The 54593-nt window shown below is 55.6% G+C and carries 69 protein-coding genes, 1 rRNA gene and 1 other annotated feature (1 of these 71 running past the window's edge); of the genes, 69 read left to right on the forward strand and 1 reads right to left on the reverse strand.

Translation table 11 applies throughout. The annotated features are described in order from the left end of the window. From rrf to pssA, 8 genes are all read left to right on the forward strand, one after another. Positions 1 to 84: ribosomal RNA gene (rrf, locus tag I8J29_RS25255) — 5S ribosomal RNA — on the forward strand; the annotation flags it as partial. Positions 85 to 405: 321 nt separating this feature from the next. Further along, positions 406 to 867 (forward strand): CtsR family transcriptional regulator, encoded by a 462-nt coding sequence (locus tag I8J29_RS25260; RefSeq protein WP_208850194.1) that lies wholly within the window; start codon positions 406 to 408, stop codon positions 865 to 867. A gap of 35 nt (positions 868 to 902) precedes the next feature. Beyond that, on the forward strand, positions 903 to 1445 hold the full coding sequence (locus tag I8J29_RS25265) for a protein-arginine kinase activator protein McsA (RefSeq protein WP_090648987.1): 543 nt from the start codon (positions 903 to 905) through the stop codon (positions 1443 to 1445). A 14-nt stretch (positions 1446 to 1459) separates the two neighbouring features. Continuing rightward, positions 1460 to 2542, forward strand: coding sequence for a protein-arginine kinase McsB (locus I8J29_RS25270; RefSeq protein ID WP_208850195.1), 1083 nt, complete (start codon positions 1460 to 1462; stop codon positions 2540 to 2542). Positions 2543 to 2544: 2 nt separating this feature from the next. After that, on the forward strand, positions 2545 to 5004 hold the full coding sequence (gene clpC / locus I8J29_RS25275) for an ATP-dependent protease ATP-binding subunit ClpC (protein ID WP_208850196.1): 2460 nt from the start codon (positions 2545 to 2547) through the stop codon (positions 5002 to 5004). Between the two features lie 133 nt (positions 5005 to 5137). Next, positions 5138 to 6505 (forward strand): DNA repair protein RadA, encoded by a 1368-nt coding sequence (gene radA, locus I8J29_RS25280; protein WP_208850197.1) that lies wholly within the window; start codon positions 5138 to 5140, stop codon positions 6503 to 6505. Positions 6506 to 6519: 14 nt separating this feature from the next. Beyond that, a complete protein-coding gene (disA, locus tag I8J29_RS25285; protein WP_090648997.1) occupies positions 6520 to 7596 on the forward strand; it encodes a DNA integrity scanning diadenylate cyclase DisA in 1077 nt (358 codons plus the stop codon). Between the two features lie 157 nt (positions 7597 to 7753). After that, positions 7754 to 8509 (forward strand): CDP-diacylglycerol--serine O-phosphatidyltransferase, encoded by a 756-nt coding sequence (pssA, locus tag I8J29_RS25290; RefSeq protein ID WP_208850198.1) that lies wholly within the window; start codon positions 7754 to 7756, stop codon positions 8507 to 8509. A gap of 110 nt (positions 8510 to 8619) precedes the next feature. Here the strand turns inward: pssA and I8J29_RS25295 are convergent, their stop codons facing one another. Beyond that, positions 8620 to 9015: a nucleoside triphosphate pyrophosphohydrolase family protein gene (locus I8J29_RS25295; protein ID WP_208850199.1), complete on the reverse strand. Its 396-nt coding sequence runs from the start codon at positions 9013 to 9015 to the stop codon at positions 8620 to 8622. A gap of 189 nt (positions 9016 to 9204) precedes the next feature. Between I8J29_RS25295 and I8J29_RS25300 the strand changes: the two genes are divergently transcribed. The 61 genes from I8J29_RS25300 to sat all read left to right on the forward strand — a co-directional run. Continuing rightward, positions 9205 to 10299, forward strand: coding sequence for a PIN/TRAM domain-containing protein (locus I8J29_RS25300; protein WP_208850200.1), 1095 nt, complete (start codon positions 9205 to 9207; stop codon positions 10297 to 10299). Positions 10300 to 10386: 87 nt separating this feature from the next. Further along, a complete protein-coding gene (ispD, locus tag I8J29_RS25305) occupies positions 10387 to 11109 on the forward strand; it encodes a 2-C-methyl-D-erythritol 4-phosphate cytidylyltransferase (protein WP_208850201.1) in 723 nt (240 codons plus the stop codon). Then, complete coding sequence (ispF, locus tag I8J29_RS25310; protein ID WP_208850202.1) at positions 11106 to 11591, forward strand: 2-C-methyl-D-erythritol 2,4-cyclodiphosphate synthase; 486 nt, start codon at positions 11106 to 11108, stop codon at positions 11589 to 11591. Before ispD ends, ispF begins: the two co-directional genes overlap by 4 nt. A 40-nt stretch (positions 11592 to 11631) precedes the next feature. Continuing rightward, positions 11632 to 13089: a glutamate--tRNA ligase gene (gene gltX, locus I8J29_RS25315; RefSeq protein WP_208850203.1), complete on the forward strand. Its 1458-nt coding sequence runs from the start codon at positions 11632 to 11634 to the stop codon at positions 13087 to 13089. 491 nt (positions 13090 to 13580) lie between these two features. Continuing rightward, positions 13581 to 14297, forward strand: a complete 717-nt coding sequence (gene cysE, locus I8J29_RS25320; protein WP_090649173.1) for a serine O-acetyltransferase — start codon at positions 13581 to 13583, stop codon at positions 14295 to 14297. Further along, complete coding sequence (cysS, locus tag I8J29_RS25325; protein ID WP_208850204.1) at positions 14294 to 15694, forward strand: cysteine--tRNA ligase; 1401 nt, start codon at positions 14294 to 14296, stop codon at positions 15692 to 15694. Before cysE ends, cysS begins: the two co-directional genes overlap by 4 nt. Beyond that, positions 15691 to 16164, forward strand: a complete 474-nt coding sequence (locus I8J29_RS25330; protein ID WP_208850205.1) for a Mini-ribonuclease 3 — start codon at positions 15691 to 15693, stop codon at positions 16162 to 16164. Before cysS ends, I8J29_RS25330 begins: the two co-directional genes overlap by 4 nt. Further along, on the forward strand, positions 16151 to 16918 hold the full coding sequence (rlmB, locus tag I8J29_RS25335) for a 23S rRNA (guanosine(2251)-2'-O)-methyltransferase RlmB (RefSeq protein ID WP_208850206.1): 768 nt from the start codon (positions 16151 to 16153) through the stop codon (positions 16916 to 16918). Before I8J29_RS25330 ends, rlmB begins: the two co-directional genes overlap by 14 nt. A gap of 2 nt (positions 16919 to 16920) precedes the next feature. Further along, positions 16921 to 17445: an NYN domain-containing protein gene (locus I8J29_RS25340; protein WP_208850207.1), complete on the forward strand. Its 525-nt coding sequence runs from the start codon at positions 16921 to 16923 to the stop codon at positions 17443 to 17445. A gap of 290 nt (positions 17446 to 17735) precedes the next feature. Next, the gene (gene sigH, locus I8J29_RS25345; RefSeq protein WP_090649176.1) at positions 17736 to 18386 is read left to right on the forward strand and encodes an RNA polymerase sporulation sigma factor SigH; all 651 of its coding nucleotides are present in this window, start codon (positions 17736 to 17738) and stop codon (positions 18384 to 18386) included. A gap of 428 nt (positions 18387 to 18814) precedes the next feature. Then, entirely contained in the window at positions 18815 to 18964 is a 150-nt protein-coding gene (rpmG, locus tag I8J29_RS25350) for a 50S ribosomal protein L33 (RefSeq protein ID WP_090583192.1), read from the forward strand. Positions 18965 to 18984: 20 nt separating this feature from the next. Beyond that, positions 18985 to 19194 carry a preprotein translocase subunit SecE gene (gene secE / locus I8J29_RS25355; RefSeq protein ID WP_090649027.1) on the forward strand — a complete coding sequence of 70 codons (210 nt, stop codon included), beginning with the start codon at positions 18985 to 18987 and terminating at the stop codon, positions 19192 to 19194. Between the two features lie 32 nt (positions 19195 to 19226). Beyond that, complete coding sequence (gene nusG, locus I8J29_RS25360; protein WP_090649179.1) at positions 19227 to 19760, forward strand: transcription termination/antitermination protein NusG; 534 nt, start codon at positions 19227 to 19229, stop codon at positions 19758 to 19760. A 56-nt stretch (positions 19761 to 19816) separates the two neighbouring features. Then, positions 19817 to 20242, forward strand: a complete 426-nt coding sequence (gene rplK, locus I8J29_RS25365; RefSeq protein WP_090583195.1) for a 50S ribosomal protein L11 — start codon at positions 19817 to 19819, stop codon at positions 20240 to 20242. A gap of 132 nt (positions 20243 to 20374) precedes the next feature. Next, on the forward strand, positions 20375 to 21067 hold the full coding sequence (gene rplA / locus I8J29_RS25370) for a 50S ribosomal protein L1 (RefSeq protein ID WP_090649033.1): 693 nt from the start codon (positions 20375 to 20377) through the stop codon (positions 21065 to 21067). Between the two features lie 17 nt (positions 21068 to 21084). After that, positions 21085 to 21242, forward strand: a sequence feature (ribosomal protein L10 leader region). Between the two features lie 58 nt (positions 21243 to 21300). Further along, positions 21301 to 21798: a 50S ribosomal protein L10 gene (gene rplJ / locus I8J29_RS25375; protein WP_090649036.1), complete on the forward strand. Its 498-nt coding sequence runs from the start codon at positions 21301 to 21303 to the stop codon at positions 21796 to 21798. Between the two features lie 66 nt (positions 21799 to 21864). After that, the gene (gene rplL, locus I8J29_RS25380; protein WP_090649041.1) at positions 21865 to 22227 is read left to right on the forward strand and encodes a 50S ribosomal protein L7/L12; all 363 of its coding nucleotides are present in this window, start codon (positions 21865 to 21867) and stop codon (positions 22225 to 22227) included. Positions 22228 to 22318: 91 nt separating this feature from the next. Beyond that, positions 22319 to 22921 carry a class I SAM-dependent methyltransferase gene (locus tag I8J29_RS25385; RefSeq protein WP_208850208.1) on the forward strand — a complete coding sequence of 201 codons (603 nt, stop codon included), beginning with the start codon at positions 22319 to 22321 and terminating at the stop codon, positions 22919 to 22921. Between the two features lie 347 nt (positions 22922 to 23268). After that, positions 23269 to 26832, forward strand: coding sequence for a DNA-directed RNA polymerase subunit beta (rpoB, locus tag I8J29_RS25390; RefSeq protein WP_208850209.1), 3564 nt, complete (start codon positions 23269 to 23271; stop codon positions 26830 to 26832). Positions 26833 to 26975: 143 nt separating this feature from the next. Continuing rightward, the gene (rpoC, locus tag I8J29_RS25395) at positions 26976 to 30596 is read left to right on the forward strand and encodes a DNA-directed RNA polymerase subunit beta' (RefSeq protein ID WP_208850210.1); all 3621 of its coding nucleotides are present in this window, start codon (positions 26976 to 26978) and stop codon (positions 30594 to 30596) included. A 237-nt stretch (positions 30597 to 30833) separates the two neighbouring features. Beyond that, complete coding sequence (locus I8J29_RS25400; protein WP_090649053.1) at positions 30834 to 31064, forward strand: ribosomal L7Ae/L30e/S12e/Gadd45 family protein; 231 nt, start codon at positions 30834 to 30836, stop codon at positions 31062 to 31064. Positions 31065 to 31199: 135 nt separating this feature from the next. Beyond that, on the forward strand, positions 31200 to 31619 hold the full coding sequence (gene rpsL, locus I8J29_RS25405; RefSeq protein WP_090583216.1) for a 30S ribosomal protein S12: 420 nt from the start codon (positions 31200 to 31202) through the stop codon (positions 31617 to 31619). Between the two features lie 67 nt (positions 31620 to 31686). Continuing rightward, positions 31687 to 32157, forward strand: a complete 471-nt coding sequence (rpsG, locus tag I8J29_RS25410; protein ID WP_090649056.1) for a 30S ribosomal protein S7 — start codon at positions 31687 to 31689, stop codon at positions 32155 to 32157. 29 nt (positions 32158 to 32186) lie between these two features. Further along, a complete protein-coding gene (gene fusA / locus I8J29_RS25415; RefSeq protein WP_208850211.1) occupies positions 32187 to 34265 on the forward strand; it encodes an elongation factor G in 2079 nt (692 codons plus the stop codon). Positions 34266 to 34384: 119 nt separating this feature from the next. Then, the gene (gene tuf, locus I8J29_RS25420) at positions 34385 to 35575 is read left to right on the forward strand and encodes an elongation factor Tu (protein ID WP_090649062.1); all 1191 of its coding nucleotides are present in this window, start codon (positions 34385 to 34387) and stop codon (positions 35573 to 35575) included. Between the two features lie 424 nt (positions 35576 to 35999). Next, the gene (rpsJ, locus tag I8J29_RS25425) at positions 36000 to 36308 is read left to right on the forward strand and encodes a 30S ribosomal protein S10 (RefSeq protein ID WP_005544556.1); all 309 of its coding nucleotides are present in this window, start codon (positions 36000 to 36002) and stop codon (positions 36306 to 36308) included. Between the two features lie 33 nt (positions 36309 to 36341). Then, positions 36342 to 36965, forward strand: a complete 624-nt coding sequence (rplC, locus tag I8J29_RS25430; protein ID WP_090649066.1) for a 50S ribosomal protein L3 — start codon at positions 36342 to 36344, stop codon at positions 36963 to 36965. Between the two features lie 25 nt (positions 36966 to 36990). Continuing rightward, complete coding sequence (gene rplD, locus I8J29_RS25435; protein ID WP_090649068.1) at positions 36991 to 37614, forward strand: 50S ribosomal protein L4; 624 nt, start codon at positions 36991 to 36993, stop codon at positions 37612 to 37614. After that, on the forward strand, positions 37614 to 37904 hold the full coding sequence (gene rplW, locus I8J29_RS25440; RefSeq protein WP_090649070.1) for a 50S ribosomal protein L23: 291 nt from the start codon (positions 37614 to 37616) through the stop codon (positions 37902 to 37904). Before rplD ends, rplW begins: the two co-directional genes overlap by 1 nt. A gap of 63 nt (positions 37905 to 37967) precedes the next feature. After that, positions 37968 to 38798: a 50S ribosomal protein L2 gene (gene rplB / locus I8J29_RS25445; protein WP_208850212.1), complete on the forward strand. Its 831-nt coding sequence runs from the start codon at positions 37968 to 37970 to the stop codon at positions 38796 to 38798. A 68-nt stretch (positions 38799 to 38866) separates the two neighbouring features. Continuing rightward, positions 38867 to 39148 (forward strand): 30S ribosomal protein S19, encoded by a 282-nt coding sequence (rpsS, locus tag I8J29_RS25450; RefSeq protein ID WP_090649075.1) that lies wholly within the window; start codon positions 38867 to 38869, stop codon positions 39146 to 39148. A gap of 43 nt (positions 39149 to 39191) precedes the next feature. After that, positions 39192 to 39527, forward strand: a complete 336-nt coding sequence (gene rplV / locus I8J29_RS25455; protein ID WP_090649078.1) for a 50S ribosomal protein L22 — start codon at positions 39192 to 39194, stop codon at positions 39525 to 39527. A gap of 13 nt (positions 39528 to 39540) precedes the next feature. Further along, the gene (gene rpsC / locus I8J29_RS25460; RefSeq protein WP_162359819.1) at positions 39541 to 40203 is read left to right on the forward strand and encodes a 30S ribosomal protein S3; all 663 of its coding nucleotides are present in this window, start codon (positions 39541 to 39543) and stop codon (positions 40201 to 40203) included. Between the two features lie 2 nt (positions 40204 to 40205). Further along, a complete protein-coding gene (gene rplP, locus I8J29_RS25465; RefSeq protein WP_090649084.1) occupies positions 40206 to 40640 on the forward strand; it encodes a 50S ribosomal protein L16 in 435 nt (144 codons plus the stop codon). After that, entirely contained in the window at positions 40630 to 40830 is a 201-nt protein-coding gene (gene rpmC, locus I8J29_RS25470) for a 50S ribosomal protein L29 (protein WP_090649087.1), read from the forward strand. The genes rplP and rpmC overlap by 11 nt, the downstream gene beginning before the upstream one ends. A gap of 48 nt (positions 40831 to 40878) precedes the next feature. Beyond that, a complete protein-coding gene (rpsQ, locus tag I8J29_RS25475) occupies positions 40879 to 41142 on the forward strand; it encodes a 30S ribosomal protein S17 (RefSeq protein ID WP_090649090.1) in 264 nt (87 codons plus the stop codon). A gap of 41 nt (positions 41143 to 41183) precedes the next feature. After that, positions 41184 to 41552: a 50S ribosomal protein L14 gene (gene rplN, locus I8J29_RS25480; protein ID WP_090583243.1), complete on the forward strand. Its 369-nt coding sequence runs from the start codon at positions 41184 to 41186 to the stop codon at positions 41550 to 41552. Positions 41553 to 41597: 45 nt separating this feature from the next. Beyond that, entirely contained in the window at positions 41598 to 41951 is a 354-nt protein-coding gene (rplX, locus tag I8J29_RS25485) for a 50S ribosomal protein L24 (RefSeq protein ID WP_090649093.1), read from the forward strand. A 31-nt stretch (positions 41952 to 41982) separates the two neighbouring features. Then, entirely contained in the window at positions 41983 to 42525 is a 543-nt protein-coding gene (gene rplE, locus I8J29_RS25490) for a 50S ribosomal protein L5 (protein WP_090649096.1), read from the forward strand. A gap of 22 nt (positions 42526 to 42547) precedes the next feature. Then, the gene (locus tag I8J29_RS25495; RefSeq protein WP_090583249.1) at positions 42548 to 42733 is read left to right on the forward strand and encodes a type Z 30S ribosomal protein S14; all 186 of its coding nucleotides are present in this window, start codon (positions 42548 to 42550) and stop codon (positions 42731 to 42733) included. Positions 42734 to 42763: 30 nt separating this feature from the next. Continuing rightward, the gene (gene rpsH, locus I8J29_RS25500; RefSeq protein ID WP_090649099.1) at positions 42764 to 43162 is read left to right on the forward strand and encodes a 30S ribosomal protein S8; all 399 of its coding nucleotides are present in this window, start codon (positions 42764 to 42766) and stop codon (positions 43160 to 43162) included. A gap of 30 nt (positions 43163 to 43192) precedes the next feature. Next, the gene (rplF, locus tag I8J29_RS25505) at positions 43193 to 43735 is read left to right on the forward strand and encodes a 50S ribosomal protein L6 (RefSeq protein ID WP_090649102.1); all 543 of its coding nucleotides are present in this window, start codon (positions 43193 to 43195) and stop codon (positions 43733 to 43735) included. A 61-nt stretch (positions 43736 to 43796) separates the two neighbouring features. Then, positions 43797 to 44165 carry a 50S ribosomal protein L18 gene (gene rplR / locus I8J29_RS25510; protein ID WP_208850213.1) on the forward strand — a complete coding sequence of 123 codons (369 nt, stop codon included), beginning with the start codon at positions 43797 to 43799 and terminating at the stop codon, positions 44163 to 44165. 30 nt (positions 44166 to 44195) lie between these two features. Then, the gene (gene rpsE, locus I8J29_RS25515) at positions 44196 to 44693 is read left to right on the forward strand and encodes a 30S ribosomal protein S5 (RefSeq protein ID WP_090649107.1); all 498 of its coding nucleotides are present in this window, start codon (positions 44196 to 44198) and stop codon (positions 44691 to 44693) included. Positions 44694 to 44706: 13 nt separating this feature from the next. Next, the gene (gene rpmD, locus I8J29_RS25520) at positions 44707 to 44892 is read left to right on the forward strand and encodes a 50S ribosomal protein L30 (RefSeq protein WP_208850214.1); all 186 of its coding nucleotides are present in this window, start codon (positions 44707 to 44709) and stop codon (positions 44890 to 44892) included. A 93-nt stretch (positions 44893 to 44985) separates the two neighbouring features. Further along, the gene (gene rplO / locus I8J29_RS25525) at positions 44986 to 45426 is read left to right on the forward strand and encodes a 50S ribosomal protein L15 (RefSeq protein WP_090649114.1); all 441 of its coding nucleotides are present in this window, start codon (positions 44986 to 44988) and stop codon (positions 45424 to 45426) included. Then, a complete protein-coding gene (secY, locus tag I8J29_RS25530) occupies positions 45426 to 46727 on the forward strand; it encodes a preprotein translocase subunit SecY (RefSeq protein WP_208850215.1) in 1302 nt (433 codons plus the stop codon). Before rplO ends, secY begins: the two co-directional genes overlap by 1 nt. 87 nt (positions 46728 to 46814) lie before the next feature. Next, positions 46815 to 47468, forward strand: coding sequence for an adenylate kinase (locus I8J29_RS25535; protein WP_208850216.1), 654 nt, complete (start codon positions 46815 to 46817; stop codon positions 47466 to 47468). Then, positions 47465 to 48226, forward strand: coding sequence for a type I methionyl aminopeptidase (map, locus tag I8J29_RS25540; protein ID WP_208850217.1), 762 nt, complete (start codon positions 47465 to 47467; stop codon positions 48224 to 48226). The genes I8J29_RS25535 and map overlap by 4 nt, the downstream gene beginning before the upstream one ends. A gap of 6 nt (positions 48227 to 48232) precedes the next feature. Then, positions 48233 to 48514 carry a KOW domain-containing RNA-binding protein gene (locus I8J29_RS25545; RefSeq protein WP_090649126.1) on the forward strand — a complete coding sequence of 94 codons (282 nt, stop codon included), beginning with the start codon at positions 48233 to 48235 and terminating at the stop codon, positions 48512 to 48514. A 2-nt stretch (positions 48515 to 48516) separates the two neighbouring features. Continuing rightward, positions 48517 to 48732, forward strand: a complete 216-nt coding sequence (infA, locus tag I8J29_RS25550) for a translation initiation factor IF-1 (RefSeq protein WP_048743586.1) — start codon at positions 48517 to 48519, stop codon at positions 48730 to 48732. Positions 48733 to 48776: 44 nt separating this feature from the next. Continuing rightward, complete coding sequence (gene rpmJ / locus I8J29_RS25555) at positions 48777 to 48890, forward strand: 50S ribosomal protein L36 (protein ID WP_003333770.1); 114 nt, start codon at positions 48777 to 48779, stop codon at positions 48888 to 48890. Between the two features lie 17 nt (positions 48891 to 48907). Beyond that, complete coding sequence (rpsM, locus tag I8J29_RS25560) at positions 48908 to 49276, forward strand: 30S ribosomal protein S13 (RefSeq protein ID WP_090649129.1); 369 nt, start codon at positions 48908 to 48910, stop codon at positions 49274 to 49276. A gap of 18 nt (positions 49277 to 49294) precedes the next feature. Then, positions 49295 to 49690, forward strand: a complete 396-nt coding sequence (gene rpsK / locus I8J29_RS25565; RefSeq protein ID WP_090649131.1) for a 30S ribosomal protein S11 — start codon at positions 49295 to 49297, stop codon at positions 49688 to 49690. A gap of 129 nt (positions 49691 to 49819) precedes the next feature. Next, positions 49820 to 50764, forward strand: coding sequence for a DNA-directed RNA polymerase subunit alpha (locus I8J29_RS25570; RefSeq protein WP_090649134.1), 945 nt, complete (start codon positions 49820 to 49822; stop codon positions 50762 to 50764). A gap of 50 nt (positions 50765 to 50814) precedes the next feature. After that, entirely contained in the window at positions 50815 to 51183 is a 369-nt protein-coding gene (rplQ, locus tag I8J29_RS25575) for a 50S ribosomal protein L17 (RefSeq protein ID WP_090649137.1), read from the forward strand. Positions 51184 to 51258: 75 nt separating this feature from the next. Further along, a complete protein-coding gene (gene truA / locus I8J29_RS25580) occupies positions 51259 to 51999 on the forward strand; it encodes a tRNA pseudouridine(38-40) synthase TruA (protein WP_208850218.1) in 741 nt (246 codons plus the stop codon). Positions 52000 to 52221: 222 nt separating this feature from the next. Then, positions 52222 to 52659 (forward strand): 50S ribosomal protein L13, encoded by a 438-nt coding sequence (rplM, locus tag I8J29_RS25585; RefSeq protein WP_208850219.1) that lies wholly within the window; start codon positions 52222 to 52224, stop codon positions 52657 to 52659. 19 nt (positions 52660 to 52678) lie between these two features. Beyond that, complete coding sequence (gene rpsI, locus I8J29_RS25590; protein ID WP_090649146.1) at positions 52679 to 53071, forward strand: 30S ribosomal protein S9; 393 nt, start codon at positions 52679 to 52681, stop codon at positions 53069 to 53071. A gap of 149 nt (positions 53072 to 53220) precedes the next feature. After that, positions 53221 to 53913 carry a phosphoadenylyl-sulfate reductase gene (locus I8J29_RS25595; protein WP_208850220.1) on the forward strand — a complete coding sequence of 231 codons (693 nt, stop codon included), beginning with the start codon at positions 53221 to 53223 and terminating at the stop codon, positions 53911 to 53913. Between the two features lie 60 nt (positions 53914 to 53973). Further along, positions 53974 to 54593: the 5' portion of a sulfate adenylyltransferase gene (gene sat, locus I8J29_RS25600; RefSeq protein WP_208850221.1), read on the forward strand. Its footprint extends 544 nt past the window's final position; the window shows 620 of its 1164 coding nt (coding positions 1-620); it begins with the start codon at positions 53974 to 53976; its stop codon lies off the right edge, out of view.

Below are 54593 nucleotides of genomic sequence, written 5' to 3' on the forward strand. Positions count from 1 at the left end.
CCCATCCCGAACACGACCGTTAAGCCCTCCAGCGCCGATGGTACTTGGACCGCAGGGTCCTGGGAGAGTAGGACGTTGCCAAGCACGATGAACCGACTGCATAAAGCAGTCGGTTTTTTGTTGTTTAACAATCTTTTCTATGCGGGTAATCATATTGTGGCTGTAAGTCAGAAACGGTTCGGAATGTTGTGGATATGCCTCCTCTCCGCGTATAAATGAACTGAATCCGCCCAAAGCTAGTAAGGTCAGGGCAATCATTCGATTGCAGGAACCCGCTTGACCTTTTGGGAAAATTGCGTATAATAAAATTAAGGTCAAAGAAAGTCAAAGTCAATTTGACTAAATACTTCGAGAATTATGATTTCTTGACCGAAGGGTTTTGGGCAATTTAGGGAGGTTGGCGAAATGCGCAACATTTCCGATCTCATCGAGCAGTACCTGAAGCATATGCTAAAGGAAAGCCCCGGCGGTGCGGTTGAACTGCAGCGCAATGACTTGGCGGACCGCTTCTCCTGCGTGCCGTCCCAGATCAATTACGTGATCAGCACCCGTTTCACGCTGGAGAAAGGCTATTTCGTCGAAAGCAAGCGCGGCGGCGGCGGTTACATCCGCATCCAACGCGTGGAGCTGCCTACGCTGTCCGCCCTCCAGGAACACCTCGTGCAAACGATCGGCGAGCAAGTGGACCAGGATACGGCGGAAGGGGTTATTTATCAGCTAGAGGAAGGCAAGCACATCACCCGCAGGGAAGCGAACTTGCTTCGGGCGGCGATGTCGCGCGACTCCTTGGCCGTGAAGCTCCCGCTGCGCGACGAAATCCGGGCCCGGCTGCTCCGGGCGATGCTGGTCACGCTGCTCATGAAGTAGGCTGCGCAGCCTTGCAAGAGGAGGGATAGTGCGGAATGCTTTGTCAGGAATGCGAGAAGAAGCCGGCTACGCTTCATTTTACGAAAATCGTGAACGGGGAGAAGACGGAGTTCCATATTTGCGAATCTTGCGCGCGTGAACGGGGCGAAGGAATTCCCGGCACCGCCAACGGATTCTCCATCCACAGCTTGTTGTCCGGCCTGCTCGACTTCGAGCAGAGCGGTGGCGGCGTGAACGGCATCGGCGCTAAGCAGGCCCAACAGCTCCGCTGCGACAACTGCGGATTAACGTATACGCAATTCAGTAAAATGGGCCGGTTCGGCTGCAGCAACTGCTACGCTCAATTCGGCAGCAAGCTGGACCCGATCTTGAAAAGGGTGCATGGCAATACGACGCATGTCGGCAAAATTCCAAAGCGGGCCGGCGTGAAAATCCAGGTGAAGCGCGAGATCGAAGAACTCCGACGCGATTTGCAGACGCGGATCGAGCAGGAGGATTTCGAAAACGCGGCCAAAGTCCGGGACCGGATTCGCGAGCTGGAACGCGATTCGGCCGACGCAGAGGAAAGGCACGGGTAGGAAGGTGATTCGAAGTGTCGAAGCGGTCTTATGTCGATGAAGCGCTGAGCGACTGGATGAGGGGCAACGGTCCCGACTCGGACGTCGTCATCAGCAGCCGAATTCGCATCGCCCGCAACTTGTCGGGACATCCGTTCCCGATGCTGGCTACCAAGCAGCAGGCGCAGGACGTGATGGAGAAGCTCACCGCCGTGGCTAAGAACGGCAAACTTCGGGAAATCGGCGGTTTCGAGACGATCGAGCTTTCGCAGCTCAGCGAGCTAGAGCGAAGGGTGCTCGTCGAGAAGCATTTGATCAGCCCGAACTTGGCCAACGAGTCGCGCAGCGGCGCGGTGATGCTCAGCGAGAACGAAGCCGTCAGCATCATGGTGAACGAAGAGGATCATTTGCGGATCCAGTGTTTGTACCCGGGATTCCAAGTCAAGGAAGCTTGGGGACTGGCCAGCCGCATTGACGATATTTTTGAAGAAGCAACCGATTACGCGTTCGACGAACGCAGGGGGTACTTAACGAGCTGTCCGACCAACGTCGGAACGGGCATCCGCTCTTCGGTGATGATGCATCTGCCGGGGCTGGTGCTGACGCAGCAAATCAACCGCATCCTGTCGGCGATCACGCAAGTGGGGCTGGCGGTCCGGGGGATTTACGGCGAAGGCAGCGAAGCGACGGGCAACCTGTTTCAGATTTCGAACCAAATTACGCTCGGCCAGTCCGAGGGGGAAATCATCGAGAACTTGCACAACGTCGTCCGTCAAATCATCGAGCACGAACGGGCGGCGCGGCAGCGTCTGCTGCAGGAATCCCGCATCCGGATCGAGGATCGCGTAAGACGTTCGTACGGCATCCTGTCCCATGCGATGGTCATGGATTCCAAGGAAGCGTCGCAGCGGCTGTCGGACGTGCGGCTCGGCATCGACTTGGGTTTGATTCCGGACGTTACGCCGCAAGCGATGAACGAAATGATGGTATTAACGCAACCGGGTTTTCTGCAGCAGGTGTTTCATGAGAAGATGTCGCCTGAGCTGCGGGACGTCCGGCGTGCGGAACTTATACGCAAGCAGTTGAATTCTTGTCAATCCGATCATGGGGGTGTGTGAACATGATGTTTGGAAGATTTACCGAACGCGCGCAGAAGGTGCTCGCATTGGCGCAGGAAGAAGCGGTTCGTCTCGGCCATAACAATATCGGGACGGAGCATATCTTGCTCGGCCTGAACCGGGAAGGCGAAGGCATCGCCGCCAAGGCGCTGATCGGGCTCGGATTGAGTCTGGAGAAGATTCAGGACGAAGTCGAAACGCTTATCGGCCGCGGCCAAGAGCAGCCTACCAATATCGCGTATACGCCACGCGCGAAAAAGGTCATCGAGCTGTCGATGGACGAAGCGCGCAAGTTGGGTCATACGTACGTCGGGACGGAGCATATTTTGCTCGGCCTGATTCGCGAAGGCGAGGGCGTCGCTGCCCGCGTCCTCAATAATCTCGGCATTAGCCTGAACAAGGCTCGCCAGCAAGTACTGCAGCTGCTCGGCAGCAGCGAAGCGGTGTCCAGCAATCACGGGGCGCCGTCCAATGTCAGCACGCCGACGTTGGATGGACTCGCGCGCGATCTGACGGCCTATGCCAAAGACGGCAATTTGGATCCGGTTATCGGCCGGAGCAAAGAAATCGAGCGCGTTATTCAGGTGCTCAGCCGCAGAACGAAAAACAATCCAGTTTTGATCGGGGAACCCGGCGTCGGTAAAACGGCCATCGCCGAAGGTCTGGCTCAGAAGATCATCGCCGGCGAAATTCCCGAGACGCTTCGCGACAAGCGCGTCATGACGCTCGATATGGGCTCCGTCGTGGCCGGCACGAAGTATCGCGGCGAGTTCGAGGACCGTTTGAAAAAAATCATGGACGAAATTCGTCAAGCCGGCAATATCGTGCTCTTCATCGACGAGCTGCATACGCTGATCGGCGCAGGGGGCGCGGAAGGCGCGATCGATGCCTCCAACATCCTGAAGCCGGCGCTTGCCCGCGGCGAGCTGCAGTGCATCGGGGCGACGACGCTGGACGAATATCGAAAATACATCGAGAAGGACGCCGCTTTGGAACGCCGGTTCCAACCGATTACGGTCGATCAGCCGTCGCCGGAAGAAGCGATTCAAATCCTGCACGGCCTTCGCGACCGCTACGAAGCGCATCACCGGGTCAAAATCACGGATGAAGCCATCGAGCAAGCCGTGAAATTGTCGGACCGTTATATCACGGACCGCTTCCTCCCGGACAAAGCGATCGACTTGATCGACGAGGCGAGCTCCAAAGTAAGATTGAAATCGTACACGGTACCGCCTAATCTCAAACAGCTGGAGAACCGTCTGGAAGACATCCGCAAGGAAAAGGACTCCGCCGTTCAAAGCCAAGAGTTCGAGAAAGCGGCCGCGCTCCGCGACACGGAACAGAAGATCCGCGAGGAGCTCGACGTCACGAAGAACCAATGGAAAGAAAAGCAGGGCCGCACGGATTCCGAAGTGACGCCGGAAGACATCGCGCAAGTGGTGGCGAGCTGGACCGGCATCCCGGTATCGAAGCTGGCTGAAGAAGAGACGCAGCGTCTGCTGAAGATGGAAGACATTCTGCATGACCGCGTCATCGGCCAAAGCGAAGCGGTCAAAGCGGTATCCCGCGCCATCCGCAGAGCCCGCGCCGGCTTGAAGGATCCGAAGCGCCCGATGGGCTCGTTCATCTTCCTCGGCCCGACCGGGGTCGGCAAAACCGAGCTCGCCCGCGCGCTTGCGGAAGCGATGTTCGGCGACGAGAACGCGGTCATCCGCATCGACATGTCGGAGTATATGGAGAAGCACTCCACGTCCCGGCTGGTCGGGGCGCCTCCGGGCTACGTGGGCTACGAAGAGGGCGGCCAGCTGACGGAGAAAGTCCGCCGCAAACCGTACTCGGTCGTGCTGCTCGACGAAATCGAGAAAGCCCATCCGGAAGTGTTCAACATCCTGCTGCAAGTGCTGGAAGACGGCCGCCTGACGGATTCCAAGGGCCGCGTCGTCGACTTCCGCAACACGCTGATCATCATGACGTCGAACGTCGGCGCGGATCAAATCAAGCGCAATTCCTCGCTCGGCTTCACGGCTGCCCAGGATGCGGGCCGCGACTTCAACATCATGAAGGAGAAGGTGCTGGCGGAGCTGAAGAAAAGCTTCCGTCCGGAGTTCCTGAACCGGATCGACGAGACGATCGTGTTCCACTCGCTGGAGCAAGAGCATATCGCGCAAATCGTGACGCTCATGTCCGAGGAGCTGCGCAAACGGCTGCGCGAACAAGAAGTCGATTTCACGCTCACGGACGCCGCGAAGGCGTTCCTGGCGAAAGAAGGCTTCGATCCGCAGTACGGCGCGCGTCCGCTGCGCAGAGCGATTCAGAAGCATATCGAGGATCGGCTGTCCGAGGATCTGCTGCTCGGCAAGATCACCAAGGGCCATACGCTCATCATCGACGAGAAAGACGGCGAGTTGACGGTCACGCATGCCGACAGCGCGCCCGCTACGGAAGAACCGGCTACGAAATAAAACGTTCGGCGAATACCCCTTGCTTCCCGCCCCGGCGGGGGCGAGGGGTATTTTTTAGCGTAATTTTAGGTTTAATCGCACCGTTAGAAATGGTAAACTTTTAATGATACGTCTTTTGCATAAGGAGCCGCTCATGGCAAAACTTAAAACCAAGTTCGCATGCACCGAATGCGGCAACGAATCGCCCAAATGGATGGGCAAATGCCCCGGCTGCGGGCAGTGGAACACGATGGTCGAAGAGAAGGAAACGGTGGTCAAGACGCAAGGAATGGGCTCGACGCTCATTCAGACGAAAGAAAAGCCGCGACCTATCATACATATAGAAAGTGGTCAAGAGAAGCGCATCGAGACGTCCAACCAAGAGCTCAACCGCGTACTCGGCGGCGGTGTCGTGCCGGGCTCGCTCATTCTCGTGGGCGGGGATCCCGGGATCGGGAAATCGACGCTGCTGCTGCAAACGTCGCATGCGCTGGCTTCCAAGAAGCTGAAGGTACTGTACATCTCCGGCGAGGAGTCCGTCCGCCAGACGCGGCTTCGAGCCGACCGCCTCGGCGCGCTGTCGGATACGCTGTACGTGCTCTGCGAAACGAACATGGAGCAGATTAACGGCGCGATCGAGTCGGTGAATCCGGATTTTCTCGTCATCGACTCTATCCAAACCGTGTACGATCCGCAGGTACAGTCCGCGCCGGGGAGCGTCTCGCAGGTAAGGGAGTGCACGGCGCATTTCATGCGGGTGGCGAAGATCAAAGGCATCGCGACGGTGCTCGTCGGCCACGTCACGAAGGAAGGCGCCATCGCCGGTCCGCGGATGCTCGAGCACATGGTGGACTGCGTGCTTTATTTCGAAGGCGAGCGGCATCATACATACCGGCTGCTCCGGGCGGTGAAGAACCGGTTCGGGTCCACGAACGAGATCGGCATCTTCGAAATGGTCGAGGAGGGGCTGCGGGAAGTCAACAATCCGTCCGAGCTGTTCCTGTCCGAGCGGCCGATGGGCGTCTCGGGCTCGACCGTCGTGGCGAGCATGGAGGGCACGCGGCCGGTTCTCGTCGAGATGCAGGCGCTCGTGGCGACGACGAATTTCCCCTCGCCGCGACGGATGGCGACAGGCATTGACCACAACCGCATGACCTTGATCGTCGCGGTGCTGGAGAAGCGGATGGGCATGTTCCTCCAGACGCAGGACGCGTATTTGAATGTCGCCGGCGGCATCCGGCTGGATGAGCCGGCGGTCGACCTGGCCGCGGCGGTCAGCATCGCATCGAGTTTCCGGGACGCGCCGACGAGGCCGTTCGACGTGTTTTTCGGCGAAATCGGGCTGACGGGCGAAGTGCGCGCGGTTTCGCGCGCGGAGCAGCGGGTGAAAGAAGCACAGAAGCTCGGCTTCAAACGCGTGATCATGCCGAAGAAGAGCTTGAAGGGGTGGACTCCGCCCAAAGGGATCGAAATCATCGGCGTCGAGACGGTTGCAGAAGCGCTGTCCGCGGCATTCGGATAAAGGGGGGAAACGATGTGAAAGAGACGAACCAGGCCGAAATGGTCAATCAGCTGCTCCAGATGGTCGCGCCCGGCATGCCGTTCCGCGAAGGGCTCGACAATGTCCTGCGGGCGAAGACGGGGGCGCTCATCGTGGTCGGCTACAGTCCGGAAGTGATGGAAGTGGTCGACGGCGGATTTTCCATCAACTGCGACTTCTCCCCGAACTATCTGTACGAGCTGGCCAAGATGGACGGCGCCATCATTCTGAGCGAGGACCGCAAGCGGATCTTGTACGCCAACACGCAGCTCATTCCGGACAGCTCGATTTCGTCCAGCGAGACGGGGATCCGGCACCGGACGGCGGAGCGCGTGGCCAAGCAGACGGGCAAGCTGGTCGTGTCCATCTCGCAGCGGCGAAACGTCATTACGCTGTACCAGGGTCAGTTCCGGTACTCCTTGAAGGAAATGGGCGTCATCCTGACGAAAGCCAACCAGGCGATTCAGACGCTCGAGAAATACAAAGCGGTGCTCGGCCAATCCTTCACGAACCTGTCGGCGCTGGAGTTCGAGGAAATGGTCACGCTGCAGGAAGTGGCGCACGTCATCAAGCGCGTCGAGATGGTCATCCGCGTCAAAATGGAAATCAAGCGCTACGTGAACGAGCTCGGCACGGAAGGCCGGCTGATCAGCATGCAAATGGATGAACTGGTCGGCGGCGTGGAAGAGGAGGCGTGGTTCCTGCTGAAGGATTACGCCAAGGATCCCAACGAAGACCGCGTGAAGGACATTCGCACGAATATCCGCAAGCTCACGTCGGAAGAGCTCCTCGACCTGCCGCAAATCTTGAAAACCTTGGGCTACGGCGGCATCAACGCGTCTGCCGAGGAGATGGTCGCGCCCCGCGGATACCGCTTGCTCAGCCGCATCCCGCGCCTGCCGGCGGGCATCATCAGCAACCTGGTCGAAAAGTTCGGGACGCTGCCGCACGTGCTCATGGCCACGATCGAAGAATTGGACGCCGTGGACGGGATCGGAGAGGTACGCGCGCGGGCGATCAAGGAAGGCTTGAAGCGGATTCAAGAGCAGATGTTCATTGACAGACAAATTTAAATCCCATACAATGGGGGAATGCAGCCAGAAGCTGGGTACAACTTACAATTCACGCCTTGCCGTTGATGAAGCTTCGATTTCGAAGCTTTTTTCACAAGATTGCCCTTCATTACTGCGACGGTCGGTTTTGGGGCATAGTAAAGATGAGGTGGAGCAAATGATCACGAAGTCGATACCGAGTCTTTTTACGGTGGCGAATTTGTTTTTAGGCATTATTGCCGTTATATTGGTCTTTCCGGATAACGCCAAGCCGGAATTGGCCGCGATGATGGTCATCATCGCCATGCTGATGGACGGCGTCGACGGGCGGGTAGCGCGGGCGCTGAACGCGCAAAGCGAATTCGGTAAAGAATTGGACTCTCTCTCGGACGTCATATCCTTCGGGGTGGCTCCGGCGTTCATTATGTATAGCGTGGCCTTCCAAGAACTGAATCCGGCTCCGGCTTGGATCATCACGGCGCTGTTCCCGATTTGCGGAGCGCTCCGTCTGGCCCGGTTCAACGTCGTGTCCGGCATGCCGGGCTACTTCATCGGACTGCCGATTCCGGCGGCCGGCGGCGTGCTGGCCACGTTGGCCTTGTTCCACAAAGACATCGCGCTGTCCGTTCTGATGGCGAGCACGCTCGTGCTGTCGTTCCTGATGGTCAGCACGATCCGCTATCCGAATTTCAAGAAGCTGGGCATTCCGAAGAACGCGATTTGGGTCGTCCCCATCATCGTCGCGATCGCGGTCGGCCTGGGCATTCTGTTTCCGCACCACTTGTCCAAAATCATTTTCGTGCCGCTCGTGCTCTACGCGCTGTACGGCTTAAAAAAAAACGTTGATCGCCGTCTCCCGAATAAAAAGCGGAAACGCCGGCTCGAGAATCAGCTTCAAGAGGAAGCCGCGGTCAACGGGGAACACAGCGCCTAACCCGCGCGAACAAAAGAAGACCGCCTGACTTCTCCTTCGGGAGAAACCAGGCGGTCTTTCGTCGTTTCCGGCCGAGCGCGAACGGTTCGGCCGGCAGATGGGTTTGCGCTCTACGTTAAATTAAACAGGCCCAGCGTGCTGCACTTGTCGGATTCGCGCTCGATGACGTCGTCCAGCTTGATGTCGAGCAGATTGGCCATGGCCGACATATAAAAGAGGTTGCGGCCCAGTTCGTTCTGGATAGCTTCTTTGCAGTGCTCGCAAAGCTCGCCGGAGATGTGGTGGTGCAGCTTGCGTTTGGCCTTCTCCAGGTTAAAATCGTCTTCGTACGGCTGCTTGCGGGCATTGAGCTCGATGCACCCGCATTCGGTGACGGCTTTGGCGACGGCGCGATTCACGGAAGCGCCGGATTGACCGTATTTGGACAGAACGTCCAGCAAGCTTCGATGACGCAGCAGCAGTTCGGATACTTGCTGCTGGAATTGCTCCAACGTTGGTGCGTTCATCGTATCCACCTCATTTCAGGAATGGGTTGCTTTGGTACCATTATAAGCCTCTCGGGGGATCATTTCAAAACGGATTTCCGCATTTTGTCCCGTCCGGAAGGCAAGTTAATAATTTCTAATGCATTCCCCGCCTCCGCGCGATTAACGTGACAGAAATTGGAACATAATTGGTAGTGGAGGTGGATTTATATGATGAAACGAATGATTCAAGGAATCGGGCTATGGTTTGGCGGCGTCATGGGGGCGCAGCTATTCGGCTCCGTGAACGGCGGACTAAGCTGGGCGGCGCCCGCGAACGGCATTATGCAGCATTCGGGAAGCTATTACATGAGCGTGGGCATCGGCGCGGCCTGCGGCTTGGCGCTCGCGACGATAATGGCGGGACCGCTCGCCAAATGGATCGAGCAGGGCGCGGACAAGGCGTCCGCCATGCCGACGGGCGAGCTGTTCTCGGGCGGCGCGGGGCTGCTCGGCGGCCTGGCGCTCGCGGCGCTGCTGTACCCGGCGCTTTCCGGGCTCGAAGGCACGTGGCTGCTCATTCCGGTGGCGCTGACGGCCTTCCTCGGCTACGCCGGGATGCGGATCGGCCTGAACAAGCGCGAGGAGCTGGCGCAGACCCTCGCGGCGTTCGCGGAGCGCGCCTCGAAACCGTCGAAAGCTGAAGAAGAGAGCACGTACGAGGAGCATAAGATTCTCGATACGAGCGTCATCATTGACGGCCGGATCGCGGATATTTGCAAGACGGGTTTTATCGAAGGCACGCTGGTCATACCGGAATTCGTGCTGGAGGAGCTGCAGCACATCGCCGACTCGTCGGATCTGCTCAAGCGCAACCGCGGACGCCGCGGGCTCGACATTTTGAACAAGATTCAGAAAGAGCTGGACGTCAAGGTACTCATCTATGAGGGCGACATGGAAGACGGCGAAGTGGACAGCAAGCTCGTGAAGCTGGCCAAGGCGCTGCACGGCAAAGTCGTCACGAACGACTTCAACCTGAACAAGGTGTGCGAGCTGCAGGGCGTGTCCGTGCTGAACATCAACGATCTCGCCAATGCCGTGAAGCCGGTCGTGCTGCCCGGCGAAGAGATCGTCGTCCAGGTCATCAAGGACGGCAAGGAGCACGGCCAAGGCGTCGCTTATCTGGACGACGGCACGATGATCGTCGTCGAGGGCGGCCGGGACTATATCGGCACGACGATGGAAGTGCTGGTCACGAGCGTGCTGCAGACGTCCGCGGGCCGAATGATTTTCGCGAAGCCGAAGCTGTTGGAAAAAGCGCTGTAACGCGGTATGATGGTATACGAATGATGTCCGGGCGGGGCGCCTGGCGGTTCTCCGGGACATCGAAGTTTACGGCGGGGCGGTAGAGGCATGGCGGAAGCAAAGGCAACATGGGGCGTCGTCGTCGTGGCGGCGGGCCGTGGCACCCGGATGGGGACGCCCGAGAGCAAGCAGTATCTGCTGCTGCGGGACAAGCCCATCCTGGTCCATACGCTGGAGACGTTCCAGGCGATGGACGAAATCGCGGAGATCGCGCTGGTCGTCGGACGGCCGGATATCGAACGCTGCGAGGCGTTCGCCGACGCGTACGGCTTGCATAAAATCTCCTCCGTCCTGGAGGGCGGCGGCGAGCGTCAGCATTCCGTGCGGCGGGGGCTGACGGCGCTGGGCGGCGAGGTCAATTGGGTCATGGTGCACGACGGCGTCCGGCCGTTCGTCGCGCCGGAGGCCGTGCGGCGATGCATGGCGAAGGCGATGGCGACGGAGGCCGCGGTGCTGGCCGTGCCCGTGAAAGATACGATCAAGCAAGTGAACGAAGACGGCGTCATCACCGCGACACCCGAACGGCGAAGCTTGTGGGCGATACAAACGCCGCAGGCTTTTCGCCGTTCTTTGCTGGAACGGGGGCTGCGCAAGGCCGAGGAGGACCGGTTCGTCGGCACCGACGACGCGATGGCGGTCGAGCGGCTCGGCGTGCCGGTGTCGGTCGCCGAAGGGGATTACACGAACATCAAAATCACGACGCCGGACGATTTGCCGTACGCGGAATTTCTGCTGGCAAGCCGTTCGCGGGAGAGAGGGACGGACGTATGATTCGAGTGGGGCAAGGATTCGACGTGCATCAGCTGGCGGAGGGACGCCCGTGCATCATCGGAGGCGTGACGATTCCGTACGAACGGGGGCTGCTCGGCCATTCCGACGCCGACGTGCTGCTGCACGCCATCAGCGACGCGGTGCTGGGCGCGCTCGGCCTCGGCGACATCGGCAAGCATTTTCCGGACACGGATCCCGCGTTCAAGGACGCGGACAGCCTGAAGCTGCTGCGTCACGTGTGGGGGCTCGCGAAGGAGCGGGGCTACAAGCTCGGCAACGTCGACGCGACGATCATCGCGCAGAAGCCGAAGATGGCGCCGTACATCCCGCAAATGGCCGACGTCATCGCGGGCGCGCTCGAGGCGGAAGAGAGCGGCCAGGTCAACGTCAAAGCGACGACGACGGAGCAGCTCGGTTTCGCCGGCCGGGGCGAAGGAATCGCCGCGCAAGCGGTTGTCTGCCTCGCGAAAGTTATGCTATGATTCAGCAATACAAAGCGATGATGGGAGGAAACGAGAGGTCATGAGCGATCAAATCAGGGTGCGCTATGCGCCGTCGCCGACGGGGCATCTGCATATCGGGAATGCCCGGACGGCCTTATTCAATTATTTATTCGCCCGCAATCTCGGCGGGAAATTCATTATTCGGATCGAAGACACCGACGTGAAGCGGAACATCGCGGGCGGCGAGGAAAGCCAGCTGACGTATTTGAAATGGCTCGGCATCACGTGGGACGAGAGCGTCGATATCGGCGGCGGGTACGGCCCGTATCGCCAGACGGAACGGCTCGACATCTACGAGAAATACTGGCAGGACCTGGTCGGCCGCGGACTCGCCTACAAATGCTACTGCACGGAAGAAGAGCTCGAGCAGGAGCGGGAAGAGCAAACCGCTCGCGGCGAGATGCCGCGTTATTCCGGCAAGCACCGCAGTCTGACGGCGGAGCAGCAGGCGGCCTATGAGGCGGAAGGCCGGATCCCGAGCATTCGTTTCCGCGTGCCCGAAGGCAAGACCTACGCGTTCAACGACATGGTCAAAGGCGAAATCAGCTTCGAGTCCGACGGCATCGGCGACTTCGTCATCGTGAAGAAGGACGGCATTCCGACCTATAACTTCGCCGTGGCGCTGGACGATCACTTAATGGCCATCAGCCACGTGCTGCGCGGGGAGGACCATATCTCCAACACGCCGCGCCAGCTCATGATCTATGAAGCGTTCGGCTGGGAGCCGCCGAAGTTCGCCCACATGACGCTGATCGTCAGCGAGAGCCGCAAGAAGCTGAGCAAGCGCGACGAGTCCATCATTCAGTTCATCGAGCAGTACGACAAGCTCGGGTATTTGCCGGAGGCGCTGTTCAATTTCATCGCGCTGCTCGGGTGGTCGCCGGAAGGCGAGCAGGAGATTTTCACGCAGGACGAACTTATCGCGGCGTTCACGGCGAGCAGGCTGAGCAAGAGTCCGGCGTTGTTCGACACGAACAAGCTGGCCTGGATGAACAACGAATACATGAAGAAGACGGAGCTCTCCCGCGTCGTGGACCTGTGCTTGCCGCATCTGGCGGCCGCGGGCCGCGTCACCGGCATGCTGTCCGAGAGCCAGCGCGCGTGGGTGAACGATCTGGTCGCGCTGTATCAGGATAAGCTGCGCTCCGCTTCCGAGATCGTGCCGCTGACGGAGCTGTTCTTCCTGCCGGAGCCAGCGGACGAAGAGGACGCGGCGGCCGTGCTGGGCGAGGAGCAAGTGCCGGCCGTGCTTGGCGCCTTCCTGGAGCAGGTCAAGACGCTGGAAGAGTTCACCGTCGACGGCGTAAAGGCCGCGATCAAGACGGTGCAGACCTCGACGGGCTTCAAGGGCAAGCAGCTGTTCATGCCGATCCGCGCGGCGCTGACGGGCCAGACCCATGGTCCCGACCTGAATGCGACCATCGTCCTGCTTGGCCGGACGAAGGCGGTGGAGCGGCTCGCGGCCCGTCTGGGCTGAAACTGTGCGGCCATAGTGCCCGCAAGGCGCACGGCCACTTGTCAGTTCCGGGGCGGTGGGCTATACTTGAAGTACTTATTCGCAGCTCGAACCCATCGCCCTTTAGATGCATAAGGCAAGGAACAGGATCGTGCATTTCAATCGAAAATTCCAGAGATGGCGACCTTTCGCACGGAGCCGCGCATTCGGGCGCTCCCCGCGATCGGCTGGAAGTCGCCGATTTTCGGAAATGGACGTTGCGCCTGGGAGCCGCGTCTTCGAACTGCCGCCGGCAGGGTGGAAGACGACGCCGTCGTCCCCGTTACGGACGAACCGAGATCGCGCGTGCCAGGCTGTACCTTGGCGGCGCGAAGCAGAGTGGAACCGCGTAGGAGTACGCCTCTGCAGCCCGTTTTGGGCTGCGGGGGCGTTTTTGTTTACCTTTTTCGGCTAGGGGAGAGAGCTTGTCATCCAGGCGAGATAGAGAGGGGGGCTTGACCTTGCTGCGTTCGATGAAATCCGATATCCAGGCGGTGCTGGAGAACGATCCCGCCGCGAGGAACATATTCGAGGTCGTCTTCACGTATTCGGGCCTGCACGCCATCTGGGCTCATCGGATCGCGCACGCCTTTTTCAAACGCAAGTGGTTTACGCTCGCGCGGATTATTTCGCAAACGAGCCGGTTCTTCACCGGCATCGAAATCCATCCCGGCGCGCGGATCGGCGAGCGGCTGTTCATCGACCACGGCATGGGCGTCGTCATCGGGGAGACGTGCGAAATCGGCGATAACGTCATCATCTATCAAGGCGTCACGCTCGGCGGAACGGGAAAAGAGAAAGGCAAGCGCCATCCGACGATCGGCAACAACGTGGTCATCGCGTCGGGCGCGAAGGTTCTAGGCTCCTTCAAGGTTGGAGACAATGTGAACATCGGCGCGAATTCCGTCGTGCTGCGGGAAGTGCCGGAGAGCAGCACGGTCGTCGGCATCCCGGGACGGATCGTCAAGCGCAACGGCGCCCGCGTCAGCGACCGGCTCGATCATGCCCAGCTGCCGGACCCCGTGGTCGAGATGCTGCGCGCGATGCAGAAGGAAGTGGCGGAGCTGCGGACGGAGCTCGAGCGCGAGCGGCGCGACAAGCAGGAACGGCTCGAGCGGCTGGAATCGGAGCTGCGCGAACGGCCGGAAAAACATAAACACGCAGTAGCTGGAGGAGAAACGAGAACATGACGTTGCGGATTTATAATACGATGACGCGCGAGAAGGAAGATTTCAAGACCCTGACCCCGGGTAAAGTGAACATGTACGTCTGCGGACCGACGGTCTATGATTATATCCATATCGGAAACGCGCGCCCGGCGATCTTTTTCGACGTCGTGCGCCGGTACCTGGAGTCGATCGGCTACGACGTGCATTACGTCGTCAACTTCACCGACGTCGACGATAAGCTGATCCGCAAGGCGGAGCAGCTGGGCACGACGGTGCCGGACGTGGCCGAGCGGTTCATCGCCGCCTTCAAGGAAAACATCGAAGGTCTCGGCATCCGCAAAGCGTCGTTTAACCCGCGGGTGACCGAGAACATTCCGGAGATCATCACGTTCATCTCCGAGCTCGTCGCCGAAGGGCATGCGTACGAGAACGGCGGCGACGTGTTCTTCCGCACGAGCAGCTTCCCGGACTATGGCAAGCTGTCGCACCAGAACCTGGAGGAGCTGCAGCTGGGCATCCGGATCGGCGTCGACGAGCGCAAGGAGAGCGGCCAGGATTTCGTCCTCTGGAAAGCGGCGAAGCCCGGCGAAATCAAATGGGAGAGCCCATGGGGACCGGGGCGTCCGGGCTGGCATATCGAATGCTCCGCGATGGCGCGCAAATATTTGGGCGACACGCTCGACATCCACGGCGGCGGCCACGACCTGCAGTTCCCGCACCACGAGTGCGAAATCGCGCAGTCCGAAGCGCTGACGGGCAAGCCGCTCGCCAACTACTGGATGCATAACGGCTTCATCAACATCAACAACGAGAAAATGTCCAAGTCGCTCGGCAACGGGATTACGGTGCAGGAGCTGCTCAGCCGGTTCAAGCCGGCGGTCATCCGGTACTTCATGCTGTCCGGCCATTACCGGAGCCCGCTGAACTTCAACGACGAGACGATGGAGCAGGCGCAGAACAGCATCGAGCGCATCGCCAACTCCGTCTCGAACCTGAAGCACCGGCTGGAAACGGCGGTATGCCCGGCGGGCGAAGAGTTGGCTGCGCTGAAGGCGCGCATAACGGAGATCAAGGCGCGGTTCAACGCCAAAATGGACGACGATTTCAACACGCCGGACGCGATCACCGCGCTGTTCGACCTCGTCAGCGAAGCGAACCAGCTGCTGCAGCGCCCGGTCGTGTCGCCGGAGTCGGTGCGGGTGCTGCTGGAGGCGTTCGAAGCGTTCGATCGCGTGCTCGGTTTGCTCGGCGCCGACGAAGAGCTGCTGGACGCGGAGATCGACGCGCTGATCGTGGAGCGCACGGAGGCGCGCGCCTCGAAGAACTGGAAGCGGGCGGACGAGATCCGGGACCTGCTCGCGGCGCAAGGGATCGTCCTGGAAGACACGCCCCAGGGCATCCGCTGGAAGCGCAAATGACGGGCGGACCATCGGAAGGGCCGCATCTCTGGTTTCACGAGCCGACGAAGCCGATCGGCCTCGTGAACCCGATCGTCCTCGCGTATATCGGCGATGCGGTCTATGAAGTGTTGGTGCGGCAGTACCTGATCTCGCTGCCCAACCATCGGCCGCACCACTTGCACCGGGAGGCGACGCAGTTCGTGTCGGCGAAGGCGCAGTTTCACATTTTGGAGAAATGGCGGCCGCATTTGACGGAAGCGGAAGCGGACATCGTGCGGCGGGGACGCAACGCGAAGTCCGGCACGATGCCGAAGAACGCGGATCCCGCTCACTATAAACAGGCGACGGCGCTGGAATGCCTCGTCGGCTACCTCTATTACGGCAAGCAGGTCGAACGTCTGCGCGAGCTGATGGCGATCGCTTTCGGCGAAACGGACGAAGCGGCGGACGGCGGCACAACGAAGGAGAATCAAGATGCGCGAGCATGAAGAACAAACGCAGGAATGGATCGCGGGCAGGCATCCCGTCATGGAGGCGCTGCGCTCCGGACGGGAAATCAATAAGATCTGGGTTACCGAGCAGGCGCAGAAGAGCGCCCAGCCGCTCATGCTGGAGGCGAAGAAAGCGGGCCTGATCGTTCAGGTCGTCGACAAGCGCAAGCTGGACCAGCTGGTCGAGGGCGCGAACCATCAAGGGATCGTCGCCCAGGCCGCGGCCTACCGGTATTTCGAAGTGGAGGAGCTGATCGCGCGGGCGAAGGAGAGCGGCGAACTGCCGTTCTTCCTGCTGCTCGACGAAATCGAGGATCCGCATAACCTCGGCTCGATTCTGCGGACGGCGGAATGCACGGGCGTGCACGGCGTCGTCATTCCGAAGCGGCGGTCCGCGTCGCTCACGGCGACTGTCGCCAAGACGTCGGCCGGCGCCGTGGAGTACGTGCCGGTCGCGCGGGTCACGAACATGGCGCAGACGATCGACAAGCTGAAGGAAGCGGGGGTGTGGATCGCGGGCGCGGACGTCGGCGCGGAGCGGGACGTGTTCGCGTCGGGCATGAAATTCGACATGCCGCTCGCCGTCGTCATCGGCAATGAGGCCAAGGGCATCGGCCGCCTCATCCGCGAGAAGTGCGATTTTCTGATCAAGCTTCCGATGCACGGCCAGTTGAACTCTCTGAACGCGTCCGTCGCGGCCGGCGTGCTGATGTACGAAGTGCTGCGGCAGCGTCTCGGCCTCGGCAAGTAACCGTGAAGCGGCGCGACGACGTCCTGCTCGTGGACGGGTACAACATGATCGGGGCTTGGCCGGAGCTGGCCGCCCTGCGGGACAAGGAGTTGGAGGACGCGCGCGACCGGCTGCTCGAGTTGCTGGCGGACTATCAAGGTTTCACGGGAATGACGGTTATCGTCGTATTCGACGCGCATCAGGTGCCGGGCGTCGGTTCGACGTTCAAGCAGCACAGGCTGACGGTCGTGTATACGAAGGAGAGGGAAACCGCGGACGCCTGCATCGAGCGGCTGGCCTCGGACCTTGCCATGCGAAGCCGGAACATCCACGTGGCGACGTCGGATCTGGTGGAGCAGCACGTGGCGTTCGGCAAAGGCGCGCTGCGCATCTCCGCCCGCGAGCTGCTGATCGAAATCAAGCAGAACCGCAAGGCGATCGAGCAGAGAGTCGTCGAGCAGCGGAACAAAGTGCGCAACGAGCTCGACGGGAACTTGAGCATGGACGTGCGCATGAAACTCGAGAAGCTTCGCAGGGGAAAAAGTTAATGTTAACCTTGTGTTAAATTCGGGTAATCATAAGTGACGCGAGAACCTGTTTTTTAGGCGTGAAATCCCAAATTTGCTAGATAATTAGCGGGATCTCGGCATGATCGTCATTGACGGTTCAAGGTTACGTAATGTATACTAAGTCTATGTTTCTGAACGGAGATTGCTGCTAGAAGCGGTTTCGCCGGTTTTGGCGAACACGATCTGCCGATTGCGCGCTGCGGGCCGGTTAATCATTGCGCTGCTGAAGTTACGGGGCATTCATGCCTTTCGAGCCGGAGGGATTGTTCGTGAGCATCGACCTCAGAGAATGGAAAACGCTGGACTATGACTGCAAAACGGACGAGGACGTTGTCGATCTGGTTCGCGACGGCGACGGCGAAGCATTGGAGTATTTGATTAATCGGTATAAGAACTTTGTCCGGGCCAAAGCGCGTTCCTATTTTCTCATCGGGGCCGATCGCGAAGACATCGTCCAAGAAGGCATGATCGGGCTGTATAAAGCGATCCGGGACTTCAAGGGAGACAAGCTGGCATCGTTCAAAGCCTTTGCCGAGCTGTGCATCACGCGGCAGATTATCACGGCCATCAAGACGGCCACGCGGCAGAAGCATATTCCGCTGAATTCGTACGTTTCGCTGGACAAGCCCATTTACGATGAAGACTCCGACCGCACGCTGCTCGACGTCATCTGCGGAACGCGGGTGTCGGACCCGGAAGAGCTGATCATCAACCAGGAAGAGTTCGTCGGCTTGGAAGACAAAATGTCCGAGATCCTGAGCGACCTGGAACGCAAGGTGCTGATGCTCTACTTGGACGGGAAGTCGTATCAGGAAATCGCCGTCGACTTGGATCGTCATGTGAAGTCCATCGATAACGCGCTGCAGCGCGTGAAGCGAAAGCTCGAGCGATACCTGGAAGTCCGAAATATCGGGATTTAACGCGTTAGCCAAGAGCCGGCAGAGGCTCTTTTTTTTATTTAATGGGAAGGCCTTTCGGGGTTTGAAACCTTCGTCCGGTGACGATACTGGATAAGACGAAGAAGGAAATTTTTCGTTTCTTTGCGCTGCTGCCTCGTGCCGAAATGGACGTTTGCCAAGCTGATAGAGAGGTGCCGCGGGACGTGATCCAACGCATGAAGTTCGACAGTTTGCGAGTTTCGCCTCGCGCGCTGCCGGGTTGTCCGGAGGAAGAAACCGGCCATCGCTGCCAGTACAAGGCACGGTTGTTTTGCCTTGACACTCCCTATTGCTTGTGATAAAGTGTTTTGGTAGCCCTAAATAGGTCTTTTTTTATTATGGGTCAATCAGGCTAGTTTCACATACAGCGCTTAAACCTTTATCTATGTTTAGTTTGGGAGGTGTCGACAATGCGGGTAATTATTACGTTGGCTTGCACGAACTGCAAACAAAGAAACTATGCTTCCAGCAAGAACAAACGGAATCACCCTGACCGTATCGAGATGAAGAAGTTTTGCAAGTATTGTAACGAGCATACTCCTCATCGCGAAACCCGATAGGTCACTTTGGAGGTGTGGACGTGGCATTTTTAGCTAAGCTGAAGCAGAGCTTCGGATCGACGTTTTCCTTCTTCACCGACAGCTTCGCTGAATTGAAGAAAGTCCGGTGGCCAAGCCGCAAGGAATTGACAAGCTATTCCCTCGTGGTGTTTTTCACGATTATAGCGGTCACAATTTATTTTTGGGTGCTTGACATCGGAATTTCCGCATTGGTCGAACTGATTGTTTAAGAAGGGGCCAAGGGTGGCTTGTTATGGAAATGATGGAGAAAAGATGGTACGTTGTACACACCTACTCGGGTTATGAGAACAAAGTGAAAGCGAACCTCGAGAAACGTGTTGAATCGATGGGCATGGAGGACAAAATCTTCCGCGTGCTCGTTCCGATGGAGGAAGAAGTGGTAGACAAGGACGGCAAGAAAAAAACCGTCATGCGTAAAGTTTACCCCGGCTACGTCCTCGTCGAAATGATTCAAACCGATGATTCTTGGTATGTCGTTCGCAACACTCCGGGCGTAACCGGATTCGTCGGTTCAACGGGCTCAGGTTCAAAACCTACTCCGCTTTTGCCTGATGAAGTGGATCAGATTTTGAAACATATGGGCATGGAAGAGCCGAAGCCGAAAATCGAATTCGATTTGAAGGAAACGGTGCGTGTCAAAGTCGGGCCATTCGCTAATTTTGTCGGCACGGTGGAAGAAATTCTCCTCGACAAGAGCAAGCTGAAGGTTCATGTCAACATGTTCGGCAGGGAAACGCCGGTTGAGCTGGATTACGGCCAAGTGGAGAAGGTATAATAAACCTGGTTTCCGACGCTTAAGCATGTGATTACTACGGCAAGGAGGTGTTCACAATGGCAAAGAAGGTCATCAAGTTGGTCAAACTGCAAGTTCCAGCAGGCAAAGCGAATCCGGCTCCGCCGATCGGTCCGGCCCTGGGTCAAGCAGGCGTTAACATCATGGCGTTCTGTAAAGAGTTCAACGCTCGTACGGCTGATCAAGCGGGTCTCATCATTCCGGTTGTCATCACGGTATTCGAGGACCGTTCGTTCACGTTCGAAACGAAAACGCCGCCGGCAGCAGTTCTTCTTCGCGTCGCCGCTAAGATCGCTAAAGGTTCCGGCGAACCGAACAAGAAGAAAGTCGCTACGGTTAAGCGTTCCGTCGTTCGCGAAATCGCGGAACAAAAAATGCCCGACCTCAACGCGGCTTCGGTCGAAGCAGCAATGCGCATGGTTGAAGGTACGGCGCGCAGCATGGGCGTCGTCATCGAAGACTAAACTTCGGGACGCGCTATTTAGACACGCTAGAGTGCGTTGTCTGTCCGGCGGAACGTCTCGTTCGGCCGGGTGGGAGGGACTCCGGAGTGCCGGAGGATTTCCGTTATTACCACACAAGGAGGAGATTTTCACATGGCTAAACACGGCAAGAAATATCAAGAAGCCCTCAAGGTGATTGACGCCGAAGCTACGTACGAGTCGTTCGACGCGATCGAACTCGTGAAGAAAGCCGCTACCGCAAAGTTCGACGAAACCGTCGAAGTTGCCGTGCGTCTGGGCGTAGACCCTAAGAAGCAAGACCAAGCCGTCCGCGGCGTCGTAGTACTCCCGCACGGTACGGGTAAAACGAAACGCGTTCTCGTTTTCGCGAAAGGCGACAAAGCCAAAGAAGCGGAAGCGGCAGGCGCGGATTATGTCGGCGATGCTGACGTAATCGCGAAAATCCAACAAGGCTGGTTCGAGTTCGACGTTTGCGTCGCGACTCCGGACATGATGGCCGAAGTTGGTAAGCTCGGCCGTATCCTCGGCGGTAAAGGCCTTATGCCTAACCCTAAAGCGGGTACCGTAACGTTCGACGTTACGAAAGCCGTCCAAGAAATCAAGGCCGGTAAGATTGAATACCGTCTTGATCGCGCAGGTCAAATCCATGCGCCGATCGGCAAAGTTTCGTTCGACTCCGAGAAGCTGAACGAAAACCTGAAGACGCTGATCGACGCGCTGAACCGTGCTAAGCCGGCTGCAGCAAAAGGGGTTTACCTGAAAGGCATTTCCGTTTCTTCGACGATGGGACCAGGCGCTCGTCTGAATGCCGCTTCGTTCCGCTAAGCGATTTACGGAAATTTCAGAATCGAATATGCATACCGAAGACAGTAGGTGCCGACCGGCTTAATTTCCTACCGAGGTGTTATGATAAACGTGTTTGTACGCCCACCCATCGGGTGTGCGGGTAACGGACCATCATGGCCTTCGCACTGTCTGCGGGGGCCTTTCTCATGCATCGCGGGGAAGGAATCCGCTGCAACATCGGGATGTCGACAACATAACGGGAGGTGTACATTTTGGCAAACGCAAAAATCATTCAAGGTAAAGAGCAGGCCGTCGCGGAAATCACGACGAAGCTTCGCGAGAGCTCCAGCACGGTCGTAGCCGATTACCGCGGTCTTAACGTTGCGCAAGTAACGGAACTGCGTAAACAACTGCGCGAAGCTAACGTCGAGTTCCAAGTTCTGAAAAACTCGCTCGTTCGCCGTGCGACTGCAAATGCGGAACTGAGTGAGCTGGATGCCGTTCTGGCCGGCCCTACGGCTGTCGCGTTCAGCAAGGACGACGCAGTTGCACCAGCCAAAATCCTGGCTGACTTCGCTAAGAAGAACGACGCTCTGAAACTGAAGGGCGGCGTCGTGGAAGGTCAAGTATTCAGCGCGGAACAAATCAAAGCGTTGGCGGATCTGCCGTCCCGCGAAGGTTTGCTCTCCATGCTCCTCAGCGTGCTTCAAGCGCCTATGCGCAACTTCGCCCTTGCGGTTAAAGCCGTTGCGGAGAAGCAAGAAGCTTAATTACGGCTCCGGTTAGCCGGAGAATCGCAATACCCAACTTAAAACAAATTATTGGAGGTTTATCTCATGAGCAAAGAGCAAATCTTGGAAGCCATCAAAGGCATGAACGTTCTTGAACTGAACGACCTGGTTAAAGCAATCGAAGAAGAATTCGGCGTAACGGCTGCAGCTCCTGTAGCATTCGCTGGCGGCGCGGCAGCTGCCGTTGTCGAAGAGCAATCCGAATTCGACGTCATCCTGAACAACGCCGGCGCTTCCAAAATCAACGTTATCAAAGTCGTTCGCGAAATCACGGGTCTCGGCCTGAAAGAAGCGAAAGACCTTGTTGACGGCGCTCCTAAACCGATCAAAGAAAAAGTATCCAAAGAGGATGCTGAAGCTGTTAAAGAAAAACTCGAAGCAGCTGGCGCTTCCGTAGAAGTGAAGTAATCACCGTTTATCGGCGGCAAACCCCTTGGAGCGATTGCTTCAAGGGGTTTCCTTATGAGAACGGCAAGCCGGCGGAACCAGGAGGAGTAGCATGTCGGATCATTACTATACGCAGTCGCCAGGCACGAAGCATGATCGTCAGCAGCTCGAAACCGTGCTGCGCGGCCATAAGTTACGATTCGTGACGGACGCCGGCGTCTTCTCGAAGACGGGCATCGATTTCGGCAGCCGGGTTTTGATCGAAGCGGTGGAGTTCGGCGAACGGGACCGGATACTGGATGTCGGATGCGGCTATGGACCTATGGGCATTAGCGCGGCAAAGCTGGCACCGGCTGGCCAAGTGACGATGATCGACATCAACGAGCGCGCGGTTGCGCTAGCGAACGAGAATATCAGGCTGAACGGCATTTCGAATGCGGCCGCCATGCAAAGCGATCTGTTCGAGCGCGTGCTTGACCGGACGTTCGATGCGATCATCACCAATCCGCCGATTCGGGCAGGCAAAGAGGTCGTGCATCGGATTTTCGAAGATGGAGCCGCATTGCTGAATCCGGGAGGATTCATGTGGGTCGTCATTCAGAAGAAGCAGGGGGCGCCCTCTGCGGAAGCGAAGCTTAAAGCCGTATTCGGGAACGTGGAAGAGGTTACGAAAGAAAAAGGGTACCGCATCTATAGGGCTCGCAAAGAACAATAGGCAGCTAGAATCATTTGTTGACTCGCTAGCGCTGATGTGGTATCATTATAAAATGTCAGCATTAAAATGGGCGCAATCTCTTTAGCCGACTAAAATGTCAAGCGCTATTTTAAACGTATAAAAGTAGCGAATTTGACGTATAATGTTTACATTTTGGGTCAAAATTACTTGATATGAGACTTTTACGGGTTGTGGTGTGCGTAGAAGGCTGACTGTCAGAAACATGCTCTTTTTTCGAATTTTCGATAAGGGCTTTTCTTTATTGAATCAGAATTTGCCTGCTGCACGTTCTGGTTACAGCAATGTTTGTGTATACACGGTCATTGTTCACTTTCTGTGAAGCAGACATGAGGGGTGAGGTTAAGTTGGCAGGACAACTTGTTCAGTATGGGCGTCGCACGCGTAGAAGCTATGCCCGCATCCGCGAGGTGCTCGAAGTTCCGAACCTGATTGAAATCCAACAAAAATCGTACGAGAAGTTTTTGGAGAAGGACTTGCTTGAGCTTTTCCAGGACATCTCGCCGATTCAGGATTTTACGGGCAATTTGATGCTGGAGTTCATCGACTACTCGCTTGGCGAGCCGAAGTATTCCGTGGACGAGTCGAAAGAACGCGACGTAACGTACGCAGCTCCGCTGCGCGTGAAGGTTCGGCTCATTAACAAGGAAACCGGCGAAGTTAAAGAGCAAGAAGTGTTCATGGGCGACTTCCCGCTGATGACCGAAACGGGCACGTTCATCATCAACGGGGCGGAGCGCGTTATCGTCAGCCAATTGGTACGTTCACCTAGCGTTTACTTTAGCACGAAAGTGGACAAAAACGGCAAGAAAAATTATACGGCGACGGTGATTCCGAACCGCGGGGCCTGGCTCGAGCTGGAAACCGACGCGAAGGACATCATCTACGTCCGGATCGACCGCACGCGTAAAATTCCGGTCACGGTATTGCTGCGCGCGCTCGGATTCGGCACGGACGCCGAAATTTTGGATTTGCTGGGGCATGACGAGTATATCCGGAACACGCTCGATAAAGACAATACCGATTCCACCGAAAAAGCGCTTATCGAAATTTACGAAAGACTTCGTCCGGGCGAGCCGCCGACATTGGATAACGCGAAGAGCCTCCTGGTCGCGCGTTTCTTCGATCCGAAGCGCTACGATCTGGCGAACGTCGGCCGCTATAAAATCAATAAGAAGCTGCATATCAAGAACCGTTTGTTCAACCAGCGCTTGGCCGAGACGCTCTTCGATCCGAGCACGGGCGAAATTTTGGCCGAAGCCGGCCAAATGATCGACCGCCGCTTGCTGGATGAGCTGATTCCTTACTTGGAGAACAACGTCGGGTTCAAGACGTACCATGTGGCGAATGGCGTTCTGGATGCGGATAGTATACCTCTGCAAACCGTCAGCGTATTCTCGCCGCTGGACGAGAGCAAGGTCATTAAGGTCATCGCCAACGGCATGATCGACAAAACGGTTAAACACATCACGCCTGCGGACATCATCGCTTCCATCAATTACTTCATCGATCTGCTTCATGGCGTGGGCAGTACGGACGACATCGACCACCTGGGCAACCGTCGTCTGCGTTCCGTCGGCGAGCTGCTGCAGAACCAGTTCCGCATCGGCCTTTCCCGGATGGAGCGCGTCGTTCGCGAGCGGATGTCCATTCAGGACGCCAACGCGATCACGCCGCAGGCGCTCATCAACATTCGTCCGGTTATCGCGTCGATCAAGGAGTTCTTCGGGTCGTCCCAATTGTCGCAGTTCATGGACCAGACGAATCCGCTTGCCGAACTGACGCACAAGCGTCGTCTTTCCGCGCTCGGACCGGGCGGGTTGACGCGCGAACGCGCGGGCTTCGAGGTCCGCGACGTGCATAATTCCCATTACGGCCGGATGTGCCCGATTGAAACGCCGGAGGGTCCGAACATCGGGTTGATCAACTCCTTGTCGACCTTCGCCCGCATCAACGAGTACGGCTTCATCGAGGCGCCATATCGTTGGGTCGATCCGAAGACGGGCATCGTCACGGAGCAAATCGCGTATCTGACGGCCGACGAGGAAGACAACTACGTCATCGCGCAAGCGAATGCGAAGTTGAACCAAGAGGGCAAGTTCGAAGAGGACGCCGTCATCGTTCGTTACAACAAGCAAGCCGACAACATACTGACGATGCCGACCGAACGCGTCGACTACATGGACGTTTCACCGAAACAGGTCGTGTCCGTCGCGACGGCGCTGATTCCGTTCCTCGAGAACGACGACTCCAACCGTGCGCTCATGGGATCCAACATGCAGCGGCAAGCGGTGCCGCTTCTGATTCCGAAGTCGCCGCTGGTCGGCACGGGCATGGAGCATAAGTCCGCGAAGGATTCCGGGGTATGCATTGTTTCCAAATACGACGGCGTTATCGAGCGCGTGTCCGCCAACGAAATTTGGCTGCGCCGCGTCGAGACGATCGACGGCAAGCCGGTCACCGGCGACTTGGTGAAGCATAAGCTGCACAAGTTCATGCGCTCCAACCAAGGCACGTGCATCAATCAACGCCCGATCTGCCAAAAGGGCGATATCGTGAAAAAGGGCGATATTCTCGCGGACGGTCCTTCCACGGAAATGGGCGAGCTCGCGCTCGGACGCAACGTCGTCGTCGCGTTCATGACTTGGGAAGGCTACAACTACGAGGATGCGATCCTGCTGAGCGAGAAGCTCGTGAAAGAGGACGTATATACTTCGATTCACATCGAGGAATACGAATCCGAAGCGCGGGATACGAAGCTCGGACCGGAAGAAATCACGCGCGACATTCCGAACGTGGGCGAAGAAGCGCTCCGCAACCTGGATGAGCGCGGCATCATTCGCGTCGGCGCCGAGATCAGCGCAGGGGACATTCTCGTCGGCAAAGTAACGCCTAAAGGGGTTACGGAACTGACGGCGGAAGAGCGCCTGCTGCACGCGATCTTCGGCGAGAAGGCGCGCGAAGTGCGGGACACGAGCCTGCGCGTTCCGCACGGTACCGACGGTATCGTCGTGGACGTGAAAGTGTTCACCCGCGAGAACGGCGACGAACTGCCGCCGGGCGTCAATCAACTGGTTCGCGCCTACATCGCGCAAAAACGGAAAATTTCCGAAGGCGACAAAATGGCCGGACGCCACGGCAACAAAGGGGTTATCGCCCGCATTCTGCCGGAAGAAGATATGCCGTTCCTGCCGGACGGCACGCCGGTCGAGGTTGTTCTCAACCCGCTGGGCGTACCGTCCCGGATGAACATCGGCCAGGTACTTGAAGTCCACTTGGGCATGGCATGCAAACGCCTCGGCATCCACGCCGCGACGCCGGTCTTCGACGGGGCGCGCGAGAACGACGTATTCGATACCATGGAAGAGTCGAGCATGCAGCGCAACGGCAAGACGATCCTGTATGACGGCCGCTCCGGCGAACCGTTCGAACGGGAAGTCACCGTCGGCGTCATGTACATGATCAAGCTGGCGCACATGGTCGACGATAAAATCCATGCCCGTTCCACGGGCCCATACTCGCTCGTTACGCAGCAGCCGTTGGGCGGTAAAGCCCAATTCGGCGGCCAGCGCTTCGGGGAGATGGAGGTTTGGGCCCTCGAGGCCTACGGCGCGGCCTATACGCTGCAAGAAATTTTGACCGTGAAATCCGACGATGTCGTCGGCCGCGTCAAAACGTACGAGTCCATCGTGAAGGGCGAGAATGTGCCGGAGCCGGGCGTACCGGAGTCGTTCAAGGTTTTGATCAAAGAACTTCAAAGCTTGGGCATGGACGTCAAGATCCTGACCGAGAACGAGGAAGAGATCGAAATGAAAGAGATCGACGACGACGAAGACGGCACTTCGGATAAGCTCAACCTGAATCTGGAAGGCGCAGAGGTCGGCGTGGAGTAACAGCTTCCACAGCCTTGGAATAGAGAATGCCGATTCGTCCCACGGACGAATCACGCCGGGGAGCGCCTTTGCGGGCGCGAACCGGCTGCACGGCATTCGACGCAGCAAGAATTAAGTGAACCATGACGAAGGAGGGTTGCTCCTTGTTGGACGTGAACAACTTCGAGTATATGAAGATCGGATTGGCTTCCCCGGATAAAATCCGATCGTGGTCCCGCGGAGAAGTAAAGAAACCGGAAACGATTAACTACCGGACGCTGAAACCGGAGAAGGAAGGCCTGTTCTGCGAAAAGATTTTCGGGCCGACCAAAGACTGGGAGTGCCATTGCGGCAAATACAAACGCGTTCGTTATAAAGGCGTCGTTTGCGACCGCTGCGGCGTCGAAGTCACGCGCGCGAAAGTGCGCCGCGAACGGATGGGCCACATCGAGCTGGCGGCTCCCGTCTCGCATATTTGGTACTTCAAAGGCATCCCGAGCCGCATGGGCCTGGCACTCGACATGTCGCCCCGCTCGTTGGAAGAGATCATTTATTTCGCATCCTATGTCGTAACCGATCCAGGGGATACGCCGCTGGAGAAGAAACAGCTGCTGTCCGAGAAAGAATACCGCAGCTACCGGGAGAAGTACGGCTACGGCTTCCAGGCGGGCATGGGCGCGGAAGCGGTCAAGAAGCTGCTCCAGGACATCGACGTGGAGCGCGAGCTCGAGACGCTGAAGGAAGACCTTCGCACGGCGCAAGGCCAACGCCGCAACCGCGCGATCAAGCGTCTTGAAGTCATCGAGGCGTTCCGCAACTCCGGCAACATGCCGGAATGGATGATCCTCGACGTGCTGCCGGTCATTCCGCCGGAACTTCGTCCGATGGTGCAGCTGGACGGCGGACGTTTCGCGACGTCCGACTTGAACGACCTGTACCGCCGCGTCATCAACCGCAACAACCGTCTGAAACGTCTGCTCGACCTCGGCGCGCCGGATATCATCGTGCAGAACGAGAAGCGGATGCTGCAGGAAGCGGTCGACGCGCTGATCGACAACGGCCGCCGCGGCCGTCCGGTAACGGGCCCGGGCAACCGTCCGTTGAAGTCGCTCAGCCACATGCTGAAGGGCAAGCAAGGCCGGTTCCGTCAGAACCTGCTCGGCAAACGGGTCGACTATTCCGGCCGTTCCGTTATCGTCGTCGGACCTAGCCTGAAAATGTTCCAATGCGGCCTGCCGAAAGAAATGGCGCTGGAACTGTTCAAGCCGTTCGTCATGAAAGAGCTGGTCAACAAAAACCTGGCTCACAATATCAAGAGCGCGAAACGCAAAGTCGAACGCGTCAGCCCGGAAGTATGGGATGTGCTCGAGGAAGTCATCAAGGAGCACCCGGTTCTGCTGAACCGTGCCCCGACGCTTCACCGTCTCGGCATCCAAGCATTCGAACCGATTCTGGTCGAAGGCCGCGCGATCAAGCTTCACCCGCTCGTATGTACCGCGTACAACGCGGACTTCGACGGCGACCAAATGGCCGTTCACGTGCCGCTTTCCGCCGAGGCGCAAGCCGAAGCGCGTCTGCTCATGCTGGCATCGGGCAACATTTTGAACCCGAAAGACGGCAAGCCGGTCGTAACGCCTTCGCAGGATATGGTCCTCGGCAGCTTCTACCTGACGATGGACAACAAAGACGGCAAGGGCAGCGGATCCGTGTTCGCGACGGTCAACGAAGCGATCTCGGCTTACCAACGCGGTATCGTGTCGCTGCATGCGCGGATCTTTATCCCCGTTAAGGTTCTGAAGAAGTCGTCCTTTACGGACGCGCAGCAAAAAGCGCTGATTTGCACGACGGTCGGCAAAGTGATTTTCAACGAGATTTTCCCGAGCGACTTCCCGTTCATCAACGAACCGACGAAGGTGAACCTGCTTCAAGGTACGCCTGAGAAGTATTTCGTTCATGAAAAGGGCTCGGATTTGGTTGCCTTCTTGGAGGGCATCGCGCAAATCGGCGGCGTCGGCAAAGAGTACCTCGGCTTGATCATTGCGGAATGCTTCCGTCAATATCATACGACCCGTACTTCCGTCATGCTTGATGCCATTAAACAGCTCGGATTTACGTATTCCACGCGCGCGGGCATCACGGTTGCCGTTGCGGACGTTGTCGTTCCGGCGGAAAAACAAGACATTCTGCGCGAGTCCGAAGATAAAGTTAAGGTCGTTACGAATCAATACCGCCGCGGTTTGATCACGAACGAAGAACGGTACGACCGCGTCATCGAGATCTGGAGCAAAACGAAAGATCAAATTACGGATATCCTCATGAAATCGATGGACCGTTACAACTCCATCATGCTCATGGTCGATTCCAAGGCGCGGGGCAACAAATCGCAAATCACGCAGCTCGGCGGCATGCGCGGTCTGATGGCGAACCCGTCCGGCCGGATCATCGAGTTGCCGATCAAATCGAACTTCCGTGAAGGCCTGACGGTTCTCGAGTACTTCATCTCGACGCACGGCGCCCGTAAAGGTCTCGCCGATACGGCGCTTCGTACGGCCGACTCGGGTTACTTGACCCGTCGTCTGGTCGACGTCGCGCAGGACGTTATCGTTCGCGAGGACGACTGCGGCACGGATAAAGGCTTCATGGTCAGCAAGATCCAAGACGGCAAAGAGGTCATCGAGGATCTGTACGACCGTATCGAAGGCCGTTACTCGTTCGAGACGGTGCGTCACCCGCAAACGGGCGAAGTCATCCTTCAACGCAATGAGCTGATCGACTCGAACAAGGCGGAAGCGATCGTCGCCGCCGGCGTCGAAAAACTGCAAATCCGCTCCGTGCTGAGCTGCCGCGCGCGTCATGGCGTATGTAAAATCTGCTACGGCCGCAACCTGGCGACGGGCAAATTCGTCGAGATCGGCGAAGCGGTCGGCATTATCGCCGCGCAATCGATCGGCGAGCCGGGCACGCAGCTCACGATGCGTACTTTCCATACCGGCGGGGTCGCAGGGGACGATATCACGCAAGGTTTGCCGCGTATCCAAGAGCTCTTCGAAGCGCGGAATCCGAAAGGCCAAGCGATCATTTCCGAAATCGACGGCGTCATCAAAGACATCCGCGAGACGAAAGATCGCCGCGAAATCGAAGTTCAAGGCGAGGCGGAATCGAAAACGTATGCGGTCAGCTTCGGCTCCCGTATCCGCGTAGTCAAAGGCAAGCAAATCGAAGCCGGCGACGAGCTGACGGACGGTTCCATCGACCCGAAAGATATGCTCCGGATCAAAGGCATCCGCGGCGTGCAGAACTATATCCTGCAAGAAGTTCAGCGCGTTTACCGGAACCAAGGGGTAGAAATCAACGACAAGCACATCGAAGTCATGGTCAAGCAAATGCTGCGTAAGATCCGGATCGTCGAAGCCGGCGACACGACGCTGCTCCCGGGCGCGTTCGTCGACATTCACGAGTACGAAGCGGCCAATCGCGAAGCGATCCTGTCCGGCCAAGAGCCGGCCGTCGCCAAGCCGGTCCTGCTCGGGATTACGAAAGCGTCGCTCGAAACCGATTCCTTCTTGTCCGCCGCTTCGTTCCAAGAGACGACTCGCGTCTTGACCGATGCCGCGATCAAAGGAAAGGTCGACCAATTGCTCGGCTTGAAAGAGAATGTTATCATCGGCAAGCTGATTCCGGCGGGAACGGGCATGCAGCGCTACAGAAGCGTGCACGTCGCCGGCATGGACGACGAACAGGTCGAAGAGCAGCTTGAAGCCGAGACGGTGCCCGTAGAGTCTTAGGCCAAGGCCATAGCGCTTAAAAGTACCGGGGGAAGAGCGAGAAGGGGCGGTCTCGAGGAGGCCGTCGCCCTGATCGCTCTTCGCTCCGTTACGGGGCGCGCGGTTTACTTTATTTTCATGCAAATCTGGGGCTTGGAAGCTTGACATAGCCTTAGGCCAAATGCTAATATGTCGTAGTGTGCCTAATCGCACGACCTCTGCACTTGTCAGTTTGATTGACTTGGAAGGATGGTTATTATGCGATTCGTTATAGGTAGTAAGCAAACGATGAAGATGGTAGAGCAACGCAAAGCCAATCTCGTCTACGTTGCGCAAGATGCAGATCCGCGGCTGAAGAACAATATTGTTCGGCTTTGCGAGACGGCGGGCGTGCCGATCACCTGGTCGGAGTCGATGAAGAGCCTTGGGGAAACCTGCGGCATCGAAGTCGGTGCGGCCATGGCGGCGGTAATCCCCGAAATCGAATAAGAACATGATGTTTTTACCGACCCGCAAGGGAAAGTAAAAACTTTCGTTTGTTCCTTTATGAACCGCCTGGATCTGTGGGCTTAACAAAGCCGATATGTCTTGAGAGCATTACTATGTGAGGAAGGGGGAAGCAACATGCCAACAATTAACCAGCTGGTACGTAAAGGCCGTGAAGCGAAAGTCGTTAAATCGAAATCGCCGGCTTTGCAAAGAGGTTTCAATGCACTGAAACGTGAAGAAACAAACCTGAGCTCGCCTCAAAAACGCGGGGTTTGCACACGTGTAGGTACGATGACGCCGAAAAAACCTAACTCCGCCCTGCGGAAATATGCGCGTGTTCGTCTGACGAACCGCGTAGAGGTAACGGCTTACATCGGCGGCATTGGCCACAACCTGCAAGAGCACAGCGTCGTATTGGTTCGCGGCGGCCGGGTAAAAGACCTTCCGGGCGTACGTTACCACATCGTTCGCGGCGCGCTTGACACTGCAGGCGTGAACAATCGTAAGCAAGCTCGTTCCAAGTACGGTACGAAGCGTCCTAAAGTTAAAAAATAATGAAGGTCCGGCCGGTAACGGTTAACTTCATCCTAAATTGTCAAACTAGAAGAAAGGGGGACTTCCAATGCCACGCAAAGGTCCTGTAACCAAGCGCGATGTATTGCCAGATCCGCTGTACAACAGCAAGCTCGTAACGCGCTTGATCAACCGCATCATGATCGACGGCAAACGCGGTGTTGCTCAAACGATTCTGTATGATGCGTTCACGCTCATCAACGAACGTACGGGCAAAGAGCCGATGGAAGTTTTTGAAGCAGCTATTAAGAACATCATGCCGGTGCTCGAAGTTAAAGCACGCCGTGTAGGCGGCTCGAACTATCAAGTGCCGATCGAAGTCAAGCCTGAGCGCCGTACGTCGCTTGGTCTCCGTTGGCTCGTGAACTATTCGCGCAACCGCGGCGAGAAGACGATGGAAGAGCGTCTGGCGGCTGAGATTATCGATGCTTCCAACAACACTGGTTCATCCGTTAAAAAACGCGAAGATACGCACAAAATGGCTGAAGCGAACAAAGCATTCGCTCACTATCGTTGGTAGTATCCGCATAATCGAAAGGAGATCGAATTATGGCAAGAGAGTTCTCCTTGAAAAATACGCGTAATATCGGGATTATGGCGCATATTGACGCTGGCAAGACGACCACGACGGAACGGATCCTGTTCTATACGGGCCGTACCCACAAAATCGGCGAGGTGCACGAAGGTGCAGCGACGATGGACTGGATGGAGCAGGAACAGGAGCGCGGGATCACGATTACGTCCGCCGCTACGACCGCTCAATGGAATGGTCACCGCATCAATATTATCGACACCCCGGGGCACGTTGACTTCACGGTAGAAGTCGAACGCTCCCTGCGCGTATTGGACGGGGCCGTTGGTGTTTTCAGTGCGAAAGAGGGCGTTGAGCCACAATCCGAAACCGTTTGGCGTCAAGCCGACCGTTACGGCGTTCCGCGGATCGCGTATGTCAACAAGATGGACATTATCGGCGCGGACTTCCTTAACGTCGTTAGCGATATGCGCCTGCGTCTTCAAGCAAACGCGGTGGCGATTCAACTTCCGATCGGCGCAGAGAACGACTTCGTGGGCGTAATCGACCTCGTTGAACGAGTCGCTTACAAATACAAAGACGATCTTGGCAAAGAGCCGGAAAAGATTGAAATTCCTGCCGAGTATGCGGACAAAGTGGAAGAACTCCGCATGGAGCTTGTCGAGAAAGTCGCTGAGCTTGACGAAGAGCTCACGATGAAGTACCTCGAAGGCGAAGAATTGTCCGTGGAAGAAATCAAAGCAGCGCTCCGCAAGGGCGTTTGCGAAGTTAAAATCTTCCCGGTCATCTGCGGCTCCTCTTACCGTAACAAAGGCGTTCAACTGATGCTCGACGCCGTTGTCGACTACCTGCCTGCTCCGATCGACGTTCCGGATATCAAGGGTCACCTTGAAGACGGTACGGAGACGACTCGCAAATCCGCCGACGACCAGCCGTTCGCGGCACTGGCATTCAAAATCATGACTGACCCGTTCGTGGGCAAACTGACGTTCTTCCGCGTATACTCCGGCGTCCTGAACTCCGGCTCGTACGTCGTGAACGCAACGAAAGGCAAGCGCGAACGGATCGGCCGTATCCTTCAAATGCACGCCAACAGCCGTCAAGAAATCAGCGAAGTTTACTCCGGTGATATCGCGGCTGCGGTAGGCTTGAAAGATACGACAACCGGCGATACGCTTTGCGACGAGAAAAACCCGGTTATCCTTGAGTCGATGAACTTCCCTGAGCCGGTTATCCAGCTCGCGGTTGAACCGAAGACGAAGGCTGACCAAGACAAAATGGGTATCGCGCTGCAAAAGCTGGCAGAGGAAGATCCTACGTTCCGTGCGCACACGGACGAAGAGACCGGCCAAACCATTATCGCAGGTATGGGCGAGCTTCACCTTGAGATCCTCGTTGACCGTATGCTTCGTGAATTCAAAGTCGAAACGAACGTTGGTAAGCCGCAGGTTGCTTATCGCGAAACGTTCAAGACGGCTGCGAAGGTCGAAGGCAAATTCGTTCGTCAGTCCGGCGGACGCGGTCAATTCGGTCATTGCTGGGTTGAATTCATTCCGCTCGAGCCAGGAGAAGGTTTTATCTTCGAAAATAAAACCGTCGGCGGCTCGATTCCGCGTGAATACATTGCTCCAGTTCAAGCCGGTATCGAAGAATCGATGAAAAACGGTGTCCTCGCGGGCTTCCCGATGGTCGACATCAAAGCAATCGTATTCGACGGTTCCTACCATGACGTCGACTCCTCCGAAATGGCGTTCAAAATCGCCGGATCGATGGCGCTTAAAGCAGCGAAGGACAAGTGTAATCCTGTGTTGCTTGAGCCAATCATGAAGGTAGAAGTCAGCGTTCCTGAAGAGTACATGGGCGACGTAATGGGTATGCTGAGCTCCCGCCGCGGTCGTATCGAAGGTTCGGACACGCGCCATGGCGCGTTGATCGTTCGTGCGAAGGTGCCTCTGGCAGAGATGTTCGGTTATTCCACGGTTCTTCGTTCCGGTACGCAGGGTCGCGGCGTATTCTCCATGGAGCTCTCGCACTATGAAGAAGTACCGCGCTCGATCTCGGAAGAAATCGTTGCAAAATCCAAAGGCAACGCGTAATCGCGAAACCTTGGAGCCATCGCATGGCATAAGTTGTACCTTGGCCGGATGATGGACGTCCATAAGGCGTTCATCCGGCCGATCACATAATCTTCTATATATTGAGGAGGAAGAGTTCAATGGCTAAGGCTAAATTTGAACGTAATAAACCGCACGTTAACATCGGAACTATCGGTCACGTCGACCACGGTAAAACGACGCTGACTGCAGCGATCACGACTGTACTTTCCAAGCGTTATGGCGGTGCTGCCGTAGCGTTCGACCAAATCGACAAAGCGCCGGAAGAGCGCGAACGCGGTATCACGATCTCGACCGCACACGTTGAGTACGAGACGCCTAACCGTCACTACGCTCACGTTGACTGCCCAGGCCACGCCGACTATGTTAAAAACATGATCACCGGCGCAGCGCAAATGGACGGCGCAATCCTGGTTGTATCCGCAGCTGACGGCCCAATGCCGCAAACGCGCGAGCACATCCTGCTGTCCCGCCAAGTTGGCGTACCTTACATCGTCGTATTCCTGAACAAATGCGACATGGTTGAAGACGAAGAGCTCCTGGAACTCGTTGAAATGGAAGTTCGCGACCTGCTCAGCGAATACGAATTCCCAGGCGACGACACGCCGATCATCCGCGGTGCAGCTCGTGAAGCGCTGCAAAACCCGGACGGTCCTTGGGCCGACAAAATCGTCGAGCTGTTCGAACAAGTCGACACGTACATCCCGACTCCGCAACGCGATACGGACAAACCGTTCCTGATGCCAGTCGAGGACGTATTCACGATCACGGGCCGCGGTACGGTTGCTACGGGTCGCGTAGAGCGTGGCGTCGTAAAAGTTTCCGACGAGATCGAAATCATCGGTCTGGTTGAAGAAACGCGCAAATCCGTCGTAACGGGCGTTGAAATGTTCCGCAAACTGCTTGACTCCGCTCAAGCCGGCGACAACATCGGCGCGCTGCTTCGCGGCGTTGACCGTAAAGACATCGAGCGCGGCCAAGTCCTGGCAAAGCCAGGTTCCGTTAAACCGCACACGAACTTCACGGCTCAAATTTACGTCCTGACGAAAGAAGAAGGCGGACGTCACAAGCCTTTCTTCACGGGCTACCGTCCTCAGTTCTACTTCCGTACAACTGACGTAACGGGTATCATCTCCCTGCCAGAAGGCACGGAAATGGTTATGCCTGGCGACAACATCACGGTAACGGTTGAGCTGATCGCCCCAATCGCCCTCGAAGACGGCACTCGCTTCGCTATTCGCGAAGGCGGCCGTACGGTAGGCGCTGGCGCAGTAGCATCGATCCAAAAATAAGCTAGCCTGCAGCGAAAGCTGCGGCTTGCGAAAACCCTCACTTCGGTGAGGGTTTTTTATTTCCCCTGCGATAAACAGTTTTCACAGTATTTGAGGTTTGCGGTGAAAGCGTTTCTTCTTTAATAATAATGAAGATGTTTCTGATGCGGCGAAATGGGCAACACCGATAAGACGGAGCTTCGCTCAAAGCAGGGGGAACTTGGTCGTGGATCGACATAACATGCCATTTGAGAAAAGCATCGAGAAAGCCAGGTTTTTGTTGCATTTGCCTACGGGCTTAGGTATAATAGTGAAGTTGGTCTGTGACGTTGCGATGATGTGAGAGGTTGCCGACACACACGGCTCCTTTGCCATGAGGGGCATGTCGGGTTTTCTCGCGGAGTATGTCCGATACTAAATTGGGCGATAGAAGGAGGGACTTATAATGGCTAAGCAAAAGATTCGTATTCGCTTGAAAGCATACGATCACAGAATTCTGGATCAGTCCGCAGAGAAGATTGTTGAAACTGCGAAACGTTCCGGTGCAGGCGTGTCTGGGCCGATTCCGCTTCCAACCGAGAAGCAAATCATCACCATTCTGCGTGCCGTGCACAAGTACAAGGATTCTCGTGAACAATTCGAAATGCGCACACACAAGCGTTTGATCGACATTGTGAACCCAACGCCGCAAACGGTTGATGCGCTCATGCGTCTTGACCTGCCATCCGGTGTAGATATCGAAATCAAGCTGTAAGATCTCAATGTGGAAGGGAAATGAGGTGTCAACATGAAGGGTATCTTAGGTAAAAAACTTGGGATGACGCAAGTCTTTACTGCAGACGGTAACGTAGTTCCCGTAACGGTTATCGAAGCAGGTCCTTGTGTTGTTTTGCAGAAGAAAGACCAAGAAAACGATGGGTACGTATCCATCCAAGTCGGTTTCTCCGACAAGAAAGAAAACAGAGCGAACAAGCCGGAAACCGGCCACGCTAAAAAAGCCAACACGGCTCCTAAGCGCTACATTCGTGAATTCCGCGGCGTAAACGACGGGGAATATGAAGTTGGCCAGGAAATCAAGGCTGACCTCTTCGCGGCTGGCGAATTCGTTGACGTAACGGCGACGTCTAAAGGTAAAGGTTTCACGGGTACGATCAAACGTTGGAACCAAAGCCGCGGACCGATGGCGCACGGCTCGCGTTACCACCGCGGTCCTGGTTCGATGGGCTCCATCCAAGCGAACCGCGTACCGAAAGGCAAGCACTTGCCTGGTCACATGGGCGGCGAAACGGTTACGATTCAAAACCTTGAAATCGTGCGCGTCGACGTTGAGCGTAATGTACTGCTGGTTAAAGGCTCCGTACCAGGCGCCAAAAACAGCTTCGTAAAAGTTAAAACTACGGTGAAGAAATAATCGCTAAAGAAAGGAGGAACATGAAATGCCGAAAGTAGCACTTTACAGCGTGAACGGTTCGCAAGTCGGCGAGATCGAATTGTCCGAAGCGGTATTCGGTATCGAACCGAACGTTCACGTCGTTCACAGCGCCGTATTGCTTCAGCAAGCCGCTGAACGCAGAGGCACGCACAAAACGAAAGGCCGCTCCGAAGTACGCGGCGGCGGTCGCAAACCTTGGAAACAAAAAGGCACGGGACGCGCGCGTCAAGGCTCCATCCGCGCTCCGCAATGGGTAGGCGGCGGTACGGTATTCGGACCGACTCCGCGCAGCTACAGCTTCAAACTTCCTAAAAAAGTTCGTCGCTTGGCTATTAAATCCGCCCTGTCTTCCAAAGTGATCGACAACGAAATCATCGTCTTGGATCAACTGGCGTTCGCGCAGCCGAAGACGAAGGAATTCGCCGCAGTATTGAACAACCTGAAAGTGGCTCGCAAAGCACTGGTCGTTACGGCGAACTACGAAGATAACGTTGCGCTCTCCGCCCGCAATCTTCCGAACGTGAAGTTCGTTGCAGCCGATGGCATCAATGTTCTGGACGTCGTGAAATACGACCAGCTGATCATCACGAAGGAAGCGGTCGAAAAAGTACAGGAGGTGCTTGCGTAATGAAAAATCCACGCGATATTATCAAGCGCCCGATCATTACGGAACAAACGAGCGACTTCATGGCGAACAAACGCTATGTATTCGAAGTTGATCTCCGTGCCAACAAGACGGAAATCAAGCTCGCGATCCAAGAGATCTTCAAAGTCAAAGTAACGAGCGTGAACACGCTGCGCATGCCGGCGAAACCGAAGCGTTACGGACGCCACAGCGGGTATACGTCCGAGTGGAAAAAAGCGATCGTTCAACTGAGCGCTGACAGCAACGAACTTGAATTCTTCGAAAGTGTTTAATCCGCGTTCGGGCCGTAGGGCTAACGCGAATTAAACGAGATATCGGTTAAGGAGGGAATCGAAGTGCCAGTTAAGAAGTATAAACCGACTTCTCCTGCGCGCCGTGCCATGTCGGTCTCGACGTTCGAAGAGATTACGACAAGCACCCCGGAGAAATCGCTTCTTGCGCCGCTTTTCAAAAAAGCCGGCCGTAACAACCAAGGCAAAATTACGGTTCGCCATCACGGTGGCGGCCATAAACGCAAATACCGGATTATCGACTTCAAGCGTAACAAGGACGGTATTGCGGGCAACGTCGCGTCGATCGAATACGATCCGAACCGTACGTCCAACATCGCGCTGATCCACTACGTGGATGGAGAGAAAGCCTACATCATCGCTCCGAAAGGCCTGAAAGTCGGAGACAAAATCGTATCCGGTCCGCAAGCGGACATCAAGATCGGCAACGCACTGCCGCTCGAGAACATTCCGGTCGGTACGGTTATCCACAACATCGAGCTGAAACCTGGCAAAGGCGGACAATTGGTTCGCGCTGCGGGTACGGAAGCTCAACTGCTTGGTAAAGAAGAACAGTACGTAACGATTCGCTTGACGTCCGGCGAAGTTCGTCGTATTCTGAAAACTTGCCGTGCAACGATCGGCTCCGTAGGCAACGAAGATCACGAACTCGTGAAAATCGGTAAAGCCGGCCGTTCCCGTTGGATGGGCAAGCGTCCAGAAGTTCGCGGCGTCGTCATGAACCCGAACGATCACCCGCACGGCGGTGGCGAAGGCCGCGCTCCAATCGGTCGCAAATCGCCAATGTCTCCATGGGGCAAGCCGACGCTTGGCTTCAAAACGCGCAAGAAGAAAAAAGCTTCCAGCCAATACATCGTACGTCGCCGTACGAAATAATAGGCGCCTTGGCGTCATCCGCGTGACGCGCAGCGTCGCGTAACGCCAGCGTGAAGGGAGGATCATCCATGGGTCGCAGTTTGAAAAAGGGGCCGTTCATCGACGGCTACCTGCTGAAGAAAGTTGAAGTTCTGAATGAATCGAACAAAAAGACGGTCGTTAAGACTTGGTCGCGCCGTTCGACGATTTTCCCGCAATTCATCGGTCACACGTTCGCTGTTTACGACGGCAAGAAACACGTGCCGGTGTACGTAACGGAAGATATGGTCGGCCACAAACTCGGCGAGTTCGCGCCGACGCGTTCGTATAAAGGCCACGGCAACGACGACAAGAAAACGGGCCGTCGTTAATCGATGGATTTGCATGAAGTTATGATCGAGAGGAGGTTCATCCATGCCAGAAGCAAAAGCATTCGCTAACCATGTCCGCATTGCTCCTCGCAAAGCGCAGCTGGTGGTGGACTTGATTCGCGGCAAGCAAGTCGGCGAAGCGATCGCAATTCTGCGACACACGCCGAAATCGGCTTCCCCAATCGTCGAGAAGCTGCTGAACTCTGCTATCGCCAACGCAGAGCACAACTTCCAACTGGACGTGAACAAACTTGTGATTTCGCAAGTGTTCGTTAACCAAGGTCCAACCATGAAACGTTTCCGTCCGCGCGCCATGGGCCGCGCTAGCCGGATTAACAAGAGAACCAGCCACATCACTTTGGTGGTATCCGAAAAATAAGGAGGGACAACGTGTGGGACAAAAAGTAAATCCGGTCGGTCTGCGTATCGGCGTTATCCGCGATTGGGAATCCAAATGGTACGCCGGCAAAGACTTCGGCGATCTGCTTATGGAAGACGTCAAAATCCGTGAGCACCTCAAGAACAAATTGAAGGATGCGGCTGTTTCCAAGTTCGAAATCGAACGCGCAGCAAACCGCGTCAACGTTACGATTCATACGGCTAAGCCTGGTATGGTTATTGGCAAAGGCGGTTCCGAGGTCGAAAACCTGCGTTCCGAGCTGTCCAAAATCGCCAAAGGCAAAAAAGTCCACATCAACATTTCCGAGATCAAAAATCCGGAACTGGATGCCGTTCTCGTAGCGGAAAGCATCGCGCAACAACTCGAGCGTCGGATCTCGTTCCGCCGCGCTATGAAACAATCCATCCAACGCACGATCCGCGCTGGCGCGAAAGGCATCAAAACATCCGTTAGCGGACGTTTGGGCGGCGCCGAGATCGCTCGTCAGGAAGGCTACAGCGAAGGTACGGTTCCTCTTCATACGCTGCGTGCAGACATTGACTACGGAACAGCGGAAGCTCATACGACTTACGGCCGTATCGGCGTAAAAGTATGGATCTATCGCGGCGAAATCCTTCCGACGAAGAAGAAAGCTCCACAGGAAGGAGGCAACTAATCATGTTGGTCCCAAAACGCGTCAAACACCGTAAGCAACAACGCGGTCACATGAAAGGTCGCGCGAAAGGCGGCGCTGAAGTCGCATTCGGCGAATACGGCCTCCAAGCGCTTGAGCCTTCGTGGGTGACGAACCGTCAAATCGAAGCAGCGCGTATCGCGATGACACGTTACATCAAACGTGGCGGTAAAGTATGGATCAAGATTTTCCCTGATAAGCCGATCACGCAAAAACCTCTCGAAGTCCGGATGGGTAGCGGTAAAGGTAACGTCGAGAAGTGGGTTGCAGTCGTAAAACCAGGTAAAATCATGTTCGAACTTGCCGGCGTTTCGGAAGAAATCGCACGTGAAGCAATGCGCCTTGCCGCACATAAACTGCCTGTTAAAACGAAGTTCGTGAAACGCGAAGAAGTGGGTGGTGAAGCAAATGAAAGCTAATGAATTCCGCAACCTTACCTCTGTTGAACTCGAACAGAAAGTCGCTGGCTTCAAAGAAGAGCTATTCAACCTTCGTTTTCAATTGGCTACCGGTCAATTGGAAAACCCAACTCGTATCCGCGACGTGCGCAAGGACATAGCTCGTGCCAAAACCGTTCTTCGTGAAAGAGAACTCGGAATCAGCGGCTAAGCTGCGATCGTCCGTGACGAATAACGAATGCGTGGAAGGAGGATGAACATGAGCGAACGTAATGCCCGCAAAGTTCAAATCGGTAAAGTCGTGAGCGACAAAATGGACAAAACGATCGTTGTTGCGATCGAAACGTACAAGAAACACGACCTGTACCACAAACGGATCAAGTACACGAAGAAATTCAAGGCTCATGACGAGAACAACCAAGCGAAAATCGGCGATATCGTCAAAGTCATGGAAACTCGCCCGTTATCGAAAGACAAACGGTTCCGCCTGGTCGAAATCGTTGAAGCTGCTGTGATTCTGTAAAAATGAGTTATTAAGCATTTTTCCGAAAGGAGGACGTTGAAATGATTCAACCATTTACACGCTTGGCCGTTGCTGACAATTCCGGCGCGAAAGAACTGATGTGCATCCGCGTACTGGGCGGCACGGGACGTCGCGTGGGCCATATCGGTGATCTGATCGTTTGCTCCGTCAAACAAGCAACACCCGGTGGCGTTGTCAAAAAGGGTGACGTAGTCAAAGCGGTAATCGTACGTACGAAGCGCGCCGTTCGCCGTAAAGACGGTTCCTACATCGCATTCGACGAGAATGCAGCCGTAATCGTGAAAGAAGACAAGAGCCCGCGCGGCACGCGTATCTTCGGACCAGTTGCTCGCGAACTTCGCGACCGCGACTTCATGAAGATCGTATCGCTTGCTCCGGAAGTTATCTAATAAAGACTTTGCGCATTCGGCGCAAGCACGCAGGAGGTGTAACTCATGCCACGGTTGAAAAAAGTGTTGGAATCCCACAACAATAAATTGCACGTGAAGAAAGACGACACGGTAATGGTCATTACGGGCAAGGACAAAGGCAAGAAAGGCCGCGTCATCGCCGCGTATCCGCGCCAAAACCGCGTACTTATCGAAGGTGTCAACATGGTGAAGAAGCATTCGCGCCCTTCCCAAGCGAACCCGCAAGGCGGCATCATCGAGCAAGAAGCGCCGATTCACGTGTCCAACGTCATGCACATCGATCCGAAGAGCGGAAAAGTAACGCGGATCGGCTACAAAGTGCTTGATAACGGCAAAAAAGTCCGGATCGCGAAAAAATCCGGCGAAGTAATCGACTAATCGACCGATACGGAAAGGAGGTCCACGTTACATGGCAGCAAGAATGAAAGACCGTTTCTTGAATGAAATCACTCCTGCTCTGATGCAGAAGTTTAGCTATTCGACGGTAATGCAAGTACCGAAGATCGAAAAAGTCGTCATCAACATGGGTGTCGGCGAAGCCGTCTCCAACTCCAAAGTACTGGATGCAGCGGTTGAAGACATGCGTCTGATCTCGGGTCAAAAACCGGTTGTTACGCGCTCGAAGAAATCGATTGCCGGTTTCAAACTTCGCGAGAACATGCCGATCGGGGTAAAAGTAACGCTGCGCGGCGAGCGCATGTACTACTTCCTGGATAAACTGTTCAATGTCACTCTCCCACGCGTACGCGACTTCCGCGGCGTATCGAACAAAGCGTTCGACGGTCGTGGTAACTACACGCTCGGCTTGAAAGAGCAGCTGATCTTCCCGGAGATCGAGTACGATAAAGTAGATAAAGTACGCGGTATGGACGTCGTCATCGTCACGACGGCAAAATCGGACGAAGAAGCTCGTGAACTGCTGACCCAACTGGGCATGCCGTTTACGAAGTAATCCACAGGAGGTGTAATACCAAGTGGCAAAAACTTCGATGAAGGTTAAGCAGCAACGTGCTCCTAAATTCAAAGTGCAGGCTTACACACGCTGCGAACGTTGCGGCCGTCCGCATTCCGTTTTGCAAAAGTTCAAAATTTGCCGGATTTGTTTCCGTGAATTAGCATACAAAGGCCAGATTCCTGGCGTTAAAAAAGCAAGCTGGTAATCAGCCTAGTTCGGGAAGGAGGTTTACACAATGGTTATGTCTGATCCGATCGCAGATATGCTTACTCGCATCCGTAACGCAAACGTTGTGCGTCACGAGACAGTCGAAATGCCTGCTTCGAAGGTAAAGAAGCAAATCGCTGAAATTCTGAAACGCGAGGGCTTCATTCGTGATGCCGAGTATATCGAAGACAACAAACAAGGGATTATCCGTATCTTCTTGAAGTACGGCCCGAACCAAGAGCGTGTAATCACGGGGCTGAAACGCATCAGCAAACCGGGTCTGCGCGTTTACACGAAGAGCACGGAAGTGCCTCGCGTTCTTGGCGGCTTGGGAATGGCGATCATTTCCACGTCGAAAGGCGTTATGACCGATAAAGAAGCTCGCCAACAGAAATCCGGCGGCGAAGTCGTCTGCTACGTTTGGTAATTAACCGTCACAACGATTGGAGGTGTAACAATGTCTCGTATTGGCCGTAAACCGATCCAAGTTCCAGGTGGCGTAAACATCGACTTGGACAACAGCTTCATCACCGTTAAAGGACCGAAAGGCACACTGAGCCGCGAACTCCACAAGGACATGAAAGTGGTAGTAGCGGACAGCGTTATCACCATCGAACGTCCTTCCGACAATAAATTGCATCGTTCCCTGCACGGCACAACTCGCAGCGTCATCGCTAACATGGTTAGCGGCGTGACCGAAGGTTTCGCAAAGAACCTCGAGCTCGTAGGCGTTGGTTACCGTGCAAACAAAACTGGCGAGAAGATCGTACTCAACGTCGGTTACTCGCATCCGGTTGAAATCGTGCCTGAGAACGGAATCGAATTCGAAGTTCCGTCCAACACGAAAATCATCGTTAAAGGCATCGACAAAGAACTCGTCGGCGCAACCGCGGCAAAAATCCGCTCCGTGCGCGAGCCAGAGCCGTATAAAGGCAAAGGCATCAAGTACGAAGGCGAGCGCATCCTTCGCAAAGAAGGTAAAGCCGGTAAGAAAAAATAAGCAGCCGCTTAGGGCTGCTTGACCGAATAGCTTAGAGACAGCAGAAAGGAGTGTACGACGAATGATTACAAAAGGCGATAAAAACAAATCGCGTCTGAAGCGTCACCTTCGCGTTCGTAAGAAAGTCAACGGTACGACGCAGCGTCCGCGCCTGTCCGTATTCCGTTCCTCCAAACACATCTACGCTCAACTGATCGACGATGTTCAAGGCGTAACGGTAGCAGCGGCTTCGACGCTCGACAAAGAGCTCGCAGGTCAAGTAACGAACGGCGGCAACATCGAAGCGGCTCGCAAAATCGGCGAACTGATCGCGGTTCGCGCGAAAGCGAAAGGCGTAGAGACAATTGTATTTGACCGGGGCGGATACCTGTACCACGGCAGAATTCAAGCATTGGCCGATGCAGCTCGCGAAGCAGGCCTTGAATTTTAATCAAGATTCTTATGAAGGAGGTAAATCGACTTGCGTATTGATCCAAACTCGTTGGAACTCACCGAGAAGGTAGTTCAAATCAACCGCGTTGCGAAAGTAGTAAAGGGCGGACGCCGTTTCAGCTTCAGCGCGCTGGTAGTCGTAGGCGACGGTAAAGGATACGTTGGCGCAGGGATCGGTAAAGCGGGCGAAGTACCTGATGCGATTCGCAAAGGTATCGAAGACGCGAAGAAAAACCTGATCCACGTACCACTCGTGAAAACGACCATTCCACACCAAGTTCTTGGTCACTTCGGCGCTGGCCGCGTTCTCTTGAAACCAGCTTCCGAAGGTACCGGAGTTATCGCTGGCGGCCCTGTCCGCGCGGTGCTCGAGCTTGCAGGCGTGGGCGACATTCTGACCAAATCGCTCGGTTCCTCGAACTCCATGAACATGGTCAACGCGACACTGGAAGGACTGTCCCGTCTGAAACGTGCCGAAGACGTTGCTAAGCTTCGTGGCAAAACCGTAAAAGAGCTTTTGGGCTAAGGAGGAGAATACGATGGCAAAATTGCAAATCACCCTCGTTCGCAGCCTGATCGGACGTAACGAGAAGCAGCGTGCGACTGTTGCTACGCTTGGTCTTCGCAAGATTCGTCAATCGGTTGTCCATAACGACAGCCCGGCAATCCGCGGCATGGTCAATAGTGTCAGCCACTTGGTTAAGGTTGAAGAAGTACATGCGTAATTAAGCCCCTCAGGGCACGCAATACACGAAAGGCTCTCCGGGCGCATGAGCGCTTCGGAAGCAATGCAAAACTTAAGGAGGTGCAACGATCCGATGAAATTGCATGATCTCAAACCAGCTCCGGGTTCCCGTAAAGAGGGATTTCGCGTTGGACGCGGTATCGGCAGCGGCAACGGTAAAACTGCGGGTCGCGGTCACAAAGGTCAAAATGCTCGTTCCGGCGGCGGCGTTCGTCCTGGTTTCGAGGGCGGTCAGAACCCATTGTACCGTCGTTTGCCTAAACGCGGCTTCAACAACCCGTTCCGTAAAGAGTATGCGATTGTGAACATCGATGAGTTGAACAGCTTCGCAGCAGGCACGGAAGTAACGCCGGAATTGCTGATGGAGCAAGGTATCGTCAAAAACCCACAAAGCGGCATCAAAGTGCTGGGTAACGGCGACATCACGGTTCAACTCACGGTGAAAGCAAACAAGTTCTCTCAATCTGCGGTAGAGAAAATCCAAGCTGCCGGTGGTAAAACCGAGGTGATCTAATGTTTAAGACCGTGTCTAACATTTGGAAAGTGGAAGATCTCCGCAAGCGGATCTTGTTCACGCTGTTCATCTTGTTGGTTTACCGCATCGGTTCCTTCATTCCGGTACCGGGCGTCAATAAGGATGTTTTCACCCAAACGGACCAGGCCGGTTCCGAATTGTTCGGTTTGCTTAATACGTTCTCGGGCGGGGCGTTGTTCCAGTTCTCGATCTTCGCGATCGGGATCATGCCGTACATCACCTCCTCGATCATCGTACAATTGCTGTCCATGGACGTCATTCCGAAATTCGCCGAATGGGCGAAGGAAGGCGAGAACGGCAAACGCAAACTGGCGCAAATCACCCGTTACGGTACGATCGTGCTTGGCTTGGTCCAAGGCTTCGGTACCGCAATCGGCTTTAACCGGCAGTATCAGTACGATATGATTCCTGGCGCAACCGTTACGGATTACATCATGATCGCGATCATCCTGACGGCGGGAACGGCCTTCCTCATGTGGCTCGGTGAGCAGATCACGGAGAGAGGGATCGGCAACGGGATTTCCGTCCTGATCTTTGCCGGTATCGTAGCCAGACTTCCGGCACACGTCCGCTCCATCTACTCGCAAGAGTTTGTAGACGCGGGCGACGCGCTTTTCCTGGCGATCGTCAAAGTAGTCGCAATCGTAATTGCGGTCGCGGCGATCATCGTGGGCGTTATCTTCGTCCAACAGGGAATTCGCAAAATTCCGGTTCAATACGCCAAGCGCGTCGTTGGACGGAAAATGTACGGCGGACAATCGACCCACATTCCGCTGAAAGTAAACGGAGCAGGCGTTATCCCGGTCATCTTCGCGGTATCGCTGCTGATGTTCCCGGTTACGATCGCGAACTTCTGGTCGACGCGTCCTTGGGCGCAATGGATTCAGACGCATATGTACTACGACAAGCCGCTCGGCATGGTGTTGTACGTTATCTTGATCATTGCGTTCACATTCTTCTACACGTTCGTGCAAATCAATCCGGTGCAGATGGCCGATCAAATGAAGAAGAACGGCGGTTACATTCCGGGCGTTCGCCCAGGCAAGCCGACTTCGTCTTACATTACGCGCGTCATGTCTCGGATCACGCTCAGCGGAGCGATTTTCCTGTCGCTCATCTCGATCCTGCCGGTGTTCTTCGGTACGCTCGCGGATTTGCCTCGTGACGTGAAACTGGGCGGTACCTCGCTCTTGATCGTCATCGGCGTCGCGCTGGATACGATGAAGCAAATCGAGACGCAGCTGATCAAGCGCCACTACAAAGGGTTTATCAATAAATAACACTAGGTTCGCAAGCGGGATTCCGAGCATCTTGCACGGTGACGGAACCCGGCCGAGCCTATTATGTTTAAAGCGAGGAACACGCTAATGAACATTTTATTCATGGGCCCTCCAGGAGCCGGAAAAGGCACGCAGGCCGAGCGGATCGTCGACACGTTCAAGATTCCGCACATCTCGACCGGCGATGCTTTTCGTTTGGCAATGAAGCAAGGCACGCCCCTCGGTCAGAAGGCGAAGCAGTTCGTGGATCAAGGTCTCTTGGTTCCGGACGAAATCACGAACGGCATCGTTCGCGAACGCCTGCAGCTCGAGGATTGCAAGGAAGGCTTCCTGCTCGACGGTTTTCCGCGCACGCTGCAGCAAGCAGAAGCACTGGACGGAATGCTGGCTGAAATGGGACGCAGCATCGATCACGTCGTGAACTTGAAGGTTGATCGCGGTCTGCTGCTTGCGCGTCTGACCGGTCGTCGCATTTGCAAAACCTGCGGCTCCACGTACCATGTCATGTTCAACCCGCCGAAGCAGGAAGGCGTCTGCGATAAATGCGGCGGCGAGCTGTATCAGCGGTCAGACGATACGGAAGCGAAGGTAGGCACGCGTCTCGACGAATACATCTCCAAAACGGCTCCCCTGCTTGATTACTATGCAAGCAAAGGCGTTTTGCGCGAAGTGGACGGCGAGAAGGAAATCGACGAAGTCACGGCGGACATCGTAAATTGCTTGCGGGGAACTGCGGAATGATCGTATGCAAGTCCGAAGCGGAATTGCAATATATGAGAGAAGCTGGACGAATTGTAGCGGATACGCATCGCTTGCTGAAGGAAGCGATACGTCCGGGCGTGACGACCAAGGAATTGGACGAAATCGCTGAAACGTACATTCGGAGCCAGGACGCTTCACCTTCTTTTAAAGGGTACAATCAGTTTCCTGCCAGCATTTGCGCTTCTGTGAACAATGAGCTGGTACACGGCATCCCGGGGTCGCGCAAGCTGAACGATGGCGACATCATCAGCATCGATATCGGAGCGCAGTATAAAGGGTATCACGGCGATTCGGCGTGGACCTACGGCGTCGGCCGAATTAGTGAAGAGGCCCAGCGGCTGCTCGACATTACAGAACGGTCGCTCTATGCGGGACTCGCACTCGTGAAACCGGATGAACGCTTGTTTACCATCTCGCATGCGATTCAACAAGTTATCGAAACTGCCGGCTTCTCCGTCGTTCGCGAATATTGCGGTCATGGGATCGGGACCGAGCTCCATGAAGACCCGCAGATCCCGAATTACGGTTTACCGGGCCGCGGACCGCGCCTGAGACCGGGCATGGTGCTGGCGATCGAGCCGATGGTCAACATCGGCGAACGGTACGTGCGCACACTGGCGGACAATTGGACAGTCGTTACCGAAGATCAATCATGGTGCGCTCACTTCGAGCATACGGTGGCTGTAACGGCGGATGGCTGTGAAATTTTAACCCGAACCGGGGAGCAGGCAGGTTGAGAGCGCTTGGAGAATAAGCCGGAGATTGGCCGAGTCGTTAAGGTGCTGCGGGGAAAAGACGAAGGCTCATACGCCGTGATCGTCCAGGTGCTGGACGAACGTCTCGTACTTGTAGCCGACGGAGACAAACGTCGCTTCGATCAATCGAAAAAGAAGAACATTCTGCATCTCGAGATGCAGCCGGTCGTCAGTCACGAAGTGGTTGACAGCATGCGGGAAACCGGCCGTGTTACAAATGCGAAGTTGCGTTTCGCCATACAGAAGGCAGTGCAAGGGAAAGGAGAATGACTATGGCCAAAGAAGACGTCATTGAAGTCGAAGGTACGGTCATCGAACCACTACCTAACGCCATGTTCAGGGTTGAACTGGAGAACGGACACCAAATTCTCGCCCACGTATCGGGTAAGCTCAGAATGCACTTCATCCGCATTCTGACCGGAGATAAAGTCGTGATCCAGCTATCGCCTTACGATTTGTCCAGAGGACGCATTACCTATCGGAAGTAGGGGCTTCGGCGCCTGCCCACGAAAGATATCGGGAGGTAATCACAATGAAGGTTAGACCTTCGGTCAAGCCGATTTGCGAAAAGTGCAAAGTCATTCGCCGCAAAGGGAATGTCATGGTTATTTGCGAAAATCCGAAACACAAACAAAAACAAGGATAAAGGAGGGATATCTGTAGATGGCACGTATTGCTGGTGTAGACTTACCGCGTGATAAACGCGTCGTCATCGCGCTGACGTACATCTTCGGTATTGGCAGAACGACCGCCAATAAAATCCTGAGCACGACCGGTATTAGCGAAAATACCCGTGTTCGTGATCTGACGGAGGACGAAGTCAGCAAGCTGCGCGAAACGATCGACAAGAGCGTTAAGGTGGAGGGCGACCTGCGCCGTGAAATTTCCCTTAACATCAAACGACTGATCGAGATCGGATGCTATCGTGGCGTGCGTCACCGCCGCGGCCTGCCGGTTCGCGGTCAACGGACGAAAACCAATGCTCGTACGCGTAAAGGTCCGCGTCGGACCGTAGCGAACAAGAAGAAATAATAAGGGGGGATAACCGAAATGGCAAAACCAAAGAAAGTGGTTCGTACAAAACGCCGTGACCGTAAAAACATCGACTCCGGCGTCGCGCACATCCGCTCGACGTTCAACAACACGATCGTAACGATTACCGATCCGCACGGCAACGCGATTTCTTGGGCAAGCTCGGGTAACCTCGGCTTCAAAGGTTCCCGTAAGAGCACGCCTTACGCAGCGCAAATGGCTGCCGAGTCCGCAGCGAAAGCCGCAATGGAACACGGCATGAAGACGGTCGAAGTTATGGTTAAAGGCCCAGGCGCAGGCCGCGAAGCAGCGATCCGCTCGCTGCAAGCAGCAGGTCTGGAAGTCAACCTCATTAAAGACGTAACGCCGGTTCCGCATAACGGATGCCGCCCGCCTAAACGTCGTCGCGTATAGTTTCCAAACTTTGTGGTATCAAATTACTGCAACTTGTGAATAATGGTTGTGAAGGTTTGCCATACTACATGATTTGACTGCATACGCGATAATGGTAACGGAGCGACGTTTTGAGGGAGGGTACTATTAGTGATTGAGATCGAAAAGCCGAAAATCGAATCCGTAGAGTTGAACGAGGATGGCACATACGGACGTTTCGTTGTTGAACCGCTGGAACGCGGGTATGGTGCGACGCTCGGGAATTCCCTTCGGAGAATCCTGCTGTCGTCGCTACCCGGCGCAGCCGTAACTTCCGTTCAGATCGACGGCGTACTTCACGAGTTCTCTACGGTTCCAGGTGTGATGGAAGACGTGACGGAAATCATCCTGAACCTCAAAGGCCTTTCGCTGAAGATTCATTCCGACGAAGAGAAGGTCTTGGAGATTGACGCGGAGGGTGAAGGCAACGTTACGGCTGGCGATATTCGCGCAGACAGCGATGTCGAGATTTTAAGCCCAGATCTTCATATCGCGACGCTGGCCTCCGGTGCACGGCTCCATATGCGGGTATTTGCGAATCGCGGACGCGGTTATGTGCAAGCAGATCGCAACAAACGGGAAGATCAGCCGATCGGCGTGATCCCCGTGGATTCGATCTACACACCGATTACCCGTGTTAACTACACGGTTGAGAACACTCGGGTTGGTCAAGTGACGAACTACGACAAACTCACACTTGAAGTTTGGACCGACGGAAGCATTCGTCCGGAAGAGGCGGTTAGCCTCGGCGCCAAAATTTTGACGGAGCATCTCGACCTGTTCGTCGGTCTGACCGACGAAGCGAAAGATGCCGAGATCATGGTGGAAAAAGAAGAAGACAAAAAAGAGAAAGTACTCGAGATGACGATCGAAGAGCTCGATCTCTCGGTACGTTCTTATAACTGTCTGAAACGTGCGGGAATCAATACCGTTCAAGAGCTGATCACGAAAACGGAAGAAGACATGATGAAAGTCCGTAACCTCGGACGCAAGTCTTTGGAAGAAGTTCAGGAGAAGCTGGAAGAACTCGGTCTTGGCCTTCGCATGGAGGAATAGAACGCAGCACAGACTAAGGTCGTCAGACTGTTTTAAGGAGGGGAATTTCGATGGCATATTCCAAACTGAGCCGTGACGCTAGCTCCCGGAAAGCACTGTTCCGCGATCTCGTCACCGACTTGTTCTTGTATGAGCGTATCCAAACGACGGAGGCGAAAGCGAAAGAGCTTCGTCCGATCGCGGAGAAGCTGATCACGCTGGCGAAACGCGGCGATCTGCACGCACGTCGCCAAGTGGCAGCTTTCGTGCGTCGCGAGTCCGTTGCAGCAGGTGAGCAGGATGCAATCCAAAAATTGTTCTCCGAGCTTGCTACCCGTTACTCGGAACGTCCGGGCGGATATACGCGCATTATGAAGCTGGGTCCTCGTCGCGGTGACGCGGCGCCAATGGTTTACTTGGAACTGGTAGATCGCGCGTAGCAAACGAAGGGTGGACCTTGCGGCCACCTTTTTTTGTTGCCCGCGAGGGACGTTCGGCGCTGGGGAGGGGATGACATGCGCAATATTCGAATGACGATCAGCTATGACGGATCGACGTATTACGGCTTCCAAACGCAGCCGAAAGGCAATACCGTACAGGATGTGTTGGAAGAGGCGATACGCGTCCTGACGGGCGAGGAAGCCACCATTACGGCTTCCGGACGGACGGATGCGGGCGTGCATGCCCGCGGGCAGGTGATCAATTTCGAAACCGCCTCCCCCATCCCGGTCGAGCGTTGGGCGCTTGCCCTGAACTCCAGGCTGCCGGACGACATCGTCGTGCTGCAGGCGGAAGAAGTGCCGCTTAACTTTCACGCCTCATACCACGCCAAACGGAAAACGTATCGCTACGGCATCGATACGACCAAGTTCGGCGACGTGTTCGAACGGCGCTATCGGTTGCATGTTCCGCTGCCGCTGCGGCTCGAAGAGATGCGGCGCGCGATCGCGCATCTGAAGGGGAAGCACGACTTCACTTCGTTCGCCTCGACGAGATCGGCGAAGTCTTCGCATGTACGGACCATCCTGGATGCGCGGATCGAGGCAAGCGAAGGGAAGCTGGATATTTTCCTGACCGGGGATGGATTCTTGTACAACATGGTCCGGATCGTCGTCGGAACGTTAATGTGGGTCGGCGAAGGCAAACTGACCGCCAAAGACGTCAAGCGGATCCTGGAGGCAAAGGAAAGATCGGCCGCAGGGCCGACGGCGATGGCGCATGGGTTAATGCTGTGGGAGGTTCAGTACGACGATTGAAAATTTTCCACGGCTGGACGCCGTCTCCAACCAAGAAATAGCTTGCACTTGCTAGGCCATTGTAGTAGAATATAACTTGTGCTTTCTTAGTGGCTCTCCCACAGCCCCGGCTAAGAATGGCCGCAAACGCAGTGCTAACCTAAGGAATTGAAACCGGTAAAACGGTCTTGAAACGTGATACATGAACAAATGATGGTTTGAAATGAAGAGGGAGGATCTTCCATGCGCACTACCTATATGGCTAAGCCAAATGAAGTTGAACGCAAATGGTACGTCATCGACGCAGAAGGCAAAACGCTTGGTCGTCTGGCGAGCGAAGCCGCTAGCATCATCCGCGGCAAACACAAACCGCAATTTACTCCGCATGTGGACACGGGCGATTTCGTCGTGATCATCAATGCCGAGAAAATTCACCTGACCGGCAAAAAACTGCAAAACAAAATGTACTACCGCCACTCCTTGTATGCAGGCGGCTTGAAAGTGACTCCTGCGCAAGACATGATTAAGAACAAACCGGAGCAAGTGCTGGAGCAAGCAATCCACGGCATGCTGCCGAAGAACCGTCTGGGCGACAAAATGAAGCTGAAGCTGAAAGTGTACGCCGGCGCAGAACACCCACATCAAGCACAAAATCCAGAAGTTTACGAACTTCGCGGGTAAATAGAGGGAGGACAGTTTCATGGCACAAGTTCAATACTATGGAACCGGTCGTCGTAAACACTCCGTAGCACGTGTACGTCTCGTGCCGGGTGAAGGACGAATCATTATCAACAAACGTGATCTGAATGATTACTTCGGTCTGGAAACGCTGAAGCTGATCGTCAAACAACCGCTTGCGCTGACTGAAACGGCAAGCAAATACGACATCATCGTCATCGCTAACGGCGGCGGCATCTCCGGTCAAGCCGGCGCGATCCGTCACGGGATCTCCCGCGCGCTGTTGAAAGCAGATCCGGAGTTCCGTCCGGCGCTGAAGCGTGCAGGTTTCCTGACGCGTGACCCGCGTATGAAGGAACGGAAGAAATACGGCTTGAAAGCCGCTCGTCGCGCGCCACAATTCTCGAAACGTTAATCATTTCATCAAAATGCCTTCCCTGCTCTACAGGGGAGGCATTTTTTCATGAAAATGGCGTAATTCGGACATTGAACATTATGCCTAGTGGACGTATAATCTAATGTAGATAAAATTACTTGGAATTCGCATAACGGAGGGACTCATCCATGAACCTTTTCGAAAAAGAAGCGTTGATCAAGCAAAAGGAAGTTGAGCTGGAAACCGCGACGCCCCAAGACATTTTGAAATTCGCGGTCGAGACGTTCCCGAACCTTACGTTCGCCTGCAGTTTCGGCGCGGAAGATGTCGTTCTGGTGGATATGCTGCAAAAAATCAGTCCGAAAACGGACATTTTCTACCTCGATACGGATTTCCATTTTAAAGAGACCTACGAAACCCGCGATAAAATGGCCGAAATTTACGGTCTTGAATTCGTACAGGTCAAACCGGCCATCACGCCGGAAGAACAAGCGGCTCAATTCGGCGAAGAGCTGTGGAAGACGAGCGCGAACGAATGCTGCAATATTCGCAAAGTTCAACCGCTGACGCAAATCCTGTCCAAGTACGAAGCTTGGATTACAGGCATCCGCCGCGACCAAGCGCCGACGCGCGCCAACGCGAAGAAAATCGAATACGATACGAAATTCGGACTGGTCAAATTCAATCCGATCGCGGACTGGACGTCCGAGGACGTGTGGAACTACATCCGCGAGAACAACGTGTACTACAACCCGCTGCACGACAACAACTATCCGAGCATCGGCTGCGAGTACTGCACGCGCCAGGTCATGCCGGGCGAAGATCCGCGTGCCGGACGTTGGGCAGGCCAAGAGAAGACGGAATGCGGATTGCATAAATAAACCGGCGCCTATCCGGAAACACCCGGTACCCGAATAAATCTTAGGAGGCACTTGCATACCATGACCAGCATCAACCCGCATGGCGGCGTACTCGTCAACCGAATCGCAACCGGAGCCGAACGCGAAACTTTGCTTTCCGAAGCGGCATCGCTTTCCAGCATTATCGTCAATACGTGGACCATTTCCGACCTGGATCTCATCGGGGTCGGGGCGTTCTCCCCGCTGACGGGCTTTATGAACGAGGAAGATTACCGCTCGGTCGTAGAACGCATGCGCCTGGCAAACGGCACGGTATGGAGCATTCCGATCACGCTGGCCGTCGAAGAGGCGAAAGCAGCGGAGCTTTCCGTCGGACAGCGCGCCGCGCTTGTCGGCGAAGACGGCGTCGTCTACGCCACGATCGATATCGCGAGCATCTATGGCGTGGATCAGAAGCACGAAGCGGTTAACGTCTTCAAGACCGATGACCTGGCTCACCCGGGTGTCGCGAAGCTGTTCGCGCGTCCTTCCACATACGTGGGCGGCTCCATCACGGTGCTGAACCGTCCGGTGCCGGAGAAATTCAACGAGTTTTATTTCGAACCGGCCGAGACGCGCCGCATCTTCGCGGAGAAGGGCTGGCGCACGGTCGTTGGTTTCCAAACGCGCAACCCGGTTCACCGCGCGCACGAGTACATTCA

The sequence above is a fragment of the Paenibacillus artemisiicola genome (genome assembly GCF_017652985.1).
In the GTDB taxonomy this organism is placed as follows: Bacteria; Bacillota; Bacilli; order Paenibacillales; family Paenibacillaceae; genus Paenibacillus_Z; species Paenibacillus_Z artemisiicola.

What these genes read in the sequence shown, in the direction of transcription:
- rplC (WP_090649066.1), top strand. Translation starts at nt 36,342, where the DNA reads ATGAAGGGTATCTTAGGTAAAAAACTTGGGATGACGCAAGTCTTTACT.
- rplV (WP_090649078.1), top strand. Translation starts at nt 39,192, where the DNA reads ATGCCAGAAGCAAAAGCATTCGCTAACCATGTCCGCATTGCTCCTCGC.
- rplD (WP_090649068.1), top strand. Translation starts at nt 36,991, where the DNA reads ATGCCGAAAGTAGCACTTTACAGCGTGAACGGTTCGCAAGTCGGCGAG.
- I8J29_RS25260 (WP_208850194.1), top strand. Translation starts at nt 406, where the DNA reads ATGCGCAACATTTCCGATCTCATCGAGCAGTACCTGAAGCATATGCTA.
- clpC (WP_208850196.1), top strand. Translation starts at nt 2,545, where the DNA reads ATGATGTTTGGAAGATTTACCGAACGCGCGCAGAAGGTGCTCGCATTG.
- rpoB (WP_208850209.1), top strand. Translation starts at nt 23,269, where the DNA reads ATGAGGGGTGAGGTTAAGTTGGCAGGACAACTTGTTCAGTATGGGCGT.
- rpmG (WP_090583192.1), top strand. Translation starts at nt 18,815, where the DNA reads ATGCGGGTAATTATTACGTTGGCTTGCACGAACTGCAAACAAAGAAAC.
- infA (WP_048743586.1), top strand. Translation starts at nt 48,517, where the DNA reads ATGGCCAAAGAAGACGTCATTGAAGTCGAAGGTACGGTCATCGAACCA.
- I8J29_RS25595 (WP_208850220.1), top strand. Translation starts at nt 53,221, where the DNA reads ATGAACCTTTTCGAAAAAGAAGCGTTGATCAAGCAAAAGGAAGTTGAG.
- ispF (WP_208850202.1), top strand. Translation starts at nt 11,106, where the DNA reads ATGATTCGAGTGGGGCAAGGATTCGACGTGCATCAGCTGGCGGAGGGA.
- rplL (WP_090649041.1), top strand. Translation starts at nt 21,865, where the DNA reads ATGAGCAAAGAGCAAATCTTGGAAGCCATCAAAGGCATGAACGTTCTT.
- rpsH (WP_090649099.1), top strand. Translation starts at nt 42,764, where the DNA reads ATGGTTATGTCTGATCCGATCGCAGATATGCTTACTCGCATCCGTAAC.
- pssA (WP_208850198.1), top strand. Translation starts at nt 7,754, where the DNA reads ATGATCACGAAGTCGATACCGAGTCTTTTTACGGTGGCGAATTTGTTT.
- rpsJ (WP_005544556.1), top strand. Translation starts at nt 36,000, where the DNA reads ATGGCTAAGCAAAAGATTCGTATTCGCTTGAAAGCATACGATCACAGA.
- truA (WP_208850218.1), top strand. Translation starts at nt 51,259, where the DNA reads ATGCGCAATATTCGAATGACGATCAGCTATGACGGATCGACGTATTAC.
- ispD (WP_208850201.1), top strand. Translation starts at nt 10,387, where the DNA reads ATGGCGGAAGCAAAGGCAACATGGGGCGTCGTCGTCGTGGCGGCGGGC.
- rplO (WP_090649114.1), top strand. Translation starts at nt 44,986, where the DNA reads ATGAAATTGCATGATCTCAAACCAGCTCCGGGTTCCCGTAAAGAGGGA.
- rplP (WP_090649084.1), top strand. Translation starts at nt 40,206, where the DNA reads ATGTTGGTCCCAAAACGCGTCAAACACCGTAAGCAACAACGCGGTCAC.
- rplQ (WP_090649137.1), top strand. Translation starts at nt 50,815, where the DNA reads ATGGCATATTCCAAACTGAGCCGTGACGCTAGCTCCCGGAAAGCACTG.
- rplW (WP_090649070.1), top strand. Translation starts at nt 37,614, where the DNA reads ATGAAAAATCCACGCGATATTATCAAGCGCCCGATCATTACGGAACAA.
- rpsK (WP_090649131.1), top strand. Translation starts at nt 49,295, where the DNA reads ATGGCAAAACCAAAGAAAGTGGTTCGTACAAAACGCCGTGACCGTAAA.
- secY (WP_208850215.1), top strand. Translation starts at nt 45,426, where the DNA reads ATGTTTAAGACCGTGTCTAACATTTGGAAAGTGGAAGATCTCCGCAAG.
- I8J29_RS25330 (WP_208850205.1), top strand. Translation starts at nt 15,691, where the DNA reads ATGACGGGCGGACCATCGGAAGGGCCGCATCTCTGGTTTCACGAGCCG.
- gltX (WP_208850203.1), top strand. Translation starts at nt 11,632, where the DNA reads ATGAGCGATCAAATCAGGGTGCGCTATGCGCCGTCGCCGACGGGGCAT.
- rpsQ (WP_090649090.1), top strand. Translation starts at nt 40,879, where the DNA reads ATGAGCGAACGTAATGCCCGCAAAGTTCAAATCGGTAAAGTCGTGAGC.
- cysE (WP_090649173.1), top strand. Translation starts at nt 13,581, where the DNA reads ATGAAATCCGATATCCAGGCGGTGCTGGAGAACGATCCCGCCGCGAGG.
- rplF (WP_090649102.1), top strand. Translation starts at nt 43,193, where the DNA reads ATGTCTCGTATTGGCCGTAAACCGATCCAAGTTCCAGGTGGCGTAAAC.
- rplE (WP_090649096.1), top strand. Translation starts at nt 41,983, where the DNA reads ATGGCAGCAAGAATGAAAGACCGTTTCTTGAATGAAATCACTCCTGCT.
- rplM (WP_208850219.1), top strand. Translation starts at nt 52,222, where the DNA reads ATGCGCACTACCTATATGGCTAAGCCAAATGAAGTTGAACGCAAATGG.
- I8J29_RS25535 (WP_208850216.1), top strand. Translation starts at nt 46,815, where the DNA reads ATGAACATTTTATTCATGGGCCCTCCAGGAGCCGGAAAAGGCACGCAG.
- I8J29_RS25385 (WP_208850208.1), top strand. Translation starts at nt 22,319, where the DNA reads ATGTCGGATCATTACTATACGCAGTCGCCAGGCACGAAGCATGATCGT.
- rpmC (WP_090649087.1), top strand. Translation starts at nt 40,630, where the DNA reads ATGAAAGCTAATGAATTCCGCAACCTTACCTCTGTTGAACTCGAACAG.
- radA (WP_208850197.1), top strand. Translation starts at nt 5,138, where the DNA reads ATGGCAAAACTTAAAACCAAGTTCGCATGCACCGAATGCGGCAACGAA.
- rlmB (WP_208850206.1), top strand. Translation starts at nt 16,151, where the DNA reads ATGCGCGAGCATGAAGAACAAACGCAGGAATGGATCGCGGGCAGGCAT.
- rplN (WP_090583243.1), top strand. Translation starts at nt 41,184, where the DNA reads ATGATTCAACCATTTACACGCTTGGCCGTTGCTGACAATTCCGGCGCG.
- rpsM (WP_090649129.1), top strand. Translation starts at nt 48,908, where the DNA reads ATGGCACGTATTGCTGGTGTAGACTTACCGCGTGATAAACGCGTCGTC.
- rplR (WP_208850213.1), top strand. Translation starts at nt 43,797, where the DNA reads ATGATTACAAAAGGCGATAAAAACAAATCGCGTCTGAAGCGTCACCTT.
- map (WP_208850217.1), top strand. Translation starts at nt 47,465, where the DNA reads ATGATCGTATGCAAGTCCGAAGCGGAATTGCAATATATGAGAGAAGCT.
- fusA (WP_208850211.1), top strand. Translation starts at nt 32,187, where the DNA reads ATGGCAAGAGAGTTCTCCTTGAAAAATACGCGTAATATCGGGATTATG.
- rpsI (WP_090649146.1), top strand. Translation starts at nt 52,679, where the DNA reads ATGGCACAAGTTCAATACTATGGAACCGGTCGTCGTAAACACTCCGTA.
- I8J29_RS25265 (WP_090648987.1), top strand. Translation starts at nt 903, where the DNA reads ATGCTTTGTCAGGAATGCGAGAAGAAGCCGGCTACGCTTCATTTTACG.
- rpmJ (WP_003333770.1), top strand. Translation starts at nt 48,777, where the DNA reads ATGAAGGTTAGACCTTCGGTCAAGCCGATTTGCGAAAAGTGCAAAGTC.
- rplX (WP_090649093.1), top strand. Translation starts at nt 41,598, where the DNA reads ATGCCACGGTTGAAAAAAGTGTTGGAATCCCACAACAATAAATTGCAC.
- rpmD (WP_208850214.1), top strand. Translation starts at nt 44,707, where the DNA reads ATGGCAAAATTGCAAATCACCCTCGTTCGCAGCCTGATCGGACGTAAC.
- rplA (WP_090649033.1), top strand. Translation starts at nt 20,375, where the DNA reads ATGGCTAAACACGGCAAGAAATATCAAGAAGCCCTCAAGGTGATTGAC.
- tuf (WP_090649062.1), top strand. Translation starts at nt 34,385, where the DNA reads ATGGCTAAGGCTAAATTTGAACGTAATAAACCGCACGTTAACATCGGA.
- I8J29_RS25400 (WP_090649053.1), top strand. Translation starts at nt 30,834, where the DNA reads ATGCGATTCGTTATAGGTAGTAAGCAAACGATGAAGATGGTAGAGCAA.
- cysS (WP_208850204.1), top strand. Translation starts at nt 14,294, where the DNA reads ATGACGTTGCGGATTTATAATACGATGACGCGCGAGAAGGAAGATTTC.
- rpsL (WP_090583216.1), top strand. Translation starts at nt 31,200, where the DNA reads ATGCCAACAATTAACCAGCTGGTACGTAAAGGCCGTGAAGCGAAAGTC.
- I8J29_RS25295 (WP_208850199.1), bottom strand. Translation starts at nt 9,015, where the DNA reads ATGAACGCACCAACGTTGGAGCAATTCCAGCAGCAAGTATCCGAACTG.
- I8J29_RS25300 (WP_208850200.1), top strand. Translation starts at nt 9,205, where the DNA reads ATGATGAAACGAATGATTCAAGGAATCGGGCTATGGTTTGGCGGCGTC.
- rplK (WP_090583195.1), top strand. Translation starts at nt 19,817, where the DNA reads ATGGCAAAGAAGGTCATCAAGTTGGTCAAACTGCAAGTTCCAGCAGGC.
- rpsG (WP_090649056.1), top strand. Translation starts at nt 31,687, where the DNA reads ATGCCACGCAAAGGTCCTGTAACCAAGCGCGATGTATTGCCAGATCCG.
- nusG (WP_090649179.1), top strand. Translation starts at nt 19,227, where the DNA reads ATGGAGAAAAGATGGTACGTTGTACACACCTACTCGGGTTATGAGAAC.
- rpsS (WP_090649075.1), top strand. Translation starts at nt 38,867, where the DNA reads ATGGGTCGCAGTTTGAAAAAGGGGCCGTTCATCGACGGCTACCTGCTG.